This window comes from Sphaerisporangium sp. NPDC049003 (assembly GCF_043197795.1).
Lineage (GTDB): Bacteria > Actinomycetota > Actinomycetes > Streptosporangiales > Streptosporangiaceae > Sphaerisporangium.
The window spans coordinates 114,384-171,754 of record NZ_JBICTU010000017.1 but is presented as its reverse complement, the minus strand read 5'-3'; the positions used below and the strand labels follow the sequence as shown (position 1 = coordinate 171,754).

The window sequence follows — 57,371 nt, the reverse complement described above, 5'->3', positions numbered from 1 at the left end:
CATGCTCCAGATGGAGTTCGACCCCGAGGGGGTCGTCGAGACCGTCGGAGACATGCTGCAACTGGTCCGCATGCGGGTCCACGGCGACCTGGAGCGGTTCAAGGAGTTCATCGAGTCCAAGGGATTCGAGACCGGCGGCTGGCGCGGCGAGGTGCCGACGCCTCTCGACAGCGACCACGGAGCCGCCGCCCGTACGGCTCCGGACGGCGACGTGCTGATGGGACCGGGCACCACCTCGGGCCCCGGCGTCCCCGTCGGCACCACCCCGGCCGGCACTCCGGCCGGCACCCCGACCGGCACAGTGCCGGACCCGAGGAGCGGCTCCGGGCCCGCCTACGCGGCCGGTGACCCGATGCCTCCGCAGCCGGTGCGGCGGGAGTACCCGCCGGAGACCCCGCTCCCGGCGCCGGGCAGCGGCCCGGTCTCCCCGAAGGGCACCCCGCGCTGGGACGACGAGCCGCCGCTGACCCCGGAGCGCCTCGCCTGACGAGGCCGCCAGGACGGCGGGAGGAGACGGCGAGGGGACAGGGTCACGGACCCCGTCCCCTCCGGCGTTCCCGGAGCTCAGCCGGTCAGCCGGTGGGGAGCAGCGACGGCGCGCAGCGCGAGCACCACGGCCAGGCCGAGACCGACGGCCACGGCGGTGATGAGGTCGAACACGACGGTGACGGTGAAGGTCAGGACGAGCACGATGGCGTCGCCACGGGTCGCGCGGGCCAGGGCGCGCAGGGAGCCGACCTCGACCATGCGGACGGTGGTGGCCAGCAGCACCCCGGCGAGCGCGGCGAGCGGGATCCGGCCGACCAGGGTGCCGGCGGCGAGCACAGCGGCAACGCGACCACGGCGACGATCAGCCCGGCCACAAGGTCGCGGCCCGGCGAGCGGCGGGCGGCCGTCCAATCGGAACGTCCGGGCAGCAGGCCGGACAGCCGGCGAAGCGCTTCGCGGACGTTCACACGGTCGACTCAAGCTCGGCGAGCAGCTCGCGCCGGTCGGCCAGCAGGTCGGTCAGGATCCTGCGGGCCGACCGCATCATCTCGGGCACATCGGCCCCGGCCAGCTCGTACACCACCGTCGACCCGTCGCGCCGGGCGGTCACCAGCCCCGCGCGGCGCAGCACCGCGAGCTGCTGCGACAAGTTGGGCGCCTCCACCTCGATCGAGGCCAGCAGCTCGCGGACTTGCTTCGGCCCCTCGCACAACAACTCCAGCACCCGGATGCGCAGCGGGTGGCCGAGCGTCTTGAACAGCTCGGCCTTGGCCTGGTAGAGCGGGACCGGCATCACTCGGTCCCGCCCGCCGGTCCGCCGCCGATGGCGAACGCCCTCATTCGCCCGGCTTCCCTCCCCGATCGGGGTCGGAGCCGGTCTCGTCGGGCTCGGCGCCCGCGGGGGGCGCCGGGTCGACACCCAGCTCACGTCGCAGCGAATCCAGATCACCGCCACCGCTGTACTTCAGAGCACGAGCGACCTTCACCTGCTTGGCCTTGGCCCGACCGCGTCCCACCGACACCCCTCCTCGCCGACACGAACCAGTTCGTTGCGATCCTAGCGAATTGACAATCTCTGCAAGTCCGTAACGCCCCGAGCGCTGACCCGGTGGGGCCGGGGGCTCGGATGACCACTCCGAATGTCTGTTACTCTTGAGGTCGTCCAATCATCCCATGATTCGATTACCCGCTCGACAGATGAAGGAACGACCCCCGAATGAGTGTGCTCGCCCCGGATCGGCTCGTGACGACCGCACCCGAACGGGGGGCGGGCCGGACGCGCTCGCTCGCATGGCTGGTCGTGCTCGGCATCGTGCTGGCGGCGCTCAACCTGCGCACCGCCGTGACCAGCGTCGGCCCCCTGCTCGACCAGGTCAGCCAGGCGCTCGGCATGTCGGCGGTGGCCACGGGGCTGCTGACGACCCTGCCGGTGCTGTCCTTCGCGGTGTTCGGCGCGGTCACCCCCTCACTCGCCCGGCGCGTCGGCGAGCATCGCCTGCTTCTCGGCGCGCTCGTGCTGCTCGGGGTGGGCCTGCTCGCGCGGGTCATGATCGACTCCACGTTCGTCTTCCTGGCGGCGAGCGTGGTGGCGCTCCCCGGGGGCGCGATCGGCAACGTGCTGATCCCGACCCTGATCAAGCGCCACTTCCCTCGTCGTACCGGGCCCATGACGACCCTGTACGCGACGGCCCTGGCCGTCGGCACCATGCTCGCCGCAGCCGCGACGGTCCCGATCCAGCGGGCCGCCGACGGCAACTGGCACGTCGCCCTCGGTGTGTGGGCGGCACTCGCCGCTGTGGCCGCCATTCCGTGGCTTGCGCTCCTGCGCAGTGAGCCGGAGCGGTTCAGCGGGCGGGACGCCGCCGGGCCCCGTGCATTGGTGCGCACCCGGCTGGCCTGGGCGATCGCCGGGTACTTCGGCACCCAGTCGCTCGTGGCCTACGTGATGTTCGGCTGGCTGCCGCAGTTGCTCCAGGACAGGGGGTACACCACCGGCCAGGCCGGGGTCAGCCTGGCGGTGTTCTCGGCGCTGGGCATCCCCGTGGCGCTGGCCGTGCCCGCCATCGCGGCCCGCGTCCGCAGCCAGCGCCCCATGATCGTCGGCTTCGCCGCCCTTTACGTCGTGGGCTTCACCGGCATGCTGGCCGGCCCGGCGTCGACGCTGTGGATCTGGGTCCTGGTGGTCGGCGTGGGCATGGGCTCGTTCCCGCTGGCGCTCACGCTGCTCGCGCTCCGCACCCGCACGCCGGAGGTCACTGCGGCCCTGTCGGCCTTCGGGCAGAGCGCCGGGTACCTCATCGCCGGGGCCGGCCCGATCGTGGTGGGCGTGCTCTACTCCTCCACCGGAGGCTGGACGCTGCCGTTCGCGCTCCTGTTCGCGGTGGTGGCGGCCCAGGTCGCCACCGGCTGGTACGCGGCCGGCGACCGCTACCTGGAGGACGAGCTCGCCTAGCGAGCAGGTTCAGCCGGGAGGAAGCGGGCGACCTTGCCCGCCGGCCCGCTGGTCACCCGCACCACCTCCGGCGCGACATGCGCTGCCCGTTCCGGGACCGCTTCCTTGATCTGCTGCCGGATTCGGTTTCCGCGTGGTGGCCGGATTCCTATAGACTGTCCGCGCATCGCAAGGGGCTATGGCGCAGCTGGTAGCGCGCCTCCATGGCATGGAGGAGGTCTGGGGTTCGAATCCCCATAGCTCCACCCTCGCGTTCGACCCGATACCGCCCCCACCAGGGCGGTATCGCTGTTTCGGGGCCCGAGCGCGGTCCGATGGGCGGGGAGGCCGGGTAGCAGTGGAACGATCGACGCCGCCGGTGGTGGTGCGGCGGAGCCTGCCGACCGAGCCCGCCGTCCGGGGTTCGGCGTCGCTGTTCGTGGCCGAGGCCGAGCGCCAGGGCATCCGCGCGGGCCGGCGGATGCTCCACGTCGGTCCCGAGCCCGCCGGTGAGCACGTCGCCGCGGCGCTGCGTGTCGAGCCGGGGGCGTCCGTGCTGGCGCGGCGCAAGCTGCTGCTGGCCGACGAGGTCCCCGTGCGCGTCGCCACCAGCTATTTCCGCCTCGACGTCTTCGGCGGCACCCCGATCTGCGACCCCGGCTTCGTGCGTCCGAGCCTCCAGGCCGGCATCGAGGCCCTCGGCCACCGCTTCGGCCACGCCGAGGAGCGACTGGTCGCGCGCCGCCCGGCCGCGTTCGAGGCCGAGACGCTGCGGCTCGACCCGGGCGAGTGGATCGTCGAGATCGTCCGCGCGGCCTACGCGACCGACGGCACCCCGATCCACGTCCTTGAGACCATCTGCGCCGCCTCGCGCCACGTCTTCCCCATCACCCAGGTCACCGGCGCCGACGAGTTCTAGGGATCGGAACCGCCCGATGGCCGACTACGCGTCCGTCTCCCTGGCCGGGCGGAGCTGACCGCGCCCCTCCTACGCGCAGGCGGCGCCGTTCAGCGCGAAGCCCGACAGGGCGCCCGCGGTGCCCGTGAACGACGCGTTGAAGGCGAGGTTGATCACGCCTCCGGCGGCGACGCTTCCGTTCCACGAGGCGTTCTTCACCGTCACCGCGGTGCCCGACTGGGTCCAGGTGCCGTTCCAGCCCTGGACGCTCATGCCGGCCGGGAGGGTGAAGGTGACCGTCCAGCTCGTCAGCGCCGCGCCCCTGTTGGTCACGTTGAGCTGGCCGGTGAACCCGCCCGGCCACTCGCTCTGCTTCGCGTACGACGCCGAGCAGGCGCCCGCGGTGGGCGTGGGCGTCGGGGTGACGGTCGGGGTCGGCGTGGGGGTGGGCGAGACCGTGGGGGTGACCGTCGGGGTGGGGGTGGGGGTCGGGGACGGGCCGTCGGTGGTGTAGGTCGCCTTGGTGTACGCGGCGCCGCACGGAGAGCATCCGGCAGGGAGGGCGAAGCTGTAGACGCGGCCGTTGTTGACGAGCGCGTCGGAGGCGTCGCGCACCCGGATCTGGTAGCGCGTCCCGGCCGTCTCGGTGGGCGCGATGATGTACGACTGGCCCATGTCACTGTTCATCTGGGCCTTCTGCCAGGCGCCTCCGGCGTAGTACTCCACACCGTGGATGCCGTCGCGCAGGTGTGACACGGCGATGGCCGGCCAGTACTGCTGGGCGCCCTGCATGAAGCCGATCTGGATGTCGCCGGTGTACCCGGGCGCCGAGACGAACGACCAGGTGACGTGGCGGTTGTTCCAGTGGTTCGGGTACATGTCGCCGACGGGGACGCCGTTCTTGGCGAACCTGTTGAGCGAGCCCTTGGCGAGGTCCAGGTGGTACGGGTCGTCGCGGCACCAGGCGTTGGCGTCGCCGCAGCTGTCCGCGACCAGCATGTTCAGCGTGGCCCCGTTGTAGGCGTCGGCCGTCCACGAGCCGTTGCGGCAGAACGCCTGGCCGGGCGCGCCGTCGTTGACGCCGGTGCAGTAGTCGGCCACCGAGACCCGCACCCATCGCCCGCAGTTGAGCCCGTTGTTCCACATGCCGATCTTGGCGGCCATCGACGGAGGCAGCGGCCGGGTGTAGTTCCCGTAGTCGCCAGGCGTGTTGAACACGTTGAGCGCGACGAAGTCCTGACTTTCGAGCACGGACTGCGGCAGGCCGCATCCCCCGTACGGGGCGCCGAGCGCGTCGAAGTAGGTCGCGTTGCCCGTCACCGGCGCGGGAGGGTCCGCCAGCGCCATGGCCTTCGCGGACAGTTGGAACACGACCAAAGCGCACAGGAGGAAGGCGGCGAGCAGGGCCGCTCCGCGCCTGCGGTCGCGGGGCGCGGGGCCCGTCGGTCGAGCGCGGTACAGGTCTGTCATCGCCGTCTCCGTCCACGTCGTGGCCCGGGACCGAACGCGGGTCCCTCGCAGGGCGGGGTCACCCTAAGTCGGCGCGGAATCGGCGGACAACGCCCGCGTTCTCCCGTGGGCGGCGCCGCAGGTCGCCGGGGCGTCGGTGAAGATCGAGTCTGAAACTTCCACCGGGGATCGGTGATGGAGGCCGGGCAAGCGGGGACTCAGCGGTGAGCAAGCCGGGCACGCGAGCCTGGTCGCGGGGCCGCACTCCGCGGTCCCCGCTATGGAGGTACGCCGATGCCGTTCTTGCCCCGCACGCACGAGATCCCGCAGGGGGTCGACCACGTGTCGTTCCGGATCAGGCCCATCACCGTGCACGACGTCGTCAAGGACTACGAAGCCGTGATGGCCAACGTCGGCCTGCTGCGCGGGCGTTTCCCGCTGTGGGGCTGGCCGAAGGACGGGCTGACGCTTGAGGAGGACCTCATCGACCTCGCCTGGCACCAGAAGGAGGCGCTGCTGCGAAACTCGTTCAACTACGCGATCATGACGCCCGACGAGTCGCGCCTGCTCGGCTGCGTCTACGTCGATCCGCCCGAGAAGCTCGGAGCGGACGCCGACGTGTCGTTCTGGGTCAGGGCCGACCAGGAGGAGCCGGGGCTGGAGGAAGAGGTCGAGCGCGTCGTGCGGAGGTGGATCGCCGAAGCGTGGCCGTACGAGTCCGTGCGCTGGCCCGGCAGGGACCTCTCCTGGAAGGAGTGGGACGCCCTGCCGGACGCCTGATCACACCGGATCGCCGGAGTTCGGCAATTGCACGGTCGTCCGCGAGCCGCGATCTGCAATTGCGTTATACACAGCAAGATCCGTGGTTATCCCCCTATTTTCGTCAACTCCGCTCCTGACTGGACTTGACTTGGCGTGTGATATCCCTCTATTTAAGGAGAGTCAGGAATCGGCTCAGTGTTGGGTGGACGGAATGACAGCGAGAGGCTCGCGCCCGGCGCACCGGGCCGCGCAGGCCGGCGCGTTCGACCGGATCGGTGAGCGATATGACGAGGCCTTCCCCTACAAGGGCGGGCAGATCGCGTCGGCCGAGTGGGTCCTGCGCAAACTGCGCCCGGGCGCGCGGGTGCTCGACGTCGGCTGTGGTACGGGCCTGCCGACGGCCCGCCAGTTCGTGGACGCCGGATGCGAAGTGACGGGCATCGACATCTCGCCCGTCATGCTCGCCCTGGCCGAGAAGCACGTCCCCGAGGCCGACCTGCGCCGACTCGACGTCGTCGAGCTGGACGGCAGCCTCGGGCGGTTCGACGCGGTCGTGGCCTACTTCTCCCTGTCGATGCTCCGCCGCGACGAGATCATGATGACGCTGCTCACGCTCCACGAGCTGCTCGTCCCCGGCGGCTGGCTGGCCCTCGGCATGGTCGAGATCGACGTGGACGACGCGCCGATCCGCGTCCTCGGCACGCCCGTGCGGATGACCGGATACGCCAGGTACGCGCTGCGGGCGGTCGTCCAGGAGGCGGGGTTCAGCGTGCGCGAGCAGATGGACCTGGCCTACGTTCCCGCGACCGAGGACGAGCCGCTCGAAATGCAGCTCTTCCTCAACTGCCGGAGGAACACCTTCTGACAGACGTCCTCACTCCGTGTCGCGTACGACCCGTACCGGCCGTGCCGCACGATGGCGACGGCGGGCGGGCAGGTGTTTGACGGGCGCGACCGCGGGCGCTTAAGTTCCGGATACCGACTGGTCGGTCTGAACGGAGAGCGCGTATGCGGGTGCGAGACAAAGTCGTCGTCGTGACCGGGGCGGCTAGCGGGATCGGGCGGGCGATGGCCCTTCGGTTCGCGGCGGAGGGCGCGGCGGGCGTGGTCGTCGCCGACCTGGACGAGGCGGGCGCAGCCCGGGTCGCCAAGGACATCGGCGAGCGGGCGATGGCCGTACGGACCGACGTGTCCGTGCGGGAGGAGGTCACCGCCCTGGCCGACGCGGCGGAGGAGGCCTTCGGGCCCGTCGGGCTGTTCTGCTCCAACGCCGGCGTCATCACCGGCCACGGGCTGGACGCCGACGACCTCGACTGGACCAGGACCATCTCGGTGAACGTGCTCGCCCACGTGTACGCCGCCGGCGCGATGGTCCCGAGGATGGTCGAGCGGGGCGGCGGCTATCTGCTCAACACCTGCTCGGCCGCGGGCATGATCAGTTGCCCGGGGGACGCTCCCTACGCGGTGACCAAGTCGGCCGCGATCGCCTACGCCGAGTGGCTCTCGATCCACTACCGGACCAAGGGCCTCGGGGTGAGCGTGCTGTGCCCGCAGGGCGTGCGCACGGCGCTGCTCGGCCAGGGCATGGACGAGCACCACCTCACGGCCCGCGCGGTCCTGGCGTCCGGCGCGCTCCTCGAACCCGAGGCGGTGGCGCAGACGGTGATCGAGGGCCTCGACGCCGAGCGGTTCCACATCCTTCCCCACCCCGAGGTGGCCGAGTTCGTCCGGCGCAAGTACGACGACCCCGACCGCTGGCTCTCCGGCATGGCCAGGTTCGTCGACTCGCTGGAAGAGTGACCCGCGTGGTCGGCACAAGGGGTCAGGTCAGGACGGCGAAGGCTCCGGCGCCGATCAGGGCGATCGCCCAGGCGAGGTCCAGGTTGAACCAGGCCCGGCGCAGCACCGAGACGCCGAGCCGTTCGTACACGACCACCGCGAGAGTGGCCGTGACCGTGAGCATGGCCAGGGTGTGGACGGCCGTGAACAGCAGTGCCTGCTCGGTCAGCGCGAGCGCGGCGTGCTGGTGGCCCGACAGAGTGATCGGGAGCAGCATCAGCCCCGCGCCGTGGGCGGTGGCCATCAGGAACGACCAGCCGGCGAGCTGCCACCCGGTGACGCGCATGCCGACCCACCGGGGGTGGCGCCGCCGCAGGAGCTTCCACAGGCCGAAGCCGCAGACCAGCGCCGCCACGCCGTACGAGACGAACCTCGGCGGCGTGGCGACCCGGGCGGCGGCCACGAGCGCCAGCGTGACGAGCACCGAGGCGGCGTGCCCGGCGACGATGGGCGGCAGCGCCGCGAGCACGGCGCGGCGCGAGCGCTCCTGCAGGCCGAGCGCGACCGCGAACAGCCATCCCATGGCCGGGTTCAGGCCGTGGAAGGCGCCGAACCCGGCCAGGACGAGCCACTGGGTGAGTTCCATGGCCGCCGGCTGATCAGGGGTAGCAGAAGGAGTCGGAGGAGGAGTCGCCGCCCTGGAGCCGGACCTGGTGGGGCCTTCGCCCGTCCCCGGCGAAGTCGACGAGGAAGTCCGGGTCCACGGCGATCGACCCGTCGTCGGCGATGTCCACCTTGGCCAGCCAGCCGGAGATGCCGTCGGGGTAGAACACCTCGTCCCACGAGCGGTAGAGGGAGTTGGTGAAGTAGACCCGCCTGCCGTCCCTGCTCACCTCGACCATCTGCGGGCCGCCGTTCAGGGCCTTGCCGGGCGCGCTCGGGTGCGCGTCGCGGCGGACGATGCCGCCGATGCGGACCGACCCGGTCTGGCGGGGGTTCAGCGGATCGGAGACGTCGTACGCCAGCAACTCGCCGGTGCCCCAGGCGGAGACGAGCAGGATGCGGTCGTCCAGCGTCAGGGAGATGTCGCTGACCAGCGGCGGGACGGCGCCGAACTGCTTGAGCGGTTCGGGCAGCAGGGCGGGGTCGGCGGGCTCGGCCGGGATCGTGATCGTCTTCCTGGCCTTCCAGACGCCGTCGTCCAGATACCACGTGAAGATGTTCGCCGACAGGTCCTCGACGCTGATCACGGTGTTGACGAACCCGTACGTCTTGGTCGGGTCGTGGGCGGGGCGGAGCTCCAGGGCCATCTGGTGCTGGTCGCCGAGGTCGATCTCCTGCAGGTGGGTGCGTTTGCGCAGGTCCCAGACGTGCAGCCGGTGGCCGTACTCGCGGTTGACCAGCAGGTCCAGGTCGGGGCCCGCCTCGATCATGTTCGGGGTGCCCCACTCGCTGCTGATCATCGTGTCGCGCCCGAGATGCCACCAGAAGTCGTAGTGCAGCCGCTGCGGCCCCCGGTCGGCCTCCCACGGGCCGATCGCCTCGAAGGTGTCGTGGTCGAGCATGAACACCCCGCCCGGGGCGTCGCCTTCGACGTTCCCGAGGGCGCTGACGTAGATCGCGTCGGTCCCGCAGTGCACGGTGTGCGGGCGGCTGTACCCGGTGCGCTCGAACACGGTCTCCGGCTCGATGGTCTTGACAAGCTTGGGATGCGCGGGGTCGTCCTTGACGTCGAAGATGTAGATGCGGGACGACCGGAGTCCGGGGATGACGAGGTAGCGCCGCTCGACGTGCGGGTGCGGCGCGTACGGGCACAGCGCGGCGCTGCAGACGTTCCATCCGAAATGGTGGAGCTCGTCGCCGGGCACGGACATGTCGTGGACGTTCACCACGGTGCCGTAGCCGGGCGAGGCCGGATCGAGGTCGACCGTCGCGAGCCCGTCGGGCCGTCCCTCGCCCTCGGTGTCGAGGAGCGCGACGTACGCGAGCAGCTCACGGGGCGCGGCCATGGCTTCCCTGGCGGAAGGGTAGAACGTGGGATCGGGCTGGATGAGCAAGATGACCCCCTTCGGGCGAGACCAATAACCCATCAATCTTGTAGGGAAACCCGGTCTTGTCTAGGGGGCGGTTCCGTTTCGGGATGGTACGTCCGAAAAGTTCCTGGGCTTGAGGCGATGGTCACGCGGCGGGAACGGTTGGCAGTCGCTTGGGTGACGGCTCGGCCGGAAGCCGTGCGCGGTCCGTCGTAGGGGGTGACAACGAGGGAGGCCCCCGATGAAGTCACCGATCCTCGCCTGCGTCCTGGTGGCGCTCGTCCTGCTCGTCTCGGCGTGCGGCGCCACGTCCAACGAGACCGCCAAGGAGCACGAACCCTCCTACCCGTCCGGCGCCGAGCGCGCCACGACCGCACCCGATGGCGCGTCCGGCTCTCGCACCACGCGCGCGGCGCCGAGCCCGGCCAGCAGCCGGTCCGCCGGCGAGATCTCCACCTTCGCGCTCGACGTCGACACCGCCTCGTACGGCTACGCGCGGGCAGGTCTCAAGGAGGGCCGGCTGCCCGACCCCGCGCGGGTCAGGCCGGAGGAGTTCGTGAACGCCTTCGAGCAGGGGTACGCCGAGCCGTCCGGTGACGGCTTCGCCGTCCAGCTCGACGGGGCCAGGGGCGCGGGGGACGGGTCCGCGCTGCTGAGGGTCGGGCTGCGGACCAGGGCCGCCGAGGCCGCCGCCCGCAGGCCCGCCAACCTCACGTTCGTGGTGGACGTGTCCGGCTCCATGGGCGAACCGGGACGGCTCGACCTCGTGCGGGGGGCCCTGCACACCCTGGTGGACCAGCTCGGGCCCGGCGACCAGGTGTCGATCGTCTCCTTCAGCGACCAGGCGCGGCTGCGCGTCTCCATGACCCCGGCGAGCCGGAGGGACGAGCTGCACGCGGCGGTCGACTCCCTCGGCACCGAGGGCTCCACCGACCTCGAAGCCGGGCTCGTCACCGGGTACGGGGAGGCGGCGCGGGCGTTCCGTGCGGTCGCGACGAACCGGGTCATACTGCTCTCCGACGGCCTGGCCAACACCGGGAACACCTCCTGGCAGGGCATCCTCGACCGGGTCGAGGAGCAGGCCGGGCACGGGATCACGCTGCTGTGCGTCGGCGTCGGGCGGGAGTACGGCGACGCGCTGATGGAGCAGCTCGCCGACAACGGCGACGGCGCGGCGGTCTACGTCAGCACGCCGGAGGAGGCGCGCGAGATCTTCGCGGAGCGGCTGCCGGCCGGCCTGGAGCTGCGGGCGCGTGACGCCAAGGCGCAGGTCGCGTTCAACCCTGCCACGGTCGGGTCCTACCGGCTCCTCGGGTACGAGAACCGCACGCTCGCCCAGCAGGACTTCCGCGACGACGCCAAGGACGGCGGCGAGGTGGGGCCGGGCCACTCGGTCACCGCGCTGTACGCGGTGCGGCTGCGGCCGGGGACCTCGGGGCAGGTCGCCATGGCGACGGTCCGCTGGCAGGACCCCGACACCCGGGAACCGGCCGAGACGAGCCGCGCGGTGGACACCTCGGAGCTGGCGGACGCCCTGTGGGAGGCCGCGCCGCCGCGGCTCCAGGTGGACGCGGTGGTCGCGGCCTTCGCCGAGCGGCTGAGGCACACCGACGACGAGCTGTTCACCGAGAGCCTCGACGGCCTGGCCGGTCACGCGTCGCGGCTGGCGGCGGCGACCGAGGACCCCATGGTCGCCGAGCTGGCGGAGCTGATCCGAACGGCCGGCTCACTGGACTGAGCCGGGGCTGTGGGTGCCGCCCGGCACGGCCGCCAAGCCGGGGTCAGCGGGACCCTGGGCGCCGGCCCGGGGGCGTCAGGACCGTCCGAGGATCGGGATGGCGGCCTTCCTGGCGTCGTCGCTGAAGTAGAAGTCGTACATCGCCTGGGCGAACTCGTCCTTCGCCAGATGCCGGTCGCCGTCGGTGTCCAGGAGGATGAACGCCTCGCGCGCCTCGGAGGTCTCCACCTCGTAGGCCGACCACAGGTGGAGATACTCCTCCATGCTGAGCTTCTGGTCGCCGTCGGCGTCGAGGGCGTCCCAGAGGGCGTCGGTGATGGGCCAGACGATGGCCACGATGAACGCGGTCCTGTCGAGCTTGGGGGACACGGTGTACTCGACGTACCTCTGGCGGCTGACGCGGCCCTGGTCGTCGGTGCCCACCTCGGCCACGATGTTCTCCCAGACCTGGGCGTAGGCCTCCCGCAGGTGGGCGCGGGCGGGGGCGTCGGCGGACAGGCCAAGGCGGTCGGCCAGCATGGGGCCGACGAGGCTCATGTCCTCCTCGTCGATGTAGCCGTCCTGGTTGACGTCGCTGGTGTCGAAGGCGGATCCGGCGTTGAGCTCCTGGGGGGTCGGTTGCATCTCGGCTCCTCACGGGGGGTGACTTTGGGTGACTAATCGTTACCCTGCGTGAGCATCGGTGTCAACGCGTACCCGGGAAACCCCGGCGGTTCGGCCCGACCGGCGATGTCCGATACACTGGCGTGGCACCGAAAGCGGGCAGATGTTCGCCCGTGGTGTGACCTGGGGCTATGGCGCAGCTGGTAGCGCGCCTCCATGGCATGGAGGAGGTCTGGGGTTCGAATCCCCATAGCTCCACACCGGGCCGTTCGTGAAGTGGCCTGATGCGCGTTGACGATCCCGTCCGATCACCTCGATCGGGCGGGATCGTCGTCGTTTCCGGGCAGGTGATCCGCACACGCGGTGGACTGCGCCGGGTGGTCCCCGCCTTCGATGCCGGATCGCCCTATGAGCCGGCTTTCTGGAAGTCCGCGGCCATCAGGCGTCGCGGTTTCGCAGCACCGGGCGCAGCAGGTCGAGTACGGAGGCGTCCTCGATGGTGGAGGGGGCCGGCTCGTCGGTGCCGTCGGCGATGCCCCGCATGGTCTTGCGAAGGATCTTGCCCGAGCGGGTCTTGGGCAGGCCCGGGACGATGTCGATCCGCCTCAGGCTCGCCACCGCCCCGACCTGGTCGCGGACCAGCCGTACCAGCTCGTCGCGCAGTGTGCCGGGGTCGGCCTGGACGCCGCTCTTGAGTACGACCAGCCCGCGCGGCACCTGCCCCTTCAGCTCGTCGGCGACGCCGATCACCGCGCATTCGGCCACGGCGGGATGCCCCGCCAGCACCGCCTCCATCGAACCGGTGGACAGGCGGTGCCCGGCCACGTTGATGACGTCGTCGGTGCGGCCCATGACGAACAGGTAGCCGTCCTCGTCGAGGTGGCCGCCGTCGCCGGTCAGGTAGTGGCCGGGATAGGCCGACAGGTAGGACGCGACATAGCGCTCGTCGTCCTGCCAGAGCGTGGGAAGCGTGCCGGGAGGGAGCGGCAGGCGCAGGCAGATCGCGCCCTCCTCGCCCGGGGCGCAGACCCCGCCGTCCGGATCGAGGACCCGCACGTCGTACCCCGGCACGGGGACCGTGGGGGAGCCGGGCTTGATCGGCATGGGGGCGAGGCCGCGCAGGTTGGCGGCCACCGGCCAGCCGGTCTCCGTCTGCCACCAGTGGTCGACCACGGGCACGCCCAGGTTCTCCGTGGCCCAGTGGTAGGTGTCCGGATCGAGCCGCTCGCCGGCCAGGAACAGCGTCCTGAGCGATGAGATGTCGTATTTGGCGAGGAGCGCCGCCGACGGGTCCTCCTTCTTGATCGCCCGGAACGCCGTCGGCGCGGTGAACAGCGCGTTCACGCCGTGGTCGGCGATCACCCGCCAGAAGGCCCCCGCGTCCGGCGTGCCCACCGGCTTGCCCTCGTAGAGGACCGTCGTCGCGCCGAGGAGCAACGGGCCGTACACGATGTAGGAGTGGCCGACCACCCAGCCGACGTCGGAGGCCGCCCAGAACACCTCGCCCGGCGCGATGTCGTAGACGTTGCGCATGCTCCACAGCAGCGCGACCGCGTGGCCCCCGTTGTCGCGCACCACACCCTTGGGCTTCCCTGTGGTTCCGCTGGTGTAGAGGATGTAGAGCGGGTCGGTGGCCGCGACCGGCACGCAGCCGGCGGGGACCGCCGCGGCCATCGCCTCGTCCCAGTCGAGGTCCCGGCCGGGCACCAGCGTCGCGGGGGCCTGCTCACGCCGCAGGATGACGCATGCGGCGGGCTTGTGCCCGGCGAGGTCGAGCGCGCCGTCCAGCATCGGCTTGTACGGCACGATCCTGGCGGGCTCGATGCCGCATGAGGCGGACACGACGACCACCGGCCGGGCGTCGTCGATGCGCATGGCCAGTTCGCGGGGGGCGAAGCCGCCGAACACCACCGAGTGGACGGCCCCGAGGCGGGCGCAGGCGAGCATGGCGACCACGGCCTCGGGCACCATCGGCATGTAGACGACCACCCGGTCGCCCCTGCCGACGCCGAGCCCCCTGAGCACCCCGGCGAACAGCGCCACCTGCGACAGCAGCTCCGCGTAGGTGTACGTGCGGGCCGTGCCGGTGACGGGACTGTCGTAAACCAGGGCCGCCTGGTCGCCCCGCCCACCGTCCACATGCCTGTCGAGCGCGTTGTGGCAGGTGTTCAGCTCCCCGCCGCTGAACCACCGGTAGAACGGTGCCCCCTCCGCGTCCAGCACCTTGTCGGGGGCGCGGTCCCAGCTCACGGCCTTGGCGGCGTCGCCCCAGAAGCCGTCGGGATCGGTGATGGCATTCGCGAAGACCTCCGCGTACGACATGCTCACCTGCTCACTGTCGGTTGGTCAGACGCTCGCCATCATGGCGCGCGGAGCCGGAGAACGACAGGGTCTCCGGGCGGGCGGCAGGCTCTGATCGGCCTTGGACGGTGCTGCGGAACACCGGGGCCGGCCGTCGCGGTGAGCCGTGACCCCCTCAGGACCTGAAGGTGTGGCGGTAGGTCAGCGGCGCGACGCCCACGGTCGCGTGCAGGTGCTGGCGTAGCGAGACGGCCGTGCCGAAGCCCGACCGGACGGCCACCTGGTCCACCGGCAGGTCGGTGGTCTCCAGCAGGTGGCGAGCGTGCTCCACGCGCTGGCGGCTGAGCCATCGGGCCGGGCTCAGCCCGGTCTCCTCGCGGAACCGGCGGGTGAACGTGCGCACGCTCATGCGGGCGTGCCTGGCCTGGGTGGCGAGGTCGAGCCGCTCTCCCAGCCGTTCGAGCATCCAGGCCCTGGTGGGGGCGGTGGTGGCGCCTCCGGGCTCGGGCAGGGGGCGTTCGATGAACTGCGCCTGGCCGCCCTCCCGCCAGGGCGGGGTCACGCAGCGCCGCGCCGCCCGGTTGGCCACCTCGCTGCCGTGGTCGCGCCGGACGACGTGCAGGCACAGGTCGATGCCGGCGGCGACGCCCGCCGAGGTCAGCAGGTCGCCGTCGTCGATGAACAGCACGTCGGGGTCGAGGAGGACCCGGGGGAACAGCGAACGGAACCGGTCGGCGTTCCTCCAGTGGGTCGTCGCGGGCCTTCCGTCGAGAAGCCCGGCCGCCGCCAGCACGAAGGCCCCCGTGCAGATCGACATCAGCCGGGAGCGTGACGACGCCTCCAGCAGGGCGTCGCGGACCTCGTCGTCCACGGTGCCGTCGACGAGCGGCGAGCCGCCGTGGATGCCGGGGACCACCACGGTGTCGGCCGTGCGGAGGACCGAGAGATCGTGGTCGGGCACGACGCTGAAGCCCGCCGAGCTGCGCACGGGCCGCCCGCCGGGGGTGCAGGTCACGACCTCGTACAGCCGGCGGTCCGCGGCGTCCTCGGCGATCCAGAAGACCTGGCCGGGGATCCCGAGGTCGAGGGTGGCGAAGTCGTCTAGGGCGAGGACCGCGACGCGATGAGCCATGGCCGGATTCTTTCACATATTGGCTATCAAGCCACTCGCCCGGTATGTGGGCCGGAATCCATCATTGTCGGCATGACGCTGACGATGGATGTGAAGCGGAGGCGGCGACCGCACCGGGCCTGGGTGGTGGCGGGAGTCGCCTTCGTCGCGATCGTGGGAGCCGCGGGGTTCCGGGCCACGCCCGGAGTCCTCATCACCCCGCTTGAGGAGGAGTTCGGCTGGACGCGGGGGACGATCTCGCTCGCCGTCTCGGTGAACCTGATGCTGTACGGCCTCACCGCGCCGTTCGCCGCGGCGCTGATGGACCGTCTGGGCATGCGCCGCGTCGTCGCCTCCGCGCTGCTGCTCGTCGCCCTCGGCAGCGGGCTCACGGTGTTCATGACGGCGAGCTGGCAGCTCGTCGCGTGCTGGGGCGTCCTGGTCGGGCTCGGCACCGGGTCGATGGCACTGGTCTTCGTCGCCACGGTCACCGACCGGTGGTTCGTACGGCACCGGGGCTTGGTCACCGGAGTGCTCACGGCCGGAGGAGCGGCGGGCCAGCTCGTCTTCCTGCCCGCGCTGGCCTGGATCGCCGAGGGACCGGGATGGCGGGCGGCCGCGCTGGTGGTCGCCGGGGCCGCGCTGACGGTCGTGCCGCTGGTCTGGTTCCTGCTGCGCGACCACCCGCAGGACGTCGGCCTGACCGCACTCGGAGCCGAACCCGTCCCCGCGGCCGGTGCCGCGGAGGCTCCCGGAGCCGGAGGCGTTGGGGGGCGTACGGCGCCCGTGGCGCGCAAGGGAGGGGCGGCGGTGCGGGCGGTGACCGTGCTGAGGTCGGCGGCGCGCACCCGGTCGTTCTGGTTCCTCGTGGGAGGCTTCGCCATCTGCGGCGCGAGCACCAACGGCCTGGTGGGCACCCACTTCATCCCCGCGGCGCACGACCACGGCATGCCCCAGACCACCGCGGCGGGCCTGCTCGCGCTCATCGGCGTCTTCGACGTGGCCGGGACCGTCTTCTCCGGCTGGCTCAGCGACCGGGTCGACCCGAGGCTGCTGCTGGGGGCCTACTACGCGCTGCGCGGCGCCTCGCTGCTGATCCTGCCCACCCTGTTCGCGGCGACGGCCGAGCCCAGCATGCTGATCTTCATCATCTTCTACGGCCTCGACTGGGTCGCCACCGTGCCGCCGACCGTGGCGCTGTGCCGCACGCTCCACGGCCCCGACGGCGCCGTGGTGTTCGGCTGGGTGTTCGCCTCCCACCAGGTCGGCGCGGCCATCGCGGCGGTGGCGGCCGGCGTGACCCGCGACCACCTCGGCCACTACGACGCGGCCTGGTACGGGGCCGGCCTGCTCTGCGTCCTCGCCGCCATCATGTCCCTGAGGGTGACCCGCGACGGCGGGGCGCGCGCGGGCACCGGTTCCCCGGCGGAACCGGTGGCCACCGTGGGATGAGGTCCGCGCGTACGGGCGCGAGTGTGACGGTGGTGCGTCCCAAAGGGCGGACGGGCCGGACCGGTGTGCGGCGGGGCTGAGATCCTTGGGACGTGAGCCGGCCAGACCAAAGAGTGCTTCCCCTTGTCGTCCGCATCGAGCGCGCCGATCCGCCCGAGCGCACCGACGCCCTGGAGGCGGCGGCGCTCGCCGTGCTGACCCTGCTGACCGACGAGCGCGCGGTGAGCGGCGAGTGGGCGGAGTCCGTCCAGGCGTGGGAGACCATCGGCATCAGGAAAGTGGTGCGCAGGGCCAGGGGCGTCGAGTGGCGGCGCGTGGAGGAGCTGCCCGGGATCACGGTCGCGGTGCGGTCGGCCGAGGTGCGCGTTCACCCGCCGATCCCGCTCGACGCCTGGCCGAAGGAGCTGTCCCGGCTCCAGGTCTCCGGCACCGACCTGAACGACACCGGGCCGCCGGAGCCGCCCCCGCCCGGCGCGGCGGTGCTGTGGCTCAACCCGTCGCTGGACATGTCCGCGGGCAAGGCCATGGCCCAGGCCGGTCACGCGGTGCAGCTCGCCTGGTGGGGCACCGACGAGCCCACCCGTGCCGCGTGGCACGCCGAGGGGCTGCCGGTCGCCGTACGGACCGCCGGGCCGCGCCGGTGGGCGGCGCTGGTGGACAGCGGGCTTCCCGTCGTCCGCGACGCGGGGTTCACCGAGATCGAGCCGGGTTCCCGCACGGTCGTCGCGGACGCGCCGTGGCTGCGGGCGGGCGGCCACCGCCCGGCCGGATGGGGGCCGCTGCGCAATCCGCCGCGGTAGGGCGAGGCCATTGACCGGGGGGCGAACGCGGAGGTCAGAGCGTACGCGAACCCCTGTGCGGCAGGCACTCCGTTCCCGAAGTGTGATCGGGAACTCAGACGCGCATGGGGGATTTGCCGTACGCTCCGATCGTGCCAAATGGGGTGGGTGGGAACTACGGGACCAAGGCCGTCCCAACGTATGTGACAGCGGACGCGGAGACCGCGCCGCTGCCCAAGATCACGGCCGAGGAGCCTCCTCCTCTTCCAACGCCACCGCCCGTCAAGCGCTCCCTGATCTCCAGGCTGGGCGACCTGCCGATGCGTGTCATCTACCGCGGCGTCGCCTCCGCCCTCGCCGTACTCGCCGTCGTGACGGCGGGCGTCGTCTTCTTCGCGACGGGCTCGCACAAGGGCACGCCGAGCGCCGCGGGACCCACCGGAGGGGAGCCCCTGGCCACGCTGCCCGCGCCCTCGTCCGGCGCGTCCGAGGCTCCTCCGGTCTCGGCGGAGCCGTCCGCGCTCTCCGCTTCCGGGGCGTCTTCGATGCCGTCGCTCTCCGCTTCCGGGGCGTCTTCGGTGCCGTCGGTCTCCGGGTCGGCGGCGGTCGTCCCGTCGGTGCCCGCCTCGGCCTCGGGGCCCTCCGAGGTCTCCGCGCAGGGCTCGGCGTCGCCGGTGCCCACGCCCGGCAGCAGCGCGCTCGCCACGGCCCAGGCGGACCCGCGCGTCCCGCCGCTGCCCGCAGACCGGAAGCTCGCCGACTTCCGCGGGCGTGCCGCCCCGGCGAAGGGGCGGGTGAAGGACCGGCGGTCCGGCGTCACGTTCACGCGCTTCACCAAGGCGTGGAAGCTCACCAAGTCCTCGCCGTTCTCCACGCGGCGCACGCTTCCCGCGGTCAAGGGGGCGGGACACCGGGCACTGCTGGCGTCGTGCCCGGTGCCGATCGCGGTCCAGGAGGACCTCAAGGACACCGCCTTCCTCGCGGCGCGCTGGACCCTGAACTACCATCCGGTGGGCTCGAAGATCACGTGGACGGCCTCACAGCCGATCAAGGCGGGCAAGCAGAAGGGCTGGCTGCTCGGGTACCGCGTGAGCTACAAGGCCGGTGGCAAGAAGCACGTGTCGACGGCGGCGGTCGCCCTGGTGGAGGTCTCCTCCTCCAAGCCGGCCCTGGTCTTCATCACGATCCCCGACGCCCAGAAGAAGCGCTGGGCGGACATCAACACCGTGATGTCCAGCGTGCGTGCCCTGTAGGGCCCTCCTGGACGCTCGGCCGGTCCCCGGCTTCGGGGCGTGACCGGGGCGCTCGGGCGAGGGGCGTCCGTCCTTTCCCGGGCGTACGGGTCCCCGGGTTCCTCTAGGCTCGGATGACATGACCGAGATCGTCCTCGCCTCCTCCTCGCCCGCCCGGCTCGCGCTCCTGCGCAGCGCGGGCCTCGACCCCACCGTCGTCGTCAGCGGTGTCGACGAGGACGCCGTGACCGCCGGGTCACCCGCCGAGCTCTGCCTGGTTCTGGCCCGCGCCAAGGCTTCGGTCGTGGCGGAGGTCCTCACCACGGGTCTCGTCATCGGCTGCGACTCCATCCTTGAGTTCGACGGCCAGGCGTACGGCAAGCCCCGCTCGGCCGAGGAGGCCGTGGCGCGCTGGCGGTCGATGCGCGGCCGTACGGGCAGGCTCCTCACCGGGCACTGCGTGATCGACACCGAGACGGGGGCCATGGCGTCCGAGGTCGGGGCGACGGTGGTGCGCTTCGGCGAGCCCAGCGACGAGGAGATCGCCGCCTACGCGGCCAGCGGCGAGCCGCTGCGGGTGGCGGGCGCGTTCACCCTCGACGGACTCGGCGGCTGGTTCGTCGACGGCATCGAGGGCGACCACGGCAACGTGCTCGGCATCTCGCTTCCCCTGCTCCGGCGGCTGTTCGCCGACCTGGGCGTCCCCGTGACATCCCTCTGGAAACAGGGATCTTTCCACTGATCTTGCGACGATCCTCGCGGAAGGCATTAGCCTGCCGGGCATGAACAGCATGGGCCAGCCCATCCGCCGCGGGATCGGTGGCTTCGCCGACGGGATCAAATACTTCTTCCAGGGGCTCGGCTGGGTCGCCAGGAACCCGCGTCAGTGGCTCTTCGGGCTCATCCCCGCCCTCATCGCGCTGGCCCTCTACATCGTCGCGCTGGTGCTGCTCGGCACCTACGCGGGCGACCTCGCGGCCTGGGCCACCCCGTTCGCGGACGGCTGGAGCGCGGGCGTCCGCGACACCCTGCGGGTCCTGCTGGGTCTCGTCGTCTTCGCGCTCGGCCTCGTGCTGGCCGTCATCACCTTCACCGCCGCCACGCTGGTGATCGGCGACCCGTTCTACGAGAAACTCTCCGAGCGCGTCGAGGAGAGCATGGGCGAGGTGCGCAAGGGCCCCGACGTCCCCTTCTGGCGGTCCGTCATCCGGTCCGTACGGGACAGCCTGATCACTCTCGGGTACGTGCTGATGTTCACCATCCCGCTGTTCATCCTGGGGTTCGTCCCGGTGGTCGGGCAGACCGTGGTGCCGGTGCTGGGCGCGGCCGTCTCGGGGTTCTTCCTCACCGTGGAGCTGACCGCGCTCGCCATGGAGCGCCGGGGTCTCGCGCGCAAGCAGCGCTTCGCCCTCCTCCGCGCGGACAAGTCCCCGTCCCTGGGGTTCGGCGTGCTGGTCTTCCTGATCTTCCTGATCCCCTTCGGGGCCGTCTTCGCCATGCCGGCGGCGGTCGCCGGAGCCACCATCATGGTCCGCGTACGGCTCGCGCCCCACCACCCGGCCCCCGCCCCCTCCGACCGCTGAGGCCGAATCGCTGGCCCCGCGTGGGGTTCGCCCTGTGGATCCCTCCGTTCGGCCGGTGGCCGTCGTGGGGCGGTACGGTGACGGTCTTCCCACTTCAGGGATGGACAGCCGCCGACGCGTGCCCGCCGGTTTGATAGGAAGTCCTCGTATGTGATTTCCACAGGACGTCGTTCGGTGGAATCGGCCGGTCGCGGGTTCACGAGGCTTCGGCCCATGACGCCCTCACCGATTCTCCTCAGCTCTCCCGACGACATCCTCGGGGCCGTGCCCTATCTTCTGGGCTTCCATCCCGTCGACAGCCTCGTCGTCATCGCTTTCGCGGGCAGGGGTGCGCGTGGCAGGCTGCGCGTCACCACGCGGTGGGACCTGCCACTTCCGGCCGGTGCGATCGACAGGCTCGTGCCGTTGCTCCGGCGAGAGAAGGTCACGCACACGATTCTCGCCGGGTTCGGCGAGGGGCCGCTCGTGACGCCGGCCGTCGACGAAGCCAGGCGACTGCTCGGCCCCGCGGGCATCGAGGTCATAGAAGCCCTCCGCGCCGAGGGCTCGCGTTACTGGTCCTATGTCTGCCGGCAGATCCAGTGCTGCCCTCCCGAGGGGCGGCCGTACGACCCGGTGGCCGGTCAGGTCGCGGCGCAGGCCACGCTCGGAGGCCTGGTCGCCCTGCCCGACCGCGAGAGCCTTGAGTGGTTGGTGGCTCCCACCAGGGGAGCGGCGCGGGTCACGATGCGCGAGGCGACCCTGCTCGTGGCCGCCCAGGTGCGCTCGCGGCTCATCGGCACCCCGAAGCCCGAGGAGGTTCCCGCCGAGTTCGTCGCCGAGGGGCTGGCCCGGGTGCGCCGATCGGTCGAGGGCTTCGGCTCGCGGGGGCCGTTGCCCGACCACGAGGCGGCCCGGCTCGGCGTCGACCTGGCCGTGATCCGCATCCGCGACGAGGCGTGGACCCTGATGGGCGACGACACGCAGGACACCCACGTCGCCCTGTGGGCCGACCTCACCCGCAGGCTGGAGCCCGCGTTCGTTCCCCCGGTCGCGTCACTGCTGAGCGCCGCTGCCTGGCGTCGTGGCGACTGCGCGCTCGCGGGCATCGCCGTCGAACGGGCCCTTGCCGCCGACCCCTCGTACTCGATGGCGAACCTTCTGGCGCAGGGTCTGCGGCAACTGGTCAGCCCCGAGATCCTGCGTCACCGCATGCCGACCCCGGAGGAACTGGACGCGAGCATGGGCCCACCGCGCATGGAATGGCTCCACCCGATGCTCGGCCTCCTCGACGACCACACCGTCCTGAGCCGGTAGCGGAGAGCGGAGAGCGGTGAGCACTCCCGCGACGAGGTGGGATGGCCCCGGCGTTCACGCCGGGGAGGATGTCAATCTTGCGCCGGGCTGTTCCTGCGGCGCTCGTTGTAGGCGCGCATCCTGCCCGGGTAGCCGGTGAGCTGGACGTCGTAGACAGGGAGGGCGAGGTTCCTCGCGACCTTGATGATGACGGCGGGGGAGCCGACCCTCCGGCGGGTCCATTCGCCGTCATGGGCGACGGCGACCGCGGTCGTGTCGGTGGCGAAGGTCTCCGGCTCGACGTAGAACTCGACTCCCCGGCGGGACTTCGCGAAGGCGATCAGCGCCTCGATGTCGCCGTCGTTGGCCTCACGGTCGAACCTGACGATGTTCCGGCCACGTAGCCGGCGAATTCCATAGCGATCCCGCCATCCCATATCCCTTGTATACCTGGGCCGACCGACAATTGGGCGCCTCCGGGCGAGATCCGGGTCGGGTCGGGGTTGTTCCGGATAGACCAGACTCGCCGTAACTTCGAGAATGGGAGGACGACCGATTACGACGAAAGGTGCGGCCACTGATGGCAGGGGTAGCGAGACCTCCGGCGACACCGTCCACCGGAGGGTGGGGGCCGGCGCCTCACCCTCAGCTTCGGGTGACCAACCAGGATCGCGATCAGGTGGTCGAGCACGTCACCGTCGCCTACACCGAAGGCCGCCTCGACAAGGACGAGTTCGACGAGCGGATTCACCTCGCGATGACGGCACGCACCCACGCCGATCTCGCGCCGATCATGCACGACCTGTATCCCGTGCGGCCCCTGCCCCACGCGCCGCGACCGCTCCCGCAGATGGGGCCGCACCACACGGCGCCGCTGACGGGCGGCGATCGGCTCGGCGCCGCCGCCGCGCACCTGCTCCCGATCTGCGGGCTGTCGTTCGTCGGGCCGCTGATCATGCTGCTGACCGGGGGGAGGACCTCGCCGTACATCCGTCAGCACGCGGTGGAGTCGCTCAACTTCCACCTGACCATGATGGGCGCCACGCTAGCGTTGCCCTTCACCGTCATCGGGGTCGTCCTCATCCCGTTCATCTGGATCGCCGCGTTCGTGCTCGGCATCATCGGCGCGGTGTCCGCGATCGGCGACACCCACTTCCGCTACCCGCTCACCCTCCGCCCGGTCAAGTAACCCGGCGCTCGCAGCCGCTCGGCTGAGTGAACGGCCTGCCGGGTTGTTTCGGTGCGGCCCGTTCTGCCTGGTGCGCCCATGGACCGGCTCCTAGCGGGCGAGCACGTCGTACTTCACGGTCATGGCACCGGTGGAGAGGCTGCCGATGGCGTCGAAGGCGGCTCGTGACAGGTCAAGGCAACGGCCGCTCACGAACGGCCCGCGGTCGTTGATGCGGACGGTCACGGTCCTGCCGTTTCGCGGGTTGGTCACCCGCACCTTGCTCCCCATGGGGAGGGTCTTGTGGGCCGCCGTCATCGCGCCCGGGTCGAAGCGCTCACCGCTGGCCGTCATCTGGCCCTCGTCGTAGTACGACGCTCCGCAGGTGCCCGACGAGATCACCCTGCTCTTGGCGGTGGCCTTCTTCGCCGCCTTCACCGGCTTGGCCGCCTTCGTGGGCTCGGCGGTTCTCGCGGGCTCGGCGGTTCTCGCGGGCTCGGCCGCCTTGGTGGGCTCCGCGACTTCCGGGGGGCCGACGGCCTGTTTCTGAGTGGCGGCGGCGTGGGGCCCGGCTCCGGAGGTCGTGGCCGTGGCGGAACCGGAAGCCGAGGGGCCGGCCGAGGCGAGGGGGTTCCAGGGGGTGACCGTGCCGCTCGCCGTATGCGCCGCGGCCGTGGCGGTGGTCGTACGACGGGCCGTCCCGATACCGGCCGCGGCGGTGACCGGTGCGTCGTCGCCGCTCTCCACGACGATCCAGGCGCTCGCCGACACCGCGGCGACCACGGCGGTGACGGCGAGGGCGGAACGCAGGTGCCGCCGGGCACCGGCCCTCAGCGGGGGAACCGTCTTCTCGTACCAGCGGGAGGAGGAGGCGTGAAGGCCCAAGGGAACCACGGTCCTAGATAGGGGGCAAGGACGCGGGACGGCGGGTGCGGACGAGCGTGGGGGAAGCCACCGAGCCGGTCCTGTCAGCCGTCCCAACTACGTATCAAGGTGCAAATCACCTATCACGTAATGCCAGGCACCATAACGGACAAACAGGAAGTAAAGGCAGTAAAAGGGCACGCAAAGTGACGTAAGTCACATCGCGGATGATCAGATTCCTGCCAGAGATCCGCGGAACGCCTGGTCGTGTTCGGTGGCCGGGCGGCGGGGTGGGAATGGCGGGGTGGTCGACGGGGGGTTAGAAGAGCAGCTCGCGGACGGACTGCACGGTGTCGGCCTCTTCGGGGCGCTTGTCGGGGCGGTAGCGCAGGACGCGGGCGAACCTCAATGCCACGCCGCCCGGGTAGCGCGGGGAACGCTGGACCCCGTCGAAGGCGACTTCGACCACCATCTCCGGCCGTACCGTGACCACCCACTCGTCGCTCGGTCCTTCGGCGAGCGCGAGGAACCGCTCGGTCTGCCAGGCCAGCAACTCGTCGGTGAGGCCCTTGAACGTCTTGCCCAGCATCACGAAGTCGCCCGACTCGGGGTCCCTCGCACCGAGATGCAGGTTCGACAGCTTGCCCTGACGCCGGCCGTGCCCCCATTCGGCGGCCAGCACGACGAGGTCGAGGGTGTGACGTGGCTTCACCTTGATCCAGCCCGCCCCTCGCCGTCCCGCCGCGTACGGCGTGGCGGGGGACTTCACGACCACGCCCTCGTGACCCTGCCGGAGGACGTCGGCGAAGAACGACATGCCCTCCTCGGGGTCGGCGGTGACGAGGCGCGGCGCCAGCAGCTCGGCGGGCACGGCTCGCGTCAGTGCCGCGTGCCGCTCGCTGTCGGGAAGGTCGAGCAGGTCCGTACCGCCGACGCGCAGCGCGTCGAAGAAGAACACGCTCAGCGGTGTCGTCGCGCGCGACCGTACGACGTCGATCTTGCTGGCCACCCGGCTCGCGGTCACCTGGAAGGGCTCGGGACGGCCGTCGGGACGCAGGGCGATCACCTCGCCGTCGAGCACCAGGTCGTCGACGGGCAGGGCGAGCACGGCCTCCACCAGCTCCGGGACCTGGGCCGTGATGTCGTCCAGAGTCCGTGTGAACACACTGACGTCGGAACCCGAGCGGTGCGTTTGGACGCGCACGCCGTCGAGCTTCCACTCCAGGGCCGCGGGGCCGCCGCCCAGCTTCGCCAGGGCCGCCGTCATGTTCGGGGCGCTCTGGGCCAGCATGGGAGAGACGGGGCGGCCGACCTCCAGGTGGAACGAGCGCAGGGCCTCGACGCCGCCGGTGAGCGCCGCGGCGCCCACCGCGGGAAGCCAGCCGCGCAGGGTCAGGGCACGCCGCACCTCCGCGGAGGGAGTGCCGGCCGCCTTGGCGACCGCCTCGATCATGACCCCGTTCAACGCCCCTTGACGCAGCTCGCCCCCTAGCAGGCGCAGGAGAAAGGACTGCTCCTGGCGGGTCGCCGAGCGGAACAGCTCGTCGACCAGGTGCTTCCTGGCAGCCTGGGAACCCGCCCCCACCTGGGCCTTTATGCGGCTGAGGAGATCGTCCACCTCGCTGAGAGTGGCGCTGGCGATCTGGCGCGGCTCGGGGAGATCCTGCAGGCCTCGCCAGCCGACGCCGATCTGCCGCTGGGGAAGCTCACCCGAGAGGTACGCGACGGCGATCTCCGCTTCCTCGGGCTGGACCCTGCTCAGCAACTCGGCGAGATGCCGGATCTTGGCGAGCCGGGCAGAGTCGGCCGCGACGGCAGCCGAGGTGCGCGCGAGGTCGATGAGCAACACAGGTCTCATCGTGCCAGTTCAGCCGAGGGGACGCTCCCGCAGGTGGCGATATAGGCGAGATGAGCCCTGAACTTCGCCGATGTCCCCACAAAAGGGCTCGTATCACGGCGGTGGTACCCGTAAAGGGCTCGTATCGAGGCGGGGGTACCGAAGCGCCGGCGGCGGGGTCGTACGGCCGGTGGGGGGTCGCCGTGGGAGCCGCCGGGCCGGAAGAGCTCGCGGTGCCGCGCGAGCCGACGGGCCGGAGGCTTCCACGGCGTCAGGGCTGGTGGCCCCGGTGGACGGGCGAGCGGTCAGCTCACGCCGAGGAGGTCGACCACGAAGATCAGCGTCTCACCCGGCTTGATCGCGTTGCCGGCCCCGCGGTTGCCGTAGCCGAGGTGGGGCGGGATCGTGAGCCGGCGACGACCGCCGACGCGCATCCCCGCGACACCCTGGTCCCAGCCGGCGATGACGCGACCGGCGCCAAGCGGGAACTGGAAGGAGTCGCCGCGGTTCCAGGACGCGTCGAACTCCTCACCGGTGGAGAACGCGACGCCGACGTAGTGCACGTTCACCATGTGCCCCGCCTTGGCCTCCTCACCGTCTCCCACGGTGATGTCAACGATCTCGAGATCCGCCGGCGCGTCGCCCTCCGGAAAGTCGATCTCGGGCTTCTCGAGTGCCACGTGTTCTCCTTGATTAGAATGCGCGCCCCCGATGTGGCATGGAGCGCGCCTGGACCAGGCGCCGACCGCCTTCCGGCCGACCGCACGACTCTACGGGGTCTCGACCGCGGACGGGCGGCGAGGGCCCATTCCGCGATCACTCGACGAAGCGAGTGCCGGGAGAGGGCCCTTCCCCTGAGACCGTCCGCGTCCTGGTGGGGGACGCGCGGTCCCATCCCCATGAGCCACCCCCATTGTTCCAGGCCGGACGGCACGACCGCCCTCGCGGCACGCCTCGGGTCATGGCTTGGGGGACGTGTCCTCGCTGGTGGTCGCCGGGGTGGGGTCGGCGGGTTCGACCGTCGACGGCTCCGGCGCGGTGACCTTGGCCTTGGTGGAGCGGGTCGTCGTCGTGCGCCTCGCCCCGGCGGGCTTGGCCGGGGCGACGGCCTTTGGAGTCGCCTCGGCTCCGGGCGCCGCCGGCTCGGTCAGCGGGGCCTCAGAGGGCGCGCCCTCCGGCGATTCCGAGGGGGCGACCTTCGGCTTGGCCGTACGGGTGGTCTTCCGGGGGGTCGTAGAGCCGGCGCGCGTGGTGGCCGAGCTCGTACGCGCGGTGCCGGAGCTCGTGCGCGCGGTGCCGGAGCTTGCGCGCGTGGTGGTGGAGCTCGTACGGGTGGCGGTCGACGTCGTCCGCGCGGCGGTGGTGCGCCTGGCCGGCTTCGACGGGGCGGCCTCCGGCGCGACATCGGGCGCGGCGTCCGGCTCAGCCTCGGCAGCCGGGCTCACGATTTCGGAGGAGGCGGGTCCGGTGACCACGGGGTCGGAGGCGGAGGGCTCCGACGGCGAGGGTTCGGAGGAGTCCTTCGAGGTCGTCGAGGACGAGGCAGGCGAGGGGCTCGCGGAGGGCTCGGGGGCAAGGGGCTCGGGTGCGGAGGGTGCCGCGGCGGCTCGTACGGTCGACAGCGGGATGGCGATGGTGGCCTCCTCCATGGCCTCGGCCCGGGTGGCGGCCGGGCGGGCCGAGCCGGCGGGCGAAGGCATGGTGACGGCGTGGTCGCTCACCGAAGCCGGCATGGTGACGGCCTCTTCGGCGGAGGGCGGCGTCCTGACGGCGTCCTCCGCCAGGGACGGCATGGTCGCGACATGCTCGTCCGGCGAAGTCGTCCCACCGGTGGACGGGGAGCCGGCCGCCGGCGAGCTCGCCGCCGAGGAACCGGCCGCTGAGGGGTCGGTCGCCGGGGACCCGGTCTCCGGGAAACCGGTGGCAGGGGGCTCGGTCTCCGGAGAACCGGTCGAGCTTGTGGACGCGGACCCGGTCGCCGGGGCGCCCCCGGCGGGGGCGTCCGTCGGCCGGGTGTCGCCGGAGGGGGAGTCCGGGACGGCCGGGGAAGCGAGGCCGGGGAGGGCCGGGCCGGGGGTCGCCGGGGAAGCGTGGCCGGGGAGGGGGGAGGTTCGGGGGCGTTCGACCACGACCGTGTCGGCCGGACGGGTGCCGCCCTCCAGCACGGCCAGGGCCTCCTCCAGTGCGGCGGAGGGCACCAGGACGTCGTACCGGCCGGCCACGATCACGCTGCGCGAGGTGAAGTCCCGGGTGCCGCCCTTGAACGCGTGGCTCGCGAACCCGAAGGCCGCGCCCATCACGGCGCCCCACAGCACCGCCCAGACGGCGAGCGCGAGGAACGAGGCCGTGGTCGTGGTGAACAGCCCGAGGAACAGGCCGACGACGAGCCCGAAGACCGCGCCGCTGATGGCCCCCGAGAGGGCGGCGCGCGCATTGGTCAGCCGTCCGGTGACCGTCTCCTCAAGGCGCAGATCGCTTCCGACGATGGCGACGTTGTGGACCGGATATCCGGAGTCCGAGAGCGAGTCGACGGCACGCTGCGCGGCCGGGTAGTTGTCATAGCTGACCAGCAGTCGCCTGTCAGCGGCGAGAGGTGAGGCCAGTCCGGGTGACGAACCGATCATGGGGGGATTCCGCCTTCGCGGTCAGAGGGTTCATTTGCGGCTCCGCACTACCCGAGGGAGGCGGGTTCTCACCGGCTCCCGAGCGATGACATGCCTCAAGGAGCCGGGCCGCCCCAATTCTGGTGCAGCTGCGTCCCCCGAGGAGGTGACTTATCGCGAACTGTGGTTAGCGGTGTGTCTTGAGATGGTCCTGGTGCAGTGTCGTGTCTTCGGGTGGGCTGTCGCGAACGCGGATGCCGGCTTCGGTGGAACGGCGGGCGTCCTGCGGTGGCGGTGTCAGGGCCGGTGGCAATTGTCAGGGGGCGGTGGCAGGTGTCAGGGCCGGTGGCGATTGCCCCGGTGGCAAGTGTCGGGGCCGGTCGGAGGGCGGGCCTTGAGGCGGGGTCACCAGCTCTGGTGGAGGGGCATGCCTTCCGAGTAGCCGGAGGAGCTTTGGATGCCGACGATGGCTCGCTCGTGGAACTCCTCCAGCGTGGTGGCGCCCGAGTAGGTGAGTGACGAGCGCAGACCCGCGACGATGGCGTCGATCTGGTCCTCGACGCTCGGCCTGACCGGGTCGAGGTACATGCGCGAGGTCGAGATGCCCTCCTCGAACAGCGCCTTCCGGGCGCGGTCGAAGGGCGTGTCCTCGGCGGTGCGCAGCCTTACGGCACGCGCGGAGGCCATGCCGAAGTTCTCCTTGTACCGGCGTCCGTTGGCGTCGGTGTGGGCGTCGCCGGGCGACTCGTACGTGCCGGCGAACCAGGATCCGATCATCACGTTGGACGCGCCGGCCGCGAGGGCGAGTGCGACGTCGCGCGGGTGGCGCACGCCGCCGTCGGCCCACACGTGCCTGCCGAGACCCCGGGCCTCGGCCGCACATTCGAGGACGGCGGAGAACTGCGGCCGTCCGACGCCGGTCATCATCCTCGTGGTGCACATGGCGCCCGGCCCGACCCCGACCTTGACGATGTCGGCGCCCGCCTCGACCAGGTCGCGGACCCCGGCCGCGGTCACGACGTTCCCGGCGGCCACGGGGACGTTCGGCGAGAGCGCCCGTACGGCCGACAGCACGGAGAGCATCTTCTCCTGGTGGCCGTGCGCGGTGTCGACGACCAGGCAGTCGACCCCCGCGTCCAGGAGTTCCTTGGCCTTGGCGGCGACGTCGCCGTTGATGCCGACGGCGGCCGCGACGCGCAACCGGCCCCCGGCGTCCAGGGCGGGCTCGTACAGCGTGGCGCGCAGCGCGCCTGTGCGGGTGAGGACCCCGACCAGCCGCCCGTCGCCGTCGACGACGGGGGCGAGGCGGTGCCGGCCGTCGTGCAGCATCTCGAACGCCGCCCGGGGATCGGTGCCCGCGGGGATGGTCATGGGCGAGACCGACATCACCTGGGAGAGCTGGGTGAACATGTCGACCCCGTGGCAGTCGGCCTCGGTGACGACGCCGATCGGCCGGTTCTCCCAGTCGACCACGATGACCGCCCCGTGCGCCCGCTTGGGCAGGAGGTTCAGCGCCTCCCCGACGGTCTCGTGCGGGGTCAGCGTGATCGGGGTGTCGTGGACGAGATCGCGCTTCTTGACCCAGTCGACCACTTCGGCGACGACGTCGAAGGGGATGTCCTGCGGGATGACGGTGATGCCGCCGCGCCTGGCGATCGTCTCGGCCATGCGGCGGCCGGCCACCGCGGTCATGTTCGCGACCACGATGGGGATGGTGGTGCCCGTGCCGTCGCCGGTCGACAGGTCGACGGTGAGCCGCGACCCGACGGCCGATCGCGTCGGGACCATGAAGACGTCGCTGTAGGTCAGGTCGTAGATCGGGGCCTGGTCGTTGAGGAATCGCACGTTGGCTCAGCCTATGCGATTCATGAGGAACAATGGGATTCCCCAGCTCATCTGGGTCGAATGTCCTTGGTTGAGCTCATCGGCCACCCCTTACGCGCGATGATCGAGACGGCGATCGTCCGGTCCGGATACATTGACGGCGCGATCGAGTCAAGCGGACGGGTGGCCCTGGAGTTGGAGGCGCTATGATCATCGTTGCACGGCCCGAGGTGCTCGTCGTCGGCTACGCCATGCGCACCAACAACGCGGCGGAGGCCGATCCGTCGCGAGCGCAGCTGCCGGGCCTTTGGGCGCGTGCGGGAGCGCCGGGAGCCTTCGCCCACGTCCCCGGGCGCGTCGACGAGAACCTCTACGCCGTCCTTATCGACTACGAGAGCGGTCACCAGGGGTCCTACACGCAGATCGTCGGCGTGGCGATCCGCACGGCGGCGGGGCTGCCCGAGGGCATGGTCGCCGTCCGCGTGCCGGCCGTCCAGTCGCTCAAGGTCGAGGCGCACGGCCCGATGCCGCAGGCGTTGATCGAGGCATGGCAGCAGGTGTGGAGGCACACCGAGGGCGGCGGGGTCCCCGCGCGGGCCTTCACCACCGACCTGGAGGTCCACCACCGCGCGGGCGTCGATCTCTACCTGGCGGTCCTGCCCGGCCACAACCCCATCCCGGCCGGTCCCGGCAGGGACCGCGCCCAGGCGTAGGCGGCCTCCCCCGTCACGGCCGTCGCTCCGGGAGCACCGAGCGGCGCGGCGGTGTCAGGCCAGGACTCCCGCCTCGCGCAGCGCCTTGGCGCGCTCGTCGGACAGGCCCCACGCCGACAGGTCGTGCAGGCGGGTCGCCTGGGCGAGGTCGCCCCGCCCGCTGCCGAGCAGGCGTGGCGCGGGCACGGGCTGGGTGACGCCGCCGACCTCGACGAACGTGCCTCTCGCGGTGTTGTGCGGGTGCCGGGCCGCCTCGCCCATGTCCAGGACGGGCGAGACGCACGCGTCAGAGCCGTCGAAGATCTCCTCCCACTCGGCGCGGGTCTTCGACCTGAACGCCGCCGCGAGCCGCTCGCGGATCTCCGGCCAGTTGGCGCGGTCGTCGCGGCCGGGCAGGTCGGTGAGGCCCGTCTTGCTCACCAGCTCGGCCCAGAACGCCGGCTCCAGCGACCCGACCGCCACGTGGCGCCCGTCGGCGGTCTCGTACGTGTCGTACATCGGCGCGCCCGTGTCGAGCAGGTTGGTGCCGCGCGGGCCCCACAGTCCCGCCTGGGCGCTGTGGTAGAACATCGCGAACAGGATGGCCGCGCCGTCCACCATCGCGGCGTCGACCACCTGGCCCCGGCCGGTGCGCTCGCGCTCGAACAGGGCGAGCAGCACCCCGTAGGCCAGCATCAGCCCGCCGCCCGCGAAGTCGCCGAGGATGTTGATCGGGGGAGTGGGCTTGCCGTCCTCGCGCCCGAGCATCGACAGGACGCCGGCGATCGCGATGTAGTCGATGTCGTGCCCGGCGGTCGCCGCGAGCGGGCCGTCCTGGCCCCAGCCGGTCATCCGGCCGTAGACGAGCCGCTCGTTGACGGCCAGCAGATCGTCGGGCCCGATGCCGAGCCGCTCGGCCACGCCGGGACGGAACACCTCGATCACCACGTCGGCGCCCGCGGCCAGCTCCTTGAACGCCGCGACGCCCTCGGGCGACTTCAGGTCGAGCCCGATGGTCCGCTTTCCGCGATCCATGACGTCCGTGCGGGGGCGGTCGCCGGATCTGGCCACGGCGGCGACCCGGTCGACCCGGAGGACCTCCGCGCCGTGGTCGGCGAGCATCATGCCGGCGAAGGGCCCCGGCGCGAGCCCGGCCAGCTCCAGCACGCGGACCCCGGCCAGGGGGCCCCGCCTGGGGCGATCTTCCGGATCCGGGCCGCCGTTGTCGCTCATTGGTGTCTCCTCGGGTGCGATGTCGACGATAGACGGCACCGTGCGGGCGAAGCAAACGCTTGGTATCGTGCGATCCGGGCCCGACCCCGATCGCCTGGGACACGACGCTAACCCCTGCTTGAACCGCGCGTCGAAGGGGGGTCCTGAGTTTGCGCGGGTTTAACGTGTCTACTCTGGTCGGTGGTCATCTCAGGAGATAGCGTTCTAGCGACGATCTCCACACACTTAGTTCTAGGGGGTGGTGGCATGCCAGATCGCACGGTGAGGACGACCGCCCAGATGACAGCCCATCGCAAGGCCGTCGAGCAGATCAGGGAGTCCTACACCGCCCTCCCGGAGGGGGCCTCCCCGCGGCTGTCGAAGCCGACGACGAACCTGTTCCGCTTCCGCGAGCCAGGCAAGGCGGCCAAGCTTTCGGCGCGCGATCTCGACAAGGTCATCCAGGTCGACCCGGAGACCCGGACCGCCGAAGTCCAGGGTATGACGACCTACGAGCGGCTGGTGGACGCCACGCTGCCGTCCGGCCTCATGCCGTATGTCGTCCCGCAGCTGAAGACGATCACTCTGGGCGGGGCCGTGACCGGCCTCGGCATCGAGTCGTCGAGCTTCATGCACGGGCTGCCGCACGAGTCGGTCGAGGAGATGGAGATCCTCACCGGCGACGGCCGCATCGTGGTCGCCCGGGCCGACAACGAGCACAGCGCCCTGTTCAAGGCGTTCCCGAACTCCTACGGCACGCTCGGCTACGCCCTGCGGCTGCGCATCAAGCTCCTGCCCGTCCAGCCCTTCGTGCGGCTGACGCACATCCCGTTCTCCGACGCGGACAAGTGCATGCTCGCCATGCAGGAGATCTGCGACAGCGGGGAGTACGACGGCGAGAAGATCGACTTCATCGACGGCACGTTCTTCAGCCCCGGCGAGATGTACATCACGGTGGGGCAGTTCGCCGATCGTGCGCCGTACGCGTCCGACTACACCGGGATGCGCATCTACTACCAGTCGATCCGCACCCGCACCCGCGACTGGCTGACCGTCCGCGACTACCTCTGGCGCTGGGACACCGACTGGTTCTGGTGCTCCCGCGCGTTCGGGGTGCAGCAGCCGCTGGTCCGCTCGCTGATGCCGAGGCGCTGGCTGCGGTCGGACGTCTACCGCAGGCTCGTCGGGCTCGACCAGAAGTACGGCGTGACCGCCCGCATCGACCGCTGGCGCGACAACGCGGTGCAGGAGTCGGTCATCCAGGACGTCGAGGTGCCCGTCGAGAGGGGCGCCGACTTCCTTGCGTTCTTCCACGACAAGGTGGGCATGACCCCGGTCTGGATGTGCCCGCTGAAGGCCACCGGGGAGTGGCCGGTCTACCCGCTGGAGCCGGGAAAGCTCTACGTGAACTTCGGATTCTGGGGCATGGTCGCCCTCCCGCGCGGTCAGTTCGACGGGTACCACAACCGGCTCATCGAGAACTCCGTGCACGAGCTCGGCGGCCACAAGTCCCTGTATTCGACATCTTTCTACCCCCGTGAGGAGTTCTGGCGTCTCTACAACGGCGACGCCTACTGGCCGGTCAAACGGGAGTACGACCCCGGAGGGCGGCTGCTCGACCTCTATGACAAGTGCGTACGGGGGCGTTGAGGAGGTTGGTTCGATGAGACTCGCCCAGATCTTCGAGAAGATCGTTGGGTCGGAGGCGAACGTCGAGTTCGCCGCGTACGACGGGAGCAAGGCCGGACCGTCGGACGCCGCCGTCCGCATCGAGGTGAAGTCCCCGATAGCGGTGGCATACCTGGCACAGTCTCCGGGGGAGATGGGGCTCGCGCGCGCCTACATCGCAGGCCATATCGACGTGCACGGTGACATGTACACCCTGCTGTCGGAGATGGCGCGGATCACCCTGGACGACATGCCGATGAAGGAGAAGATCTCCGTCGCGCGGTCGCTCGGCGTCAAGCCGCTGCTGATGCGGGTGCCCCTGCCGCCGCAGGAGGTCCGCCAGAGCGCGCTGGCGCGGCTCGGCAGCCGTCACGCCAAGCAGCGTGACGCCGAGGCGATCCACCACCACTACGACGTCTCCAACCGGTTCTACGAGTGGGTGCTCGGCCCGTCGATGGCCTACACCTGCGCCGTGTTCCCGGAGGACGGCTCGTCGCTGGAGGAGGCGCAGTACGCCAAGTTCGACCTCGTCGCCAAGAAGCTCGCCCTCAAGCCGGGCATGCGCCTGCTCGACGTCGGCTGCGGCTGGGGCGGCATGGTCATGCACGCGGCGCAGCACTACGGCGTGAAGGCCCTCGGGGTCACGCTGTCGCGCCAGCAGGCCGAGTGGGCCCAGAAGGCGATCGCCGAGGCGGGGCTGTCGGAGCTGGCGGAGGTCCGCCATCTCGACTACCGCGACGTCTCCGAGGGCGACTTCGACGCGGTCAGCTCGATCGGCCTCACCGAGCACATCGGCAAGGACCAGCTCCCCGGGTACTTCCGCTTCCTGTACGGCAAGCTCAAGCCGGGCGGGCGGTTGCTCAACCACTGCATCACCCGGCCCACCGGCACCGAGCGCACCATCAACAAGGGCGGCTTCATCAACCGCTACGTCTTCCCCGACGGCGAGCTGGAGTCCGTGGGCCACCTCATCCGCGAGATGGAGGACATCGGGTTCGAGATCCGCCACGAGGAGAACCTCCGGGAGCACTACGCCAAGACCCTGGAGGGGTGGTGCGCCAACCTCGACGCCCACTGGGACGAGGCGGTCACCGAGGTCGGCCAGGGCACCGCTCGCGTGTGGCGGCTCTACATGGCCGGTTGCGTCGTCGGCTTCGAGCGCAACAAGGTCCAGCTCCACCAGGTGCTCGGCGTCAAGCTCGGCGAGGAGGGCGTGTCGGGCGTCGCGCTGCGTCCCTCGCGCGACTGGCCCTGACCGTGAGCTGATCACGACCGTACGTGCGATCCGGCGCCCCGCCTGCCTCAGGTGGGGCGCCGGCCTGTCACAGAGGCGCTCCCGCTCAGCCCCTGGCGTGCTCGGCGGCGACCAGGGCGGCGGCGAGCTGGACGGCGACCAGCGTGCGGATGGGAATCGGCCGTCCGGCGGACTCGACGGCCGCCTCGTCGCACCACCCCTCGAACAGCTCGCCCAGCCGGGCCCGCTGAGCGCGGATGGCCGGAGTGAGGTTCCCCGCCGCCAACTCGGCGTCCAGCATGCGGCAGAAGGTGCCGGTGAAGCGCAGCCGGCGCATGTGGAGCGTCTGCCGGTTGCCGAACTGCTCGGCCACCGTCGCGGGCCGGTCCGCCGAGGGGTGGTCCTCCCACACGTCGGCGAACTTCCGGTACGTGACGAACATGTCCTCGGCCGAGCGGCGGAACGGCGAGCGGACGGTCAGGTCGCGCCGCACCGCGTCCATGCCCGCCAGCAGCGTGTCGATCAGCTCCCGCTGGGCGGCCAGCCCCGTCTTGAGCACGTCACCGTACGACATGGCGGTGGGGGTGGCGTCGGAGACGCGCTCGTCGGCCCAGTAGGGGAGCTCGGTGATCAGGTGGAGCGCGCCGAACCTGGCCGCGTAGTCGGCGCTGCCGCCTCCGGCGCCGAAGACCTTCGCCTGCCGGGTGCCGCCCGGGGTGAGGTACACCGCCGGGGCGATCGTCGTGGCGCCGGGCAGCTCCGGCTCGCCGTGGTGCAGCGGGATGCCCTCCAGGGCCGGCAGCTCGGTGAGCCGCGCCGCGAGGACGGGGTCGTGGCGGTTGAGGTAGTAGTAGGCGCCGCTGTACTCCCCGTTGTGCAGGGAGTAGACGAAGGCCGGCCGCACCTCGTCCATGAGCCGTATCAGCGCGTCGGTCTCCGGCAGGCTCCGGTCGAAGGAGTAGCCGTCGCCGCTGAGCGGGAACGTCCACTCGACCTGGTCGTTCCAGGCGGGCCGGTAGAAGTGCCGGGCGTAGTGGCGGCGGTCGCCCGGGCGGGCGTACCAGCCCTCGTTCAGCCGTGCCCCGTCGGGATCCACGCAGGGGATCAGGTGCCAGCGGTACCCCAGCCCCTCCCGCAGCCCGGCGTCGTCGCAGAGCCGCCGGATGAGCTGGCTGACGGTGAGCGCGCCGATCGGCTCGTTGGGGTGGGGCCCGCCGATGATCACAGCGTCGCGGGCGCCCGTCCCCACGGTGAGCGCCCGCAGCGGCTCCCCCAGCCTGGAGGAGCCGATCGCGCGCAGCCGGACGAGGCCGGGGTGGAGCCTGGCGAACTCGTCCAGCTCGGCGTGCATCTCGTCCACGCTGGGGAACCTGTCGAAGTCCGGGACCCGTCGCATCTGCTCGCGCACGTCCATGGCATCGCCCTCCAGTTGCTCGCCCCGAGATCCCTCGCCCCGGCCTCCTCGTAGGTTTGCCCCTATTTGGGGGAGTTCGAATGCATGTATGCCCTCGGCGTGAACGACGTCAGCGCAGTTCCCGCTTGAGGATCTTGCCGCTCGCGGTCATCGGGAACGACTCGCGGAACTCCACCAGGCGGGGGTACTTGTAGGCCGCCATGTTCTCCTTGGACCAGTCGACCAGCTCGTCCTCGGTGAGCGCCGCGCCCGCCTTGAGGATCACGTACGCCTTGATCTCCTCGCCGTGCGAGGCGTGGGGGACACCGACGACGGCGGCCAGCGAGACCGCCTCGTGGGTCATCAGGACCTCTTCCAGCTCGCGCGGGTAGACGTTGAACCCCCCGCGGATGATCATGTCCTTGGCGCGGTCGACGATCGAGTAGTAGCCGTCGGCGTCCCTGGTGGCGATGTCACCGGTGCGGAACCAGCCGTCCTTCATGACCTCGGCGGTGGCCTCCGGCCGGTTGTAGTACCCCTTCATCACGTTGTGGCCGCGGATCGCGATCTCGCCCGGCCCCTCGCCCTCGACGGTCTCCCAGCCCGCGTCGACCAGCTTCATCTCGACGCCCCAGACCGGGGTGCCGATCGTCCCGGCCTTGGTCGGCCTGCCCGGCTGGTTGAAGCTGGCCACCGGCGAGGTCTCCGACAGGCCGTACCCCTCCACCACCGTCAGGCCGAAGGTCTTCTCGAAGTCCTTCAGCACCTCGACCGGCAGCGACGCGCCGCCCGCGACCGCCGTCCGCAGCGTGACGGGGACCTCGGCGCCGTCGGCGTGGACCGAGGTCAGCATCGCCCAGTACATCGTCGGGACGCCCGCGAACAGCGTGACGCCCTCATCGCGCATCAGCGTCAGCGTGGCGGCAGGCTCGAAGCGCGGCACCAGCACCAGGGTCGCCCTGCGGCGGAAGCCGGCGTTCATGATGACGGTCTGGCCGAACGAGTGGAACAGCGGCAGCGTCGCGAGGAAGACGTCGTCGCCCGCGAGGTCGAACATCTCGTCGGAGACGATGGCGTTCATCAGCATGTTCTGGTGGCTCAGCTCGGCGCCCTTGGGCTGGCCCGTGGTGCCGCTGGTGTAGAGGATCACCGCCGTGTCGTCGGGGGCCGTCGCCGCGGTCTCGAACTCCCCGGACATGCCGTCGAGCGCGCTCCAGAGGGTCTGGACGCCCTCGATGCCCGATTCGGTGGCCAAGGGCGTGGCGGGCAGCAGGAAGAAGTCGCCGGCATGCGGCCCGTCCGCCGGGACGGCCTCACGGAACCCCGCGTGACCGCGCTCGCCGAGCGGCAGGTCGGGGGTGCCCTCGAAGCAGAACAGCGCCTTGGCGTCGGAGTCGCGCAGGTGGTAGGCGATCTCCCGCGACCGCAGCAGCACGTTGAGCGGCACCACCGTGGCGCCCGACTTCAGGATGCCGAAGTAGACGAACGGGAAGTACGGCAGGTTCGGGCAGGCGAGCGCCACCTTGTCGCCCCTGCCGATGCCCCGCGAGGAAAGGAGGTTGGCGACCTGGTTCGCCAGCGTGTTCACCAGGGAGTACGACATCCGCAGGTCCCCAAGGGCCACGGCGGTACGGTCGGGGCGCTCCCGGGCGCTGTCCTCCAGGACGACCGACAGGTTGAGCATGGTTCCTCCTCGCTGGGGCCGGCCACATCCGTCGGGGCGGGAGACCGAGGCCGCGACAATGCCGGTGTTTGCGACATCTTGGCAGTCGATAGCTACTAATCGGTAACGAGCGTGGACGTGGGGCCGCAAGGGGCGTAAGTACGTGAAAGGTTGCTCAGCATCCCACGGAGGAATCAATGCAATACGACTACGTCATCGTGGGAGCGGGTTCGGCGGGCTGTGTCCTCGCCAACCGGCTCTCCGCGGACCCCTCGGTGCGGGTGGCCCTGCTGGAGGCCGGCGGCGCGGACCGCAAGCTGGAGATCCGCGTGCCCGCGGGCTTCTCCAAGCTGTTCAAGACGCGGTACGACTGGAACTTCACCACCGCCAAGCAGGCGGAGATGTACGGGCGCGAGCTGTACTGGCCGCGGGGCAGGACCCTCGGAGGCTCCTCCTCCATCAACGCCCAGATGTGGGTCCGCGGCGTCCGCGCCGACTACGACGGCTGGAACCTGCCCGGCTGGTCCTACGACGAGGTCCTGCCGTACTTCATGCGCTCCGAGCGGCGGGTCGGGTCGAACCGGGGCGGGGTGTACGGCACGGACGGTCCCGTCTACGTCTCCGAGCTGCGCAGCCCCAACGTGACCACCCGGGCGTTCCTGCGTGCCTGCGAGGAGGTCGGGCTCACCAGGCTGGAGGAGCTCAACGGCGCCACCAACGAGGGGTTCTCACAGACGCCGGTCACCCAGGACCGAGGGCGGCGGTGGAGCGCCGCCGACGCGTACCTGCGCCCGGCGATGGGCCGCCCCAACCTCACCGTGCTCACCGCCGCGCAGGTCGGCCGGGTGCTGCTCGACGAGGACGGCCGGGCCATCGGCGTCGAGTACGACCAGGGGCGGCGCGTGACGGCGGCCAGGGAGGTGATCCTCTCGGCCGGGGCCATCGGCTCGCCGCACCTGCTCATGCTGTCGGGGATCGGCGACCCGGACGACCTGCGGGCGGCGGGCGTCGAACCCCGGCACGAGCTGCCCGGGGTGGGGCGCAACCTCATGGACCACCTGGCCTCGGCGGTCATGCTGGAGTGCCCCGAGCCCGTCACGCTCGCCTCGGCGGAGTCGGTCGGCAACTACGCGCGCTACCTGCTGAACCGCACCGGGATGCTGACCTCCAACATCGGCGAGGCCGTCGCGTTCCTCAGGACCACCCCCGAGGAGCCCGCCCCCGACATCGAGCTGCTCTTCGCGCCGGTGCCGTTCTCCGACCATGGACTCACCCCGCCCTCAAGGCACGGCGTCACCATCGGCGTGATCCTGCTCCAGCCGGAGAGCCGCGGCCGGATCACGCTCAACGACGGCGAGGTGGTGGTCGACCCCTGCTACCTGACCGCCGAGGGCGACCTGCGGCGGCTGGTGGCCGGGCTGAAGAGGGCCAAGGAGGTGTTCGCGACCTCGGCGCTGCGGCCGTACGCGGGCGGGCCCATGAAGCCGTACGACGGCTCCGAGACCGACGAGGAGCTGGCCCGGTTCGTGCGCGAGCACAGCGAGACGCTCTACCACCCTGCGGGCACCTGCAAGATGGGCATCGACGACGAAGCGGTGGTCGACCCGTCGCTGCGCGTCATCGGGGTTCCGGGGCTGCGCGTGGTGGACACCTCGGTCATGCCGATGCTCAACCGCGGGCACACCCACGCCCCTACCATCATGATCGCGGAGAAGGCGGCGGATCTCATCAAGGCCTCTTGACGTAAGTGGTCACTTTCTAAACCATGGAGCCCGGAGGTGCGTCAGCGATGACGGCAGGCGTGACTGACATCGATCTCTCGGACATCCCCTTCTGGGGGCTGCCCCAGGCGGAGCGGCAGGAGGCCTTCAGGCGGCTCAGGGAGCTCGACCGGCCGATCTTCACCAAGGAGAACCACACCCCGTTCATCGGAGCGGGGGCCGGGTTCTACGCCCTGGTGCGGCACGCGGACGTCAGCGAGGCCAGCCGCAACGCCGGCGTCTTCAGCAGTGAGCCCACCTCCAACAGCATCCCCGACATGCCGAGGTGGCTGGCGGTCTACTTCGGCTCGATGATCAACATGGACGATCCCCGGCACGCCAGGCTCAGGCGGATCGTCTCGCGCGCGTTCACTCCGAAGATCCTCAAGAAGATGGAGGAGGACGTCGCCAGGGCGGCACGCGAGATCGTCGACAGGGCGGTCGCCGAGGGTCCGGGAGACTTCGTCACGCAGATCGCCGCCCGGCTGCCCGTGCAGGTCATCTGCGACATGATGGGCATCCCCCCGGCCCACCACGACCTGGTGCTCCGCAGCACGAACGTCATCCTGGGCAACGCCGACGCCGAGTACACCGGCATCCGGCCCGACATCACGCGGTGGAACGTGGCCAAGGGCCTGGTGAGGCTGCTGCGCGCGGGACACGAGCTCAGCGGCCTGGCCCGGCGGCTCGGCCGCGAGCGGCGCGGGAACCCCACGGGGGACCTCACCAGCATGCTGGTCAACGGCGACGAGCACCTGACCTCCCAGGAGCTCGGGTCGTTCTTCATCCTGCTGGTCGTCGCGGGCAGCGAGACCACCCGCAACGCCATCGCGCACGGCCTGAAGCTCTTGACCGACAACCCCGAGCAGCGCGGGTTGCTGCTGGGCGACTTCGAGACCCACATCCCCGGCGCGGTCGAGGAGATCATCAGGTACTCCACCCCGGTCATCCAGTTCCGGCGCACGCTCACCCAGGACCACGAGATGAACGGGCAGGAGTACAAGAAGGGCGACAAGGTCCTGCTGTTCTACAACTCGGCCAACCGCGACGAGGCGGTGTTCACCGACCCCGACGTCTTCGACATCACCCGCAGCCCGAACCCGCACGTCGGGTTCGGCGGGCCCGGCCCGCACTACTGCCTCGGCGCGCACCTGGCGAGGCGCGAGGTCACGGTCATGTTCCGCGAGCTGTTCACCCGCCTGCCGGAGATCCGCTCGACCGGCGAGCCCGACTACCTGCTGTCGAACTTCATCAACGGCATCAAGCACATGGGCTACCGGACGAGCTGATCCGCCGGGGTTTGACGTAAGTAACCGCTTTTATCAATCATGGAATCATGACTGTGCGGACGCCTCAGGAACGCGAGCCGATCACCTCGTACGACCAGATCAACCTGTCCGACTGGGATTTCTGGGCCCGGCCCATGGCCGAGCGCGAGCACGCCTTCGAGTTGCTCCGCGACCGTGAGACCCCCGTCTTCTTCGAGGAGCCGGAGCTGTCCTTCGCGCCGAGGGGCGAGGGTTACCACGCGATCGTCAGGCACGCCGACATCATCGAGATCAGCCGCAACCCCGACGTCTTCGGCTCCGGGGACGGCGGCGCGACCAACATCGCGGACATGCCCGCGGAGTTCGCCGAGTACTTCGGTTCGATGATCAACATGGACGATCCCCGGCACGCGCGCCTCAGGCGCATCGTGTCCCGGGCCTTCACGCCGAAGATGATCCAGAAGTTCGAGGAGGACGTCCAGGCCGCGGCCGTCCGCATCGTCGACGACCTGCTGGAGACCGGGCCGGGCTGCGACTTCGTCACCGAGGTGGCGGCCCGCCTGCCCTTGAAGATCATCTGCGACATGATGGGCATCCCGGAGAAGGACTACCGCTTCATCTTCGACCGCTCGAACATCATCATCGGCGCCTCCGACTCCGAGTACGTCCCCGGGGGCGACATGGACAGCGTGGTGGCCGCCATGCTCAACGCCGGTCTGGAGCTCCAGCAACTCGTCCAGGACCTCGCCGCGTACCGCACGGAGAACCCCACGGGGGACCTGACGTCCTCCCTGGTCAGCGCCAACATCGACGGCGAGCGCCTGACCCTCCAGGAGCTCGGCTCGTTCTTCATCCTGCTGGTCGTCGCGGGAAACGAGACCACGCGCAACGCCATCTCGCAGGGACTGCTCCTGCTCACCCGCAACCCCGGCGAGAAGGCCCGGTGGCTGGCCGACGTGGACGGCCACGCGCCCAGGGCGGTCGAGGAGATCGTACGGCTGGCCTCGCCGGTCAACTACATGCGCCGCAAGGTCACCAGGGACTTCGAGCTGAACGGCACCCACTACAGGAAGGGCGACAAGACCGTCCTGTACTACTGGTCGGCCAACCGCGACCGCGCGGTCTTCGCCGACCCGTACCGCTTCGACATCACCCGCGACCCCAACCCGCACCTGGGGTTCGGCGGGCCGGGACCGCACTTCTGCCTGGGCGCCCACCTGGCCAGGCGGGAGATCACGGTGATGTTCCGCGAGCTGCTCCAGCGGGTGCCGCGGATCGAGGCGGGACGGCCGAGGAGGCTGTTCTCCAGCTTCATCAACGGCGTCAAGCACCTGCCCTGCGACTTCTGACCCCGCCCCGCGCCCCCGCCTTCCGGGGGCGCTAGGAGGTCGTCGTGGGCCTGATCGAGGAGAAGACCGTGTTGATGTCGGGCAGCAGCTCCTTCTTGCTGTCCGGCACCGACATGTAGACGATCACCGGCAGGTCGGCCCCGGTGCTCACCGCGCCGACCACCAGGGTGGTCTTGGCGCCGCCCGCGAGGATCTGGTACGCGACGACGCGCGCGGGACGGCCGCCGACGGCCAGGCGCTGCTCGGCGGTCTTCGCCACCTTGTTGCCCTCGGGGAAGAACTTGTTGCGCGCGGCGAACGCCACCGAACTGATCACCGGAGTGAGATCCTCGGGCGAGGCCGGGGAGTACTTGGCGGCCAGCGACCTGGAGAGCGGGCCGGTCATCACCTGGGCGAACTGCGGGGTGCCGGCCGAGTCGGTGCCGGCGGCGACGTACTGGCGGGTCGCGAAGCCGTAGGTCGCCTGCACGTGCTGGGAGCGCAGGTCGAGCCGCCAGGGACCGCCGAGCCTGGCCACACTGATGGCCGACGCCTTGTCGGTGAGGATGCCGGCGCGCGGCGAGGCCTCGCCGGTGTACTTCGGCAGCCTGCCGATCGACTGCGGCTTGGCGGTGGCCTGCTTGCCCGGGGCCGACGCCTTGGGCGTGCTCTCGCCCAAGCCCTGCGTGCTCGCCCCGCCCTCGGCGGCCGACGAGCGCAGCGGGCCGGCGAGGAACGCCCACACCAGCGCCGCCACCAGGGCCACCGCGACGGAGGTGATGAGCGCGAGCAGCCACGCCCGCCTGCCGCCTCCGGTGTCCTCCGGCTCCTCGCCCATGGCCTCGTAGTTGTCGCCGAAGACGGTGTTCCAGAGCTCCTGCTGGCGCTCGGGGGGCGGCGTCTTCGGGCCGCTGATCTGCCCGGCGGTGACGAACGGCTTGTAGGGGTCGTGCTCCTGCTGGGGCACCGCGTGACGCTGGCCGTGCTGCTCGGGGGGCGCCTGATGCTCGGGGGCCATGGTCCCCGCCGCGCCCATCGGGCCCGCGGGCCCCGTCTGGCCCGTCTGGCCCATCTGGCCCATCGTGCCGGAGACGCGGATGGTGGTCTCGGTGCCGGCCGGGACGTAAGCGGGCGCGGGTGCGGGCGCCACGTCGTCGGGGAGCCGGAACGGCTGCGGGGGCGCCTCGGGGGCGTACTGCTGCCCGGTGAAGTGAGAGGCGGACGGCTGCGGCCCGGTGAAGTGGGAGGTGGACGGCTGCGGCCCGGTGGAGGAGGGGGCGTACTGCTGCGGTCCTGTGGGCGAGGGAGTGTAGGAATGCGGCCCGGAAGGCTGGGGGGAGTAGCGCTGGGGCCCGGCCGGCGGCGGCACGAAGGGCGGCTCTGACGGGGGTGGCGGCGGGGGGAACGACGTCTGGACCGGAGCCTGCTGGGACGCCTCCCGCGAGTACAGCGGCGCGTACTGCTGCGTGGCCTCCCAGGACGCCTGGGGGTCGGTCGTGGTGCGGCTGCCGTACGGGACCGGGTCGAACATCGACGTCGAGGCCGGTGGGGGCGGAGGGGGAGGCGGAGGCATCTCCGGCCATGCCGGGGGGTTCTCCGGCCATGCCGGAGGCCGCGTGGGCCGGCTGGTGTGCTCAGGAGCCATTGCTGGCGAACCTCCCGACATCATGCCCGGATTGGGGGTGCTCGGCATGATCTCATGCGAAGCGGGGGTGTCCGCAGGAGAATCGGAGAAAGCCCCGCGGAACTGCAGGCCTGTCGGATCGGTCGGAGGGTCCTGCATCGGCAGGCCCTCCTCTGCCGGATCCGGGCCGCGCTCCGGTTCAAACGAGTTCACCACGGCGAAAAGCGTAAACTAACGGGACATATGAGGTCACAACGGATCTATGACCTTCGGGTATCTGTGGGACCTTATTCCCCTGGCCACCTGGGGTGCCGCGGAAACGATACGAAGACCGATTGCCCGCTGCGCTACCCTTGAACTATGCGTGGCAGGACCCTGCTTCTTAGCGGGCCGCGTCGACTGAGCTGAGACACCGGTCGATGCGGCTGCCCCTCGTGGTCACGGGGGGTTTCTTTATTGGTCAAGCCATCCGCGCTGAGCCGACCGAGGGACATGGGCCGTGAGTGACGAGCAGTACGATCCGCAGGCGCTGCAGGCGAAGTGGCAGCCTCGGTGGGAGGAACTGGACCCCTTCCGGGCAGGTGAGGGCGCCGACGACGAGCGGCCCCGCAAGTACGTGCTCGACATGTTCTCCTACCCGTCCGGCGACCTGCACATGGGCCACGCCGAGGTCTTCGCGATCGGCGACGTCGTCGCCCGCTACTGGTTCCAGCGCGGCTACAACGTCCTGCACCCCGTCGGGTGGGACTCCTTCGGGCTGCCCGCGGAGAACGCCGCGATCAAGCGTGACGCGCACCCGGCCGAGTGGACCTACGCCAACATCGAGACCCAGGCCACCTCGTACAAGAAGTACGGCATCTCGTTCGACTGGTCACGGCGCCTGCACACCAGCGACCCCGAGTACTACCGCTGGAACCAATGGCTGTTCACCCGCTTCTTCGAGCGCGGCCTGGCCTACCGCAAGGGCGGCCTGGTCAACTGGTGCCCCAACGACCAGACCGTGCTGGCCAACGAGCAGGTCGTCGCCGGCCGCTGCGAGCGGTGCGGGGCCGAGGTGGTCAGGCGCGAGCTGACCCAGTGGTACTTCAAGATCACTGACTACGCCGACCGCCTGCTGGACGACATGGCCCAGCTGGAGGGCGGCTGGCCCGACCAGGTGCTGACCATGCAGCGCAACTGGATCGGCCGCTCCGAGGGCGCCGACGTCCGGTTCCAGATCGAGGGCCGTGACAAGCCGGTCACCGTCTACACCACCCGCCCCGACACCCTGTACGGCGCGACGTTCTTCGTGGTCGCCGCCGACGCTCCGCTGGCCGAGGAGATCTGCTCCGCTGAGCAGCTGCCCGCGCTTGAGGCGTACCGCGCCGAGGTCGCCAAGCTGAGCGACATCGAGCGCCTGTCCACCGACAAGGAGAAGACCGGCGTCTTCCTGGGGCGCTATGCCGTGAACCCGGTCAACGGCGAGCGCATCCCCGTCTGGGCGGCCGACTACGTCCTGTCCGACTACGGCCACGGCGCGATCATGGCGGTGCCCGCGCACGACCAGCGCGACCTCGACTTCGCGCTGAAATTCGACCTGCCCGTGCGGGTGGTCGTGCACACCGGGCTGGCCGACCCTGGGGAGACCGGCGTCGCGACTCCCGGCGAGGGCAAGCTGGTCAACTCCGGCCCGCTGGACGGCCTGTCGAAGGCCGAGGCCATCTCCCGCATCGTCGAGGTCCTGGGCGAGCGCGGCACCGGCACGGCCACGGTCAACTTCCGGCTGCGCGACTGGCTGCTGTCCCGCCAGCGCTTCTGGGGCACCCCGATCCCGATCATCCACTGCCCCGACTGCGGCGAGGTCCCCGTCCCCGACGACCACCTGCCGGTCACGCTGCCCGACCTGCGCGGTGAGGCGCTGGCCCCGAAGGGTGTCTCGCCCCTGGCGAGCGCGACCGACTGGGTCAACGTCGACTGCCCCAAGTGCGGAGGCCGCGCCCAGCGCGACACCGACACGATGGACACCTTCGTCGACTCCTCGTGGTACTTCCTGCGCTACTGCTCGCCGGGCTTCGAGGAGGGCGCCTTCGACGTCGACGAGGTCAGGCGCTGGGGCCCGATCGACCAGTACATCGGCGGCCAGGAGCACGCCGTGCTCCACCTGCTGTACTCCCGGTTCTTCACCAAGGTCCTGCACGACATGGGCATGGTCGACTTCACCGAGCCCTTCATGCGCCTGCTGAACCAGGGCCAGGTGATCAACCAGGGCAAGGCGATGTCCAAGTCGCTCGGCAACGGCGTCGACCTGGGCGAGCAGATCGACGCGTTCGGCGTCGACGCCGTGCGCCTGACCATGATCTTCGCGGGCCCGCCCGAGGACGACATCGACTGGTCCGACGTCTCCCCGGCCGCCTCGCAGAAGTTCCTGGCACGGGCCTTCCGTGTCATGGCCGAGGCCGGCGCGGCCTCGGCTCCCGGCGTGGACCTCACGACCGGTGACGTGGAGCTGCGCAAGATCACCCATCGGGCGATCGACGAGGTCACCCGGCTGGTCGACTCCTACCGCTTCAACGTGGCCGTCGCCCGCATGATGGAGCTGACCTCCGCCGCCCGCAAGGCCATCGACTCGGGCCCGGGGGCGGCCGACCCGGCCGTGCGCGAGGCCGCCGAGACCCTGGCGGTCATGCTGTCGCTGGTCGCGCCGTACGTGGCGGAGGAGGGCTGGGAGCGGCTCGGGCACGGGCCCACGGTTGCGCACGGCGGCTGGCCCGTGGCGGACCCGGCGCTGCTGGTGCAGGATGTCGTCACCTGCGTAGTCCAGGTGGCCGGCAAGGTGAGAGACCGCCTGGAGGTCCCCCCGTCGATCTCTCAGGACGAGCTGGAGCGGCTGGCCCTGGCCTCCGACAAGGTGCGGGCCCACCTCGACGGAGCACCCCGCAAGGTGATCGTCCGCGCGCCCAAGCTCGTCAACATCGTCCCCTGAACGTCACCGGGAGAAGCCGCTGCCGCGTCGTCGGCGGCTTCCGTCCTCTCGCCGGGAGATTTCGTGGCCCGGCCGGAACGACGCCGGTCATGGTCGCGTCCTGAAAGCACGACCGCCTGAGCGCTCACCCAGGGTGGGCGCTCAGGCGGGGGTCGTGCGTTTGCCGGGTCGGCGGGTGAGGTCAGAGCTTGCGCAGGACCGCCACGACCTTGCCGAGGACGGTGGCCTCGTCACCCGGGATCGGGTCGTAGTTGGCGTTGTGCGGGACCAGCCAGACGTGGCCGTCCTTGCGCTTGAAGGTCTTCACCGTGGCCTCGTTGTCGATCATCGCCGCGACGATGTCGCCGTTGTCGGCCACCGGCTGCTGGCGCACGACGACCCAGTCGCCGTCGGCGATCGCCGCGTCGATCATGGAGTCACCGGCGACCTGGAGCAGGAACAGCGTGCCCTCGCCCACGAGCTGCTTGGGAAGGGCGAAGACGTCCTCGACCCGCTCCTCGGCCAGGATGGGACCACCGGCGGCGATGCGACCGACCAGGGGGACGAACGTGGCCGTCGGCCGGCTCACCAGAGGCTCCTCACCGCCCGGGGCGACGGGGTCGACCCAGAGGGCGGGCTCGCCGGGCAGGCGGACCTCCAGCGCGCGGGGACGGTGCGGGTCACGGCGGAGATAGCCCTTGCGCTGGAGCGCGGTCAACTGGTGGGACACGCTGGAGGTGCTGGTGAGCTGGACCGCCTCGCCGATCTCTCGCATGGAGGGCGGGTAGCCGCGCTGCTGCACCGAATCGCGGATCACCTCAAGAATCTTGCGTTGTCGTGGGGTGAGACCGAGGGAGTCACGCCTGCGCACCGCCAGATCGCTGACAACCGTGCCGATCTCGTCCTGCTCGCTCATAAGCTCCTCCTCGCCGGGTGCCTGGGGGACGCTCCGTCACGCCATGCCCGCCCCGGCCGGCTCCCGGTATGTGTTCCCGATGTCGCACACAGCGACAATAACCCTGTTCAAGATCGTCTTCAAACAGTTGTTCGAGAGTCGCCGAATTCGGAGACAATCTGGTGAACGCCATCGTACGGGAGTTCGATCGATATCGTGTTCGACTTTGCGATCTTATGCCCGCGGAGCGCCGGAAGTCGATCACGCGAGCGATCCGCGCCGGGGTGGCGCGGGCCCCGGTGCCCGGCCGGGGGCGTCGCGGTCCCGGCCGGCCCGCGACACGCCGGGGAGTGCTCGTTCGCCCTGATGGGCGGCCGATTTCCGCGCGACGGCCCGGCCGACTTGCGTTCATGGTGCGGCACTCCTACGGTTAGACCACAACATCTAGTAGTTACACCGATGTGGTTCACCATAAGTTGTGTTTCCGTCAACGCACTCGGAGTATCCGAAGTGCGTGCGTGAGCGTATTCCCGTTTAGGCGGGAAGGGCCCGAAAGCATGTTGGAATGCGGAAACATATGGCGGCTTATCCCTGAGGCCGGTGCCTCGGGAACCTCGTGATTCGAGGGCGTGCCGACGTAACTCGTGGGGGCCGCGAGAAAAGGGAGGCGACATGCATTGTCCGTTCTGTCGTCATCCGGACACGCGGGTCATCGACAGCCGTTCGACCGAGGACGGCGCGGCGATCCGCCGCCGGCGCACCTGCCCTGAGTGCGGGCGCCGGTTCACCACCCAGGAGACGGTGCTCCTGATGGTGAGCAAGCGCAGCGGGGTGACCGAGGCGTTCTCGCGCGACAAGGTCATAGCCGGGGTGCGCCGTGCCTGCCAGGGGCGGCCCGTCAGCGAGGACTCCTTGGCGCAGCTCGGCCAGCGGGTCGAGGAGAGCATCCGGGCGACCGGCTCGGCCGAGATCCCGGCTCACGAGGTGGGCCTGGCGATCCTCGGGCCGCTGCGCGAGCTCGACGAGGTGGCCTACCTTCGGTTCGCCTCCGTCTACCGGAGCTTCGAGACGCTCGCCGACTTCGAAGAAGAGATCGAGCAACTCCGGGCGGCGCGAGCCGCGAAACACACCTGAACAGGCCAGACCACTTTTGACACCCCAGCGCGCCCGGTGACGCCGCGAGGCCGGGGACCACCGCTGGACCCCTGCGCCGGGGGATGCGAACGGCGCGACGAAGTGTTTCCGACACGAGGGCCCTTTTCGGGCCCCGGAAGGGGGAGATCATGACGGAGACGGTGAGTGGCTCAGTGGGTCGCGGGGGCAAGCGGCCCCACAAGGGCTTGAAGATCAAGCGCATCCACACCACCCCCGGCGTGCACCCGTACGACCAGGTGCGCTGGGAGCATCGTGACGTCGTCATGACGAACTGGCGGGACGGCTCGATCAACTTCGAGCAGCGTGGCGTCGAGTTCCCCGACTTCTGGTCGGTCAACGCGGCCAACATCGTGACCACGAAGTACTTCCGCGGCGCCGTCGGCACCCCGCAGCGCGAGGTGAGCCTGCGGCAGCTCGTCGACCGGGTCGTCGGCGTCTACACCCGCACGGGCCGCGAGCACGGCTATTTCGCGTCCGAGGAGGACGCCGAGATCTTCGACCACGAGCTGAAGCACGCCCTGATCCACCAGGTCTTCAGCTTCAACTCGCCGGTCTGGTTCAACGTCGGCACCGCCTCACCTCAGCAAGTGAGCGCTTGCTTCATCCTGGCGGTGGACGACGAGATGGAGTCCATCCTCGAGTGGTACAAGGAAGAGGGTGTGATCTTCAAGGGCGGTTCCGGTTCCGGGGTCAACCTCTCCCGCATCCGCTCCAGCAAGGAGCTGTTGTCGAGCGGCGGCACGGCCAGCGGCCCGGTGTCGTTCATGCGCGGGGCCGACGCCTCCGCCGGCACCATCAAGTCGGGCGGGGCGACCCGCCGGGCGGCCAAGATGGTCGTCCTCGACGTCGACCACCCCGACATCGAGGAGTTCATCGAGACCAAGGCGCGTGAGGAGGACAAGGTCCGCGCCCTCCGCGACGCCGGGTTCGACATGGACCTCGGCGGCAAGGACATCGTCTCGGTGCAGTACCAGAACGCGAACAACTCGGTCCGGGTCTCCGACGAGTTCATGCGCACCGTCGAGGCGGGCGGCAGGTTCGGCCTGCGCGCCCGGCTCACCGGCGAGGTCATCGAGGAGGTCGACGCCAGGGCGCTGTTCCGCAAGATGGGCAAGGCCGCCTGGGAGTGCGCCGACCCCGGCGTGCAGTACGACGACACCATCAACGACTGGCACACCTGCCCGGAGACCGGCCGCATCACCGCGTCCAACCCCTGCTCCGAGTACGTCCACCTCGACAACTCCTCCTGCAACCTCGCCAGCATCAACCTGCTGAAGTTCCTGCGCGAGGACGACACCTTCGACGTCGAGAGCTTCGTCAAGCTGACCGAGCTGATCATCACGGCGATGGACATCTCGATCACCTTCGCCGACTTCCCGACCGAGAAGATCGCCGAGACGACCCGGGCGTACCGCCAGCTCGGCATCGGGTACGCCAACCTGGGCGCGCTGCTGATGGCCACCGGCCACGCGTACGACTCCGACGGCGGCCGGTCGGTCGCGGCGGCGATCACGAGCCTGATGACCGGCGTCTCCTACCGTCGCAGCGCCGAGATGGCCGCGATCGTCGGGCCGTACGACGGCTACAAGCGCAACGCCGAGCCCCACAAGAGGGTGATGCGCAAGCACGCCGCCGAGGGCGACGAGCTGCGCGCCCACGGCTCCCTCGACCGGCCGATCCTCGCGGAGGCGACCAAGCAGTGGCAGGAGTGCCTGCGCCTCGGCGAGAAGCACGGCTACCGCAACGCGCAGGCCTCCCTACTCGCGCCTACAGGCACCATCGGCCTGATGATGGACTGTGACACCACCGGCATCGAGCCCGACCTGGCGCTGGTGAAGTTCAAGAAGCTCGTCGGCGGCGGGTCGATGCAGATCGTCAACCAGACGATCCCGAGGGCGCTCCGGCAGCTCGGCTACCAGCCCGAGCAGGTCGAGGCCATCGTCGAGCACATCGGCGAGCACGGCCACGTGATGGACGCCCCCGGCCTCAAGCACGAGCACTACGAGGTGTTCGACTGCGCCATGGGTGAGCGGGCGATCGCCCCGATGGGCCACGTCCGCATGATGGCGGCGACCCAGCCGTTCCTCTCGGGCGCCATCTCCAAGTGCGTCACCGGTGAGACCCTTGTGGCCACGGCCGAAGGACTGATCCGGATCGGCGGCCTCTACCAGGGAGAGGCCGAGGACACCTTCCGTGAGGAGCGGATGGAGATCTCGTCCCTGGACGGTCCTAGAAAGACCGATGCCTTCTACTACGGTGGCGTCCGTCCGGTGCGTCGTGTCCGCCTGCGCTCGGGACACACGATCACGGGTACATTCCCGCACCGCCTGCTCACCGCGCAGCACGGGGCGCTCGCCTGGAAGACACTGGGCGAGATCACCGAGGGCGACCACGTGGCCACGCAGTACGGCGCGATGATGTGGGCGACCCTGCCCGCCAGCCTTCGTCACATCGAGGTCTCTCCTTCGTACGGTAACCAGAAGGCGGTCCGGCTTCCGCAGGAGATGACCGAGGATCTGGCCTTCCTCCTGGGCGCCTACGCCGCCGAGGGGCACATCTCCAGGACCAACTGGACCACCGTCATCACCAACTCGGTCGACGAGGTGTTGCACCGAGTCAAGGACGCGTGGCGGAACGCGTTCGGAGTGGAGGCCCGTATCACCCGCGATCCGGGCAAGTGCCCTGGCGTCGTGGTCGCGTCCAAGACGATCGTCGAGTTCCTGGACGCACTCGGCTGCGGGAGCCGTGCATCCAGCAAGCGCATCCCAGACGCTGTTCTGAGCTCGCCGTGGCCGATGGTCCACGCATTCCTTCAGGGACTCTGGCTGGACGCCTATGTCACGACCGCTACCGCGGCCAAGTGGGCGATCTGTCTCGACAGTCCGCAACTTCTGGACGACCTTCAGGCGGTGCTCACCAACCTCGGCGTCGTACACGGGCGGATCAGCAAGCACAACAGTGTTAACGGAAAGGACTACGACGAAGTCTATGCCGCAGGTCGGCAGGGGCAGCTGCTGGTCAGCCTGGTGCGTTTCCTGGAGCCGGACAAGGCGGCGCGTGCCGCGGATTACCTCCGCGAGGACTTCGGGCAGGGAACCGCGAACGTCATCCCCGGGATCACCGGGCGGGAGCTCTACGAGTTGATCCCTTCAGGTAAGCGGGGTCCCGACGGTGTACGAAGCTGGCGGCACGACTTCCGGTTCCTGCTGGACCCACGTACCAAGCAGGTCACCAGGGAGACCATTGAGCGGGTCTCCACGCTGCCCGGAGTGGTACTGCCCGGTTGGTTGCGGCAGATCCTTGACGGTAACCTGCATTTCTCGCGGGTGACTCAGGTCACGGATGCGGGAGAGGTCGCGGTGTACGACCTTTCCGTTCCGGAAACTCACGCGTTCGTGGCGAATGGCATCATGAACCACAACACCGTCAACCTGCCCGAGTCGGCCACCATCGAGGACATCGAGCAGGTGTATCTGGAGGGCTGGAAGCTCGGCCTGAAGGCCCTGGCGGTCTACCGCGACAACTGCAAGGTCGGCCAGCCCCTCTCGATCGCCAAGAAGGCCGAGGAGAAGACCGAGGAGAAGGCCGCGGAGCCGGTCGCGCAGGTCGTCGAGGTGCCGAAGCCCAAGCGGCGCCGCCTGCCGAACCAGCGGCCGAGCACCACGACCCGGTTCACGGTCGGCGGGGCCAAGGGCTACATGACGGCGTCGTCCTACCCTGAGGACGGCCTCGGCGAGGTCTTCCTGAAGATGTCCAAGCAGGGCTCGACCCTGGCCGGGGTCATGGACGCCTTCTCGGTGGCGATCTCCGTCGGCCTGCAGTACGGCGTCCCGCTGGACACCTACGTCAGCAAGTTCATCAACATGCGGTTCGAGCCGGCGGGCATGACCGACGACCCGGATGTGCGCATGGCGGCCTCGGTGGTCGACTACATCTTCCGCCGCCTGGCCCTCGACCACCTGCCGTACGACGAGCGGGCGGCCCTCGGCGTCTTCTCGGCGGCCGAGCGCGCGGCGCAGCAGCGCGGTGAGGACCCGGGCGCGCCCCAGGAGGTCGTCATCGACACCGCCGCCCTCGCGCAGTCCGCGCCCATAGAGGAGAAGCACGAGGAGAAGCCCGGCGACAAGGCGGCGGACGACAGGCCGGCGACGGGTGTGACGGCCACCCCCGTCGAGTCCCCCTCGCGCGCGAACGGCTCCGGGCCCGCGCTCGAAAGCCACCAGGGACGTACGGCCGACGCGCCGCTCTGCCTGACCTGCGGCACCAAGATGCGCCCCGCCGGCAGCTGCTACGTCTGCGAAGGCTGCGGCAGCACCAGCGGCTGCAGCTGACCGTGGGCCGGGTTCTACCTGGAGCGACCTTCGACGTGCTTCGCGTGAGGCGATAGGCAGCGATAAAGAGGGGTGACAAGACGATTCGTCTTGTCACCCCTCAAATCACCGTGGTTCCACTGGGACAGGGGTTTTTCCGGTGGACCGGTCGGCGGCCTCGATATCGCGATCGGTCGAGGTCAGCTACAAGGCCGGATCACGGACCGGCGGTGTGGCGTCACTTCAGTGGGCGGTCTTCCAGTACGCGGTCCAGTCGGATCGGGAGTGTCCGTTGACGGAGTCCGGTGGCGTGCCAGACGGCGTTCGCGATCGCGGCGGCGGTGCCGACGGTGCCGATTTCCCCGACGCCTTTGATGCCCGACGGGTCGCCGGGTTCGTAGTCGGGTACGAAGTCGGCTTCGATGTCGGGTACGTCGGCGTGGGCGGCGATGTGGTAGCCGGCGAAGTCGTCGTTGACGTGACGGCCGGTGGCCCGGTCGCGGACGCCTTCTTCGTGCAGGGCCATCGACAGCCCCATGATCATGCCACCGATGAGCTGGCTGCGTGCGAGCAGCGGGTTGATCACGCGGCCCACGGCGTACATTCCCAGCAACCGGCGCACCCGCACCTCGCCGGTCGCCGGGTCGACGGTCACTTCGCCGAACACGGCGCTGTAGGAGTGCCGTTCCATGAGGGCCAGCTCACCGAGCGACTCTGTGGTGTCGGACGAGACGGTCAGGGGCAGCGTCGCGCCGCCCAGCCGGGAGCGCAGTTTCGCCGCGGCCTCGGTGATCGCCCAGGACCAGGAGGCCGTCCCCCGGGATCCGCCCGCGCCCCACGCGGGGCCGAGGTCGCTGTCCGCGATCAGCAGCCGTATCCGTTCCGGATGTACGCGCAGCGCCTCGGCCGCCACCGCGGCCAGCGCGGTGCGTGCGCCCGTGCCGATGTCGCTGGCGCCGATGGCGACGGTGAAGGCCCCGCCGGGCTCGGCGGTGATCGATGCCGTCGAGGGCAGCGCCCCGGCGGCGAAGGCGGTGGCCGCCATCCCGGTGCCGACGAGCAGGTGCCCCTCGCTCCGTGTCCGCGGCCTGTGGTCGCGTGTGGCCCAGCCGAACCGGCGAGCGCCTTCTCTCAGACACGCGACGAGGTTGCGGCGGCTGAACGGCAGGCCGGACACGGGGCCGGCGGAGGGCTCGTTGCGCAGTCGCAGTTCGAGGGGGTCCATGCGCAGCCGCTCCGCCACCTCGTCCATGGCGGATTCGAGCGCGAACGAACCGGGTGTCGCGCCGGGCCCGCGTACGGAGTACGGCGGCAGGATGTCGACCGGGACCGCGGTCCGCCGTGTACGGATCGCCCGCGCCGCGTAGAGCGTGTTGGTGAGCTCGGTGCAGTTCTCAAGGTAGTCCGCGAGCTTGGAGACCTCGAAGGCCGCTGTGTGGTCGACGGCGCGGAGCCGGCCGTCGGCATCGGCCCCGATCCGCACTCGCTGGTCGGTCGCGGGACGCATCGAGACGGTCAGGAACACCTGGTCCCGGGTCAGGGTGACGCGTATGGGCCGGTCGAACAGGGAGGTCGCCATCACCGCCAGGACCAGCTGGGGGCCGCACCCTCCTGATTTGGACCCGAAGCCGCCGCCGACGTGCGCGGAGCGGACGCGTACCTGCTTCGGGTCGAGGTGGAACAGCGTGGCCACGGTCATGGCGACCAGGAAGGGCGCCTGGTTGGAGTCGACGATCTGCAGGCGCCCGTCTTCCCACCAGGCGGTCGCGGAGTGCGGCTCCATCGCGGCGCCGTGCGCCTCGGGGGTGACGTAGCGCTCGTCGACGACCACCGCGCTCGCGGCAAGCTCCTTGTCCACGTCGCCGGTGGTGGCGTCTTCGCCGAAGAACGACGTCGCCGGCCGGGCGGCCGGGTGCTCAAGGCGGAAGTCGACGTCGTACGGTTCTTCGTCGTACGTCACCCGCAGCGCCATGGCCGCGCGGCGGGCCTGCTCCGCCGTCTCGGCCACCACCAGCGCGATCGGGCGGCCGGAGTGGGGGATCTCGTCGCTCTGCAGCAGGTGCATGCCACCGTCGGGCCCGAAGAACGATCCGGCCTCCAGGTTGAGGCGGGGCGCGTTGCGGTGGTCGATCACGCCCAGCACACCGGGCATGCCCAGGGCGGCGGAGGTGTCGATGTCGCGGATGCGTCCGCGGGTGACCGTGGAGGTGACGACCCAGGCGTGCGCCAGGTCGCTCGCCGGCTCGTCCGCGGCGTAGCGCACCGCGCCGGTGACCTTGGCTGTTCCCTCTATGCGGGGTCGCGAAGCGCCGACGGCTCCAAGGGGCGGCTCCCTGGTGCCGGATGGGGCGGCGGTACCGGCGGTGTCCGGCCAGGGGGCCGGTGCCGGGGACGGACTGGTCGAGGAGGCGGTCAAGTGGTGAGCTCCTTCAGGACGCGTGAGGGGACCGGTTCGTCATTCGGGCCGGTGGGCGAGCTCGGTCAGGACCGTCTTGATGAGGTTGCGGGCGAGCGTGACCTTGTAGGCGTTGTCGCGCAGCGGCCTGGCGGCGGACAGTTCCGCATCCGCGGCGTCGCCGAACCGGTCGGCCGTGGCGGGAGCGTCCCGTAGGACGGACTCGGCGACGTGGGCGCGCCAGGGCCTGGATGCGAGACCGCCGAGCGCGATGCGGACGCCCCGGACGATGCCCTCGTGGACGTCCAGCGCGGCCGCGACGGACGCGTTGGCGAAGGCGTAGGACGCGCGCTCGCGGACCTTGCGATAGCGCGATCGCGGGCTCGCCGCGGTGGCCGGCAGGCTGACCGCGGTGATCAGGGCGCCCGCGGGCAGGACGGTCTCCCGCTGGGGGCTCTCGCCGACCGGCAGGTAGAACGCGGACAGCGGGACCTCGTGTGTCCCGTCCAGGGTCTCGTAGTGCACGACCGCGTCGAACGCGGCCAGGGCCACGGTCATGTCCGAAGGATGGGTGGCCACGCAGTGGTCGGACCAGCCGAGGATCGCGTGGTTGTGGTGCTCTCCGGCGATCGCGGAACAGCCGGTACCCGGGGTGCGTTTGTTGCACGGCTGCGAGGGGTCCGCGAAGTAGCCGCACCGGGTCCGCTGCAGCAGGTTGCCGCCCACCGTGGCCATGTTGCGCAGTTGTCCTGACGCGCCCGCCAGCACGGCCTGGCTGAGCGCCGGATACCGGCGGCGCACCTCGGGGTGGGCCGCCAGGTCGCTGTTGGTCGTCGTCGCGCCGATGACGAGTCCGCCGCCGGGCGCCTCGCGGACGCCGTCCAGCGGCAGTCGCCTCACGTCCACCAGCCGGGTGGGTGTCTCGATGCCGTCCTTCATCAGGTCGACGAGATTGGTACCGCCGCCGAGGAACCGGGCGCCGTCGTCGCCGTCGACCAGGGCGAGGGCCTCACGGACCTGCCTGGGCCGCTGGTAGCCGAACTCCCTCATCGCGTCGCCCTTTCGCGGGACGCCGTCTCCAGCACGGCGCGCACGATCGACGGGTACGCGCCGCAGCGGCACAGGTTGCCGCTCAGCCGCTCGCGCACCTCCTCGGCGTCCAGCTCCGGCGCCGGTGCCTCGGGGGAGACGTCGGCGGTGGCCGCGCTGGGCCAGCCCTCCGCGTGCTCGGCCAGCATCCCGACGGCGGAGCAGAGCTGCCCAGGTGTGCAGTACCCGCACTGGAAACCGTCGAGTTGCACGAACGCCTGTTGCAGCGGGCGCAGTTCACCGTCCTGTGCTAGGCCCTCGACCGTCGTGACGTCCGAGCCGTCGGCGGCGACCGCCAGCGTCAGGCAGGACACGACACGCCGGCCGTCCAGCAACACCGTGCAGGCGCCGCACTGCCCGCGGTCGCAGCCCTTCTTCGGCCCGGTATGGCCGGTCTCCTCGCGGAGCGCGTCGAGCAGTGTCCTGCGATGGTCAATGGTCAGACGGTGTGTCAGGCCGTTGACATGAAGAAGTATCTCACTGCGTGTTCCGCCCGTCATATCGCATGTCCTTCCTCAATGCGGCAAACCCCC

Annotated in this window: 46 protein-coding genes and 2 tRNA genes (1 of these 48 only partly in view); 25 read left to right on the top strand and 23 right to left on the bottom strand. The window is 70.6% G+C overall.

Annotation, left to right across the window (positions count from 1 at the left end; genetic code table 11):
* Window positions 1-487 carry the 3' portion of an SRPBCC family protein gene (locus ACGFIV_RS20310; protein WP_358558296.1) on the top strand. 290 nt of this gene lie to the left of the window's left edge, so only the last 487 of its 777 coding nucleotides appear in the window; its start codon lies beyond the left edge, outside the window; the stop codon is at window positions 485-487.
* 77 nt (window positions 488-564) lie between these two features.
* On the opposite strand, the gene ACGFIV_RS20305 is transcribed toward ACGFIV_RS20310, so the two are convergent.
* The 3 genes from ACGFIV_RS20305 to ACGFIV_RS20295 form a co-directional block, all read right to left on the bottom strand.
* Entirely contained in the window at window positions 565-825 is a 261-nt protein-coding gene (locus ACGFIV_RS20305) for a hypothetical protein (RefSeq protein ID WP_358558293.1), read from the bottom strand.
* 127 nt (window positions 826-952) lie between these two features.
* Window positions 953-1,282, bottom strand: coding sequence for a metalloregulator ArsR/SmtB family transcription factor (locus tag ACGFIV_RS20300; protein WP_358558290.1), 330 nt, complete (start codon window positions 1,280-1,282; stop codon window positions 953-955).
* A gap of 43 nt (window positions 1,283-1,325) precedes the next feature.
* On the bottom strand, window positions 1,326-1,505 hold the full coding sequence (locus tag ACGFIV_RS20295) for a DUF3073 family protein (RefSeq protein ID WP_358558287.1): 180 nt from the start codon (window positions 1,503-1,505) through the stop codon (window positions 1,326-1,328).
* Window positions 1,506-1,705: 200 nt separating this feature from the next.
* Here ACGFIV_RS20295 and ACGFIV_RS20290 point away from each other — a divergent pair, with 200 nt between their 5' ends.
* From ACGFIV_RS20290 to ACGFIV_RS20280, 3 genes are all read left to right on the top strand, one after another.
* Window positions 1,706-2,941, top strand: coding sequence for a CynX/NimT family MFS transporter (locus ACGFIV_RS20290; RefSeq protein ID WP_392836821.1), 1,236 nt, complete (start codon window positions 1,706-1,708; stop codon window positions 2,939-2,941).
* A 172-nt stretch (window positions 2,942-3,113) separates the two neighbouring features.
* Window positions 3,114-3,186: transfer RNA gene (locus ACGFIV_RS20285), tRNA-Ala, on the top strand.
* A gap of 92 nt (window positions 3,187-3,278) precedes the next feature.
* Window positions 3,279-3,839: a UTRA domain-containing protein gene (locus ACGFIV_RS20280; RefSeq protein ID WP_358558281.1), complete on the top strand. Its 561-nt coding sequence runs from the start codon at window positions 3,279-3,281 to the stop codon at window positions 3,837-3,839.
* 69 nt (window positions 3,840-3,908) lie between these two features.
* Here ACGFIV_RS20280 and ACGFIV_RS20275 read toward each other — a convergent pair whose 3' ends face one another.
* Window positions 3,909-5,288 carry a cellulose binding domain-containing protein gene (locus tag ACGFIV_RS20275; RefSeq protein WP_358558278.1) on the bottom strand — a complete coding sequence of 460 codons (1,380 nt, stop codon included), beginning with the start codon at window positions 5,286-5,288 and terminating at the stop codon, window positions 3,909-3,911.
* 273 nt (window positions 5,289-5,561) lie between these two features.
* On the opposite strand from ACGFIV_RS20275, the gene ACGFIV_RS20270 reads away from it, so the two are divergent.
* The 3 genes from ACGFIV_RS20270 (at window position 5,562) to ACGFIV_RS20260 (ending at window position 7,829) form a co-directional block, all read left to right on the top strand.
* Complete coding sequence (locus tag ACGFIV_RS20270) at window positions 5,562-6,047, top strand: GNAT family N-acetyltransferase (RefSeq protein WP_358558275.1); 486 nt, start codon at window positions 5,562-5,564, stop codon at window positions 6,045-6,047.
* Window positions 6,048-6,240: 193 nt separating this feature from the next.
* Window positions 6,241-6,894: a methyltransferase domain-containing protein gene (locus tag ACGFIV_RS20265; protein ID WP_358558272.1), complete on the top strand. Its 654-nt coding sequence runs from the start codon at window positions 6,241-6,243 to the stop codon at window positions 6,892-6,894.
* Window positions 6,895-7,037: 143 nt separating this feature from the next.
* Complete coding sequence (locus tag ACGFIV_RS20260; protein ID WP_392836814.1) at window positions 7,038-7,829, top strand: SDR family oxidoreductase; 792 nt, start codon at window positions 7,038-7,040, stop codon at window positions 7,827-7,829.
* A 22-nt stretch (window positions 7,830-7,851) separates the two neighbouring features.
* On the opposite strand, the gene ACGFIV_RS20255 is transcribed toward ACGFIV_RS20260, so the two are convergent.
* Entirely contained in the window at window positions 7,852-8,454 is a 603-nt protein-coding gene (locus ACGFIV_RS20255) for a hypothetical protein (RefSeq protein ID WP_392836811.1), read from the bottom strand.
* A gap of 13 nt (window positions 8,455-8,467) precedes the next feature.
* Complete coding sequence (locus ACGFIV_RS20250) at window positions 8,468-9,865, bottom strand: selenium-binding protein SBP56-related protein (RefSeq protein WP_392836807.1); 1,398 nt, start codon at window positions 9,863-9,865, stop codon at window positions 8,468-8,470.
* A gap of 217 nt (window positions 9,866-10,082) precedes the next feature.
* Here ACGFIV_RS20250 and ACGFIV_RS20245 point away from each other — a divergent pair, with 217 nt between their 5' ends.
* Entirely contained in the window at window positions 10,083-11,579 is a 1,497-nt protein-coding gene (locus tag ACGFIV_RS20245) for a von Willebrand factor type A domain-containing protein (protein ID WP_392836804.1), read from the top strand.
* A gap of 75 nt (window positions 11,580-11,654) precedes the next feature.
* On the opposite strand, the gene ACGFIV_RS20240 is transcribed toward ACGFIV_RS20245, so the two are convergent.
* The gene (locus ACGFIV_RS20240; protein ID WP_358561741.1) at window positions 11,655-12,203 is read right to left on the bottom strand and encodes a hypothetical protein; all 549 of its coding nucleotides are present in this window, start codon (window positions 12,201-12,203) and stop codon (window positions 11,655-11,657) included.
* A 164-nt stretch (window positions 12,204-12,367) separates the two neighbouring features.
* Between ACGFIV_RS20240 and ACGFIV_RS20235 the strand changes: the two genes are divergently transcribed.
* Window positions 12,368-12,440: transfer RNA gene (locus ACGFIV_RS20235), tRNA-Ala, on the top strand.
* A 180-nt stretch (window positions 12,441-12,620) separates the two neighbouring features.
* Here ACGFIV_RS20235 and ACGFIV_RS20230 read toward each other — a convergent pair.
* Both ACGFIV_RS20230 and ACGFIV_RS20225 read right to left on the bottom strand, forming a co-directional pair.
* A complete protein-coding gene (locus ACGFIV_RS20230) occupies window positions 12,621-14,504 on the bottom strand; it encodes a propionyl-CoA synthetase (RefSeq protein ID WP_358556950.1) in 1,884 nt (627 codons plus the stop codon).
* Window positions 14,505-14,658: 154 nt separating this feature from the next.
* On the bottom strand, window positions 14,659-15,615 hold the full coding sequence (locus tag ACGFIV_RS20225; RefSeq protein WP_358556904.1) for a helix-turn-helix domain-containing protein: 957 nt from the start codon (window positions 15,613-15,615) through the stop codon (window positions 14,659-14,661).
* A gap of 72 nt (window positions 15,616-15,687) precedes the next feature.
* Between ACGFIV_RS20225 and ACGFIV_RS20220 the strand changes: the two genes are divergently transcribed.
* From ACGFIV_RS20220 to ACGFIV_RS20195, 6 genes are all read left to right on the top strand, one after another.
* Window positions 15,688-17,046: an MFS transporter gene (locus ACGFIV_RS20220; RefSeq protein WP_358556906.1), complete on the top strand. Its 1,359-nt coding sequence runs from the start codon at window positions 15,688-15,690 to the stop codon at window positions 17,044-17,046.
* 92 nt (window positions 17,047-17,138) lie between these two features.
* Complete coding sequence (locus tag ACGFIV_RS20215; RefSeq protein ID WP_358556909.1) at window positions 17,139-17,846, top strand: peptidyl-tRNA hydrolase; 708 nt, start codon at window positions 17,139-17,141, stop codon at window positions 17,844-17,846.
* 131 nt (window positions 17,847-17,977) lie between these two features.
* Window positions 17,978-19,078 carry a hypothetical protein gene (locus ACGFIV_RS20210; protein ID WP_392836799.1) on the top strand — a complete coding sequence of 367 codons (1,101 nt, stop codon included), beginning with the start codon at window positions 17,978-17,980 and terminating at the stop codon, window positions 19,076-19,078.
* 118 nt (window positions 19,079-19,196) lie between these two features.
* Window positions 19,197-19,799 (top strand): nucleoside triphosphate pyrophosphatase, encoded by a 603-nt coding sequence (locus ACGFIV_RS20205; RefSeq protein WP_358556915.1) that lies wholly within the window; start codon window positions 19,197-19,199, stop codon window positions 19,797-19,799.
* Between the two features lie 40 nt (window positions 19,800-19,839).
* A complete protein-coding gene (locus ACGFIV_RS20200; protein WP_358556918.1) occupies window positions 19,840-20,640 on the top strand; it encodes an EI24 domain-containing protein in 801 nt (266 codons plus the stop codon).
* Window positions 20,641-20,853: 213 nt separating this feature from the next.
* Complete coding sequence (locus tag ACGFIV_RS20195) at window positions 20,854-21,936, top strand: DUF4192 domain-containing protein (RefSeq protein ID WP_358556921.1); 1,083 nt, start codon at window positions 20,854-20,856, stop codon at window positions 21,934-21,936.
* Between the two features lie 71 nt (window positions 21,937-22,007).
* On the opposite strand, the gene ACGFIV_RS20190 is transcribed toward ACGFIV_RS20195, so the two are convergent.
* Window positions 22,008-22,352: a hypothetical protein gene (locus tag ACGFIV_RS20190; RefSeq protein ID WP_358556923.1), complete on the bottom strand. Its 345-nt coding sequence runs from the start codon at window positions 22,350-22,352 to the stop codon at window positions 22,008-22,010.
* 218 nt (window positions 22,353-22,570) lie between these two features.
* Here ACGFIV_RS20190 and ACGFIV_RS20185 point away from each other — a divergent pair, with 218 nt between their 5' ends.
* The gene (locus tag ACGFIV_RS20185) at window positions 22,571-23,104 is read left to right on the top strand and encodes a DUF1707 and DUF4870 domain-containing protein (protein ID WP_358556926.1); all 534 of its coding nucleotides are present in this window, start codon (window positions 22,571-22,573) and stop codon (window positions 23,102-23,104) included.
* A 90-nt stretch (window positions 23,105-23,194) separates the two neighbouring features.
* Here the strand turns inward: ACGFIV_RS20185 and ACGFIV_RS20180 are convergent, their stop codons facing one another.
* From ACGFIV_RS20180 to ACGFIV_RS20160, 5 genes are all read right to left on the bottom strand, one after another.
* A complete protein-coding gene (locus tag ACGFIV_RS20180) occupies window positions 23,195-23,968 on the bottom strand; it encodes a septal ring lytic transglycosylase RlpA family protein (RefSeq protein ID WP_392836793.1) in 774 nt (257 codons plus the stop codon).
* A 298-nt stretch (window positions 23,969-24,266) separates the two neighbouring features.
* A complete protein-coding gene (locus ACGFIV_RS20175) occupies window positions 24,267-25,805 on the bottom strand; it encodes an ATP-dependent DNA ligase (protein WP_358556932.1) in 1,539 nt (512 codons plus the stop codon).
* Window positions 25,806-26,089: 284 nt separating this feature from the next.
* Window positions 26,090-26,464, bottom strand: coding sequence for an FKBP-type peptidyl-prolyl cis-trans isomerase (locus ACGFIV_RS20170; RefSeq protein WP_358556935.1), 375 nt, complete (start codon window positions 26,462-26,464; stop codon window positions 26,090-26,092).
* A 279-nt stretch (window positions 26,465-26,743) separates the two neighbouring features.
* A complete protein-coding gene (locus ACGFIV_RS20165; RefSeq protein ID WP_392836789.1) occupies window positions 26,744-28,408 on the bottom strand; it encodes a general stress protein in 1,665 nt (554 codons plus the stop codon).
* 384 nt (window positions 28,409-28,792) lie between these two features.
* A complete protein-coding gene (locus tag ACGFIV_RS20160) occupies window positions 28,793-30,232 on the bottom strand; it encodes a GuaB1 family IMP dehydrogenase-related protein (protein ID WP_358556941.1) in 1,440 nt (479 codons plus the stop codon).
* Between the two features lie 185 nt (window positions 30,233-30,417).
* On the opposite strand from ACGFIV_RS20160, the gene ACGFIV_RS20155 reads away from it, so the two are divergent.
* Window positions 30,418-30,924 (top strand): effector binding domain-containing protein, encoded by a 507-nt coding sequence (locus ACGFIV_RS20155; protein ID WP_358556944.1) that lies wholly within the window; start codon window positions 30,418-30,420, stop codon window positions 30,922-30,924.
* A gap of 54 nt (window positions 30,925-30,978) precedes the next feature.
* Here the strand turns inward: ACGFIV_RS20155 and ACGFIV_RS20150 are convergent, their stop codons facing one another.
* Complete coding sequence (locus tag ACGFIV_RS20150) at window positions 30,979-32,136, bottom strand: CaiB/BaiF CoA-transferase family protein (RefSeq protein WP_358556947.1); 1,158 nt, start codon at window positions 32,134-32,136, stop codon at window positions 30,979-30,981.
* 246 nt (window positions 32,137-32,382) lie between these two features.
* Between ACGFIV_RS20150 and ACGFIV_RS20145 the strand changes: the two genes are divergently transcribed.
* Entirely contained in the window at window positions 32,383-33,765 is a 1,383-nt protein-coding gene (locus ACGFIV_RS20145) for an FAD-binding oxidoreductase (RefSeq protein WP_392836784.1), read from the top strand.
* A gap of 13 nt (window positions 33,766-33,778) precedes the next feature.
* Entirely contained in the window at window positions 33,779-35,038 is a 1,260-nt protein-coding gene (locus ACGFIV_RS20140; RefSeq protein ID WP_358553063.1) for a cyclopropane-fatty-acyl-phospholipid synthase family protein, read from the top strand.
* A gap of 85 nt (window positions 35,039-35,123) precedes the next feature.
* On the opposite strand, the gene ACGFIV_RS20135 is transcribed toward ACGFIV_RS20140, so the two are convergent.
* Window positions 35,124-36,431: a M14 family zinc carboxypeptidase gene (locus ACGFIV_RS20135; RefSeq protein WP_358553065.1), complete on the bottom strand. Its 1,308-nt coding sequence runs from the start codon at window positions 36,429-36,431 to the stop codon at window positions 35,124-35,126.
* A 109-nt stretch (window positions 36,432-36,540) separates the two neighbouring features.
* Complete coding sequence (locus ACGFIV_RS20130; protein WP_392836779.1) at window positions 36,541-38,094, bottom strand: long-chain fatty acid--CoA ligase; 1,554 nt, start codon at window positions 38,092-38,094, stop codon at window positions 36,541-36,543.
* Between the two features lie 176 nt (window positions 38,095-38,270).
* Between ACGFIV_RS20130 and ACGFIV_RS20125 the strand changes: the two genes are divergently transcribed.
* From ACGFIV_RS20125 to ACGFIV_RS20115, 3 genes are read left to right on the top strand one after another with little or no spacing between them, the layout of a single operon-like run.
* A complete protein-coding gene (locus ACGFIV_RS20125) occupies window positions 38,271-39,815 on the top strand; it encodes a GMC family oxidoreductase (RefSeq protein WP_392836777.1) in 1,545 nt (514 codons plus the stop codon).
* 47 nt (window positions 39,816-39,862) lie between these two features.
* Window positions 39,863-41,122: a cytochrome P450 gene (locus tag ACGFIV_RS20120; RefSeq protein ID WP_358553071.1), complete on the top strand. Its 1,260-nt coding sequence runs from the start codon at window positions 39,863-39,865 to the stop codon at window positions 41,120-41,122.
* 47 nt (window positions 41,123-41,169) lie between these two features.
* Complete coding sequence (locus ACGFIV_RS20115) at window positions 41,170-42,450, top strand: cytochrome P450 (protein ID WP_358553073.1); 1,281 nt, start codon at window positions 41,170-41,172, stop codon at window positions 42,448-42,450.
* Window positions 42,451-42,481: 31 nt separating this feature from the next.
* Here ACGFIV_RS20115 and ACGFIV_RS20110 read toward each other — a convergent pair whose 3' ends face one another.
* Entirely contained in the window at window positions 42,482-43,960 is a 1,479-nt protein-coding gene (locus ACGFIV_RS20110; protein ID WP_392836772.1) for a hypothetical protein, read from the bottom strand.
* 592 nt (window positions 43,961-44,552) lie between these two features.
* Between ACGFIV_RS20110 and leuS the strand changes: the two genes are divergently transcribed.
* Window positions 44,553-47,015: a leucine--tRNA ligase gene (leuS, locus tag ACGFIV_RS20105; RefSeq protein ID WP_392836769.1), complete on the top strand. Its 2,463-nt coding sequence runs from the start codon at window positions 44,553-44,555 to the stop codon at window positions 47,013-47,015.
* Window positions 47,016-47,196: 181 nt separating this feature from the next.
* Here leuS and lexA read toward each other — a convergent pair whose 3' ends face one another.
* Complete coding sequence (lexA, locus tag ACGFIV_RS20100) at window positions 47,197-47,910, bottom strand: transcriptional repressor LexA (RefSeq protein ID WP_358553079.1); 714 nt, start codon at window positions 47,908-47,910, stop codon at window positions 47,197-47,199.
* Between the two features lie 651 nt (window positions 47,911-48,561).
* Between lexA and nrdR the strand changes: the two genes are divergently transcribed.
* The gene (gene nrdR, locus ACGFIV_RS20095) at window positions 48,562-49,023 is read left to right on the top strand and encodes a transcriptional regulator NrdR (protein WP_358553081.1); all 462 of its coding nucleotides are present in this window, start codon (window positions 48,562-48,564) and stop codon (window positions 49,021-49,023) included.
* Window positions 49,024-49,172: 149 nt separating this feature from the next.
* Window positions 49,173-53,375 carry a vitamin B12-dependent ribonucleotide reductase gene (locus ACGFIV_RS20090; protein ID WP_358553083.1) on the top strand — a complete coding sequence of 1,401 codons (4,203 nt, stop codon included), beginning with the start codon at window positions 49,173-49,175 and terminating at the stop codon, window positions 53,373-53,375.
* A 217-nt stretch (window positions 53,376-53,592) separates the two neighbouring features.
* Here ACGFIV_RS20090 and ACGFIV_RS20085 read toward each other — a convergent pair whose 3' ends face one another.
* Genes ACGFIV_RS20085 through ACGFIV_RS20075 form a run of 3 tightly spaced genes read right to left on the bottom strand, consistent with a single transcriptional unit; the run spans window position 53,593 to window position 57,338 of the window.
* On the bottom strand, window positions 53,593-55,770 hold the full coding sequence (locus ACGFIV_RS20085) for a xanthine dehydrogenase family protein molybdopterin-binding subunit (protein ID WP_392836764.1): 2,178 nt from the start codon (window positions 55,768-55,770) through the stop codon (window positions 53,593-53,595).
* 39 nt (window positions 55,771-55,809) lie between these two features.
* Window positions 55,810-56,799 carry a xanthine dehydrogenase family protein subunit M gene (locus tag ACGFIV_RS20080; protein WP_358553087.1) on the bottom strand — a complete coding sequence of 330 codons (990 nt, stop codon included), beginning with the start codon at window positions 56,797-56,799 and terminating at the stop codon, window positions 55,810-55,812.
* The gene (locus ACGFIV_RS20075; protein ID WP_358553089.1) at window positions 56,796-57,338 is read right to left on the bottom strand and encodes a 2Fe-2S iron-sulfur cluster-binding protein; all 543 of its coding nucleotides are present in this window, start codon (window positions 57,336-57,338) and stop codon (window positions 56,796-56,798) included. Before ACGFIV_RS20075 ends, ACGFIV_RS20080 begins: the two co-directional genes overlap by 4 nt.
* Between the last annotated feature and the right edge of the window lie 33 nt (window positions 57,339-57,371).

Excerpts from the sequence above, each read along its gene's own strand:
- ACGFIV_RS20300 (WP_358558290.1), bottom strand. The coding sequence starts at position 1,282 with ATGCCGGTCCCGCTCTACCAGGCCAAGGCCGAGCTGTTCAAGACGCTC.
- ACGFIV_RS20290 (WP_392836821.1), top strand. The coding sequence starts at position 1,706 with ATGAGTGTGCTCGCCCCGGATCGGCTCGTGACGACCGCACCCGAACGG.
- ACGFIV_RS20275 (WP_358558278.1), bottom strand. The coding sequence starts at position 5,288 with ATGACAGACCTGTACCGCGCTCGACCGACGGGCCCCGCGCCCCGCGAC.
- ACGFIV_RS20270 (WP_358558275.1), top strand. The coding sequence starts at position 5,562 with ATGCCGTTCTTGCCCCGCACGCACGAGATCCCGCAGGGGGTCGACCAC.
- ACGFIV_RS20265 (WP_358558272.1), top strand. The coding sequence starts at position 6,241 with ATGACAGCGAGAGGCTCGCGCCCGGCGCACCGGGCCGCGCAGGCCGGC.
- ACGFIV_RS20260 (WP_392836814.1), top strand. The coding sequence starts at position 7,038 with ATGCGGGTGCGAGACAAAGTCGTCGTCGTGACCGGGGCGGCTAGCGGG.
- ACGFIV_RS20255 (WP_392836811.1), bottom strand. The coding sequence starts at position 8,454 with ATGGAACTCACCCAGTGGCTCGTCCTGGCCGGGTTCGGCGCCTTCCAC.
- ACGFIV_RS20245 (WP_392836804.1), top strand. The coding sequence starts at position 10,083 with ATGAAGTCACCGATCCTCGCCTGCGTCCTGGTGGCGCTCGTCCTGCTC.
- ACGFIV_RS20240 (WP_358561741.1), bottom strand. The coding sequence starts at position 12,203 with ATGCAACCGACCCCCCAGGAGCTCAACGCCGGATCCGCCTTCGACACC.
- ACGFIV_RS20230 (WP_358556950.1), bottom strand. The coding sequence starts at position 14,504 with ATGTCGTACGCGGAGGTCTTCGCGAATGCCATCACCGATCCCGACGGC.
- ACGFIV_RS20225 (WP_358556904.1), bottom strand. The coding sequence starts at position 15,615 with ATGGCTCATCGCGTCGCGGTCCTCGCCCTAGACGACTTCGCCACCCTC.
- ACGFIV_RS20220 (WP_358556906.1), top strand. The coding sequence starts at position 15,688 with ATGACGCTGACGATGGATGTGAAGCGGAGGCGGCGACCGCACCGGGCC.
- ACGFIV_RS20205 (WP_358556915.1), top strand. The coding sequence starts at position 19,197 with ATGACCGAGATCGTCCTCGCCTCCTCCTCGCCCGCCCGGCTCGCGCTC.
- ACGFIV_RS20200 (WP_358556918.1), top strand. The coding sequence starts at position 19,840 with ATGAACAGCATGGGCCAGCCCATCCGCCGCGGGATCGGTGGCTTCGCC.
- ACGFIV_RS20195 (WP_358556921.1), top strand. The coding sequence starts at position 20,854 with ATGACGCCCTCACCGATTCTCCTCAGCTCTCCCGACGACATCCTCGGG.
- ACGFIV_RS20190 (WP_358556923.1), bottom strand. The coding sequence starts at position 22,352 with ATGGGATGGCGGGATCGCTATGGAATTCGCCGGCTACGTGGCCGGAAC.
- ACGFIV_RS20175 (WP_358556932.1), bottom strand. The coding sequence starts at position 25,805 with ATGAGACCTGTGTTGCTCATCGACCTCGCGCGCACCTCGGCTGCCGTC.
- ACGFIV_RS20165 (WP_392836789.1), bottom strand. The coding sequence starts at position 28,408 with ATGATCGGTTCGTCACCCGGACTGGCCTCACCTCTCGCCGCTGACAGG.
- ACGFIV_RS20155 (WP_358556944.1), top strand. The coding sequence starts at position 30,418 with ATGATCATCGTTGCACGGCCCGAGGTGCTCGTCGTCGGCTACGCCATG.
- ACGFIV_RS20150 (WP_358556947.1), bottom strand. The coding sequence starts at position 32,136 with ATGAGCGACAACGGCGGCCCGGATCCGGAAGATCGCCCCAGGCGGGGC.
- ACGFIV_RS20145 (WP_392836784.1), top strand. The coding sequence starts at position 32,383 with ATGCCAGATCGCACGGTGAGGACGACCGCCCAGATGACAGCCCATCGC.
- ACGFIV_RS20140 (WP_358553063.1), top strand. The coding sequence starts at position 33,779 with ATGAGACTCGCCCAGATCTTCGAGAAGATCGTTGGGTCGGAGGCGAAC.
- ACGFIV_RS20135 (WP_358553065.1), bottom strand. The coding sequence starts at position 36,431 with ATGGACGTGCGCGAGCAGATGCGACGGGTCCCGGACTTCGACAGGTTC.
- ACGFIV_RS20130 (WP_392836779.1), bottom strand. The coding sequence starts at position 38,094 with ATGCTCAACCTGTCGGTCGTCCTGGAGGACAGCGCCCGGGAGCGCCCC.
- ACGFIV_RS20125 (WP_392836777.1), top strand. The coding sequence starts at position 38,271 with ATGCAATACGACTACGTCATCGTGGGAGCGGGTTCGGCGGGCTGTGTC.
- ACGFIV_RS20120 (WP_358553071.1), top strand. The coding sequence starts at position 39,863 with ATGACGGCAGGCGTGACTGACATCGATCTCTCGGACATCCCCTTCTGG.
- ACGFIV_RS20115 (WP_358553073.1), top strand. The coding sequence starts at position 41,170 with ATGACTGTGCGGACGCCTCAGGAACGCGAGCCGATCACCTCGTACGAC.
- ACGFIV_RS20110 (WP_392836772.1), bottom strand. The coding sequence starts at position 43,960 with ATGTTCGACCCGGTCCCGTACGGCAGCCGCACCACGACCGACCCCCAG.
- lexA (WP_358553079.1), bottom strand. The coding sequence starts at position 47,910 with ATGAGCGAGCAGGACGAGATCGGCACGGTTGTCAGCGATCTGGCGGTG.
- nrdR (WP_358553081.1), top strand. The coding sequence starts at position 48,562 with ATGCATTGTCCGTTCTGTCGTCATCCGGACACGCGGGTCATCGACAGC.
- ACGFIV_RS20090 (WP_358553083.1), top strand. The coding sequence starts at position 49,173 with ATGACGGAGACGGTGAGTGGCTCAGTGGGTCGCGGGGGCAAGCGGCCC.
- ACGFIV_RS20080 (WP_358553087.1), bottom strand. The coding sequence starts at position 56,799 with ATGAGGGAGTTCGGCTACCAGCGGCCCAGGCAGGTCCGTGAGGCCCTC.
- ACGFIV_RS20075 (WP_358553089.1), bottom strand. The coding sequence starts at position 57,338 with ATGACGGGCGGAACACGCAGTGAGATACTTCTTCATGTCAACGGCCTG.